Source organism: Lysinibacillus sp. LK3, assembly GCF_001043675.1.
GTDB lineage: Bacteria > Bacillota > Bacilli > Bacillales_A > Planococcaceae > Lysinibacillus > Lysinibacillus capsici.
Window position 1 is genome coordinate 57672 of record NZ_LDUJ01000016.1, and the last position, 56522, is coordinate 114193.

Genomic DNA, 56522 nt, shown 5'->3' on the forward strand with positions numbered 1-56522 from the left:
TGTTTACCTTTATTTTTATTTTTTTCGTCCTTAGTATTACCCCTCAAATTACATTTGAGAATATTCAGCCTCTACTAGAAGCGACCAAAGCATCTATGTTTTATAGTATTGCACGCTTTATGAGTATCTTTTCCTTTCCATTAATTGTATTATTGATGCTCTATCCTACTGGCGTCAATGTACAGCCGTCTGCACAGAAAGGGCTATATATTGGGGCAATTTTTGGCGGAATCGTCTTAGTTACGTTGATTGTCCTATCGATTCTTGTATTAGGTCCTGAAAACACTGCATCAAGGACATTTCCTAGCTATGCCTTAGCACAAAGAATATCTATAGGGAATTTTTTGCAGCGTATAGAAATCATTATGGCATTTATGTGGATTTCGTCTATTTATATTCGTACATTTATGTATTTCTATACGACCGTTGTTGGACTTGCACAAATTTTGAAGATCAAGGATCATCGTCCACTCATTATACCGATGGGGATAATTGTTATTGGACTTTCTCAAATTGTTCATCCAGATATTGTGCATTCTACTAATTATAATAATGAAATTTGGCCAATCTTTTCCTTTATTTTCACCATTTTATTACCCATACTTTTGCTGATTGTGGTAGTTATTCGCAATCGTAAATCCAAGGCTCAAAATAACGAAACACCTCAGCAGGAAACAGAAAATGACAATCAAAAAGTCTAATTTCTTCTAAGCTAGAAAAGAAATTAGACTTTTTATTAATTAAATATGATATTCGATTTCATCTACAAAATCCCATTCATATGGTGTTTCTTGGTAAACATAGTAGTTCAACCAGTTAGAGAATAATAGATGCGTATGGGCACGCCATGTATTCATCGGCACTTGTGTCGGATCGTCATTCGGGAAGTAGTTTACAGGAACGGCGATATCTATGCCCTTCGCCACATCGCGACTGTATTCATCGGCTAGCGTTGTCGCATCATACTCTAGATGCCCCGTAATCATAATATTTTTATTATCTTTTGATTGTACAATAAATACCCCAGCATCCTCTGAATAGGATAATAATCGTAGATCTGGATGATTGCGAACCTCGTCAATCGAAACAGATGTATAGCGTGAATGGGGCGCAGTAAATAAATCACTAAAGCCACGTACCAAATCTACAGTTAAATCTGTAATCACATGGGAATAGACGCCTGAGCATTTAGCAGAAAGCTCAACCTTCCCAATGCCATAATGATGATACAATGCAGCCTGTGCCCCCCAACATATATGTAGCACGGATGTCACATTCTTTTTAGACCAATCCATAATTTCTGAAATTTCCTGCCAATAGTTGACCTCTTCAAAAGCCATTTTTTCTACTGGCGCACCAGTTATAATCATACCATCATAGCGTCGGTGTCGAATCTGATTGAACGTTGTGTAGAAAAGCTGCAAATGGGATTTACTCACATTTTTAGACTCGTGTGTGGCTGTATTCAAAAAGGTAATATTCACTTGTAATGGTGTATTCCCCAATAAACGTAATAATTGGAGCTCTGTTTTTTCTTTTTCAGGCATTAAATTTAATATTAATATATTTAATGGACGGATTTGCTGTGTTTTCGCACGATCTTCTTCCATGACGAAGATTTTTTCCTCACGTAAATGTTCTCCAGCTGGTAAATTTTTCGGAATATTAATTGGCATCTTGCTTTCCCCTCTCTATAATCACTCTCTTTTAGCAAATCTTGCTTGCGTAGGATGCAACGAAATTAAAAAATCCTCCTCATTCCATACGAGATAGAATGAGAAGGATTTTTTTCACGTCCACTCTTATCTCTCAAAGGAAAAAATCCTTTGCTGGAATTAGCACCTTTCTAACAATTGTTAGAGGTTGCTGAAGCGTCATCGGGCCAAATCCCTCAGCTTCTCTTGATAAGATTATTTAATTATCTTGAATTGTAACACGAACTAGTTAGAATATCAATAATTCATAGAATATTTTGTGATTCACGCGCATGTTTCTTGGGGATTTGATGTACACTAAGCTTGCTATCTGTGGGGTTTCTACATTTAAAATTTATGGTAAACATGCCGTAATTATGTTACCATATACTTTTAGTAAGAGAGAGGAACGTGAATAGTTTGATTAAAATTGAATTTCCAAAACCAGATCTAGTAATCCGTCAACGTGAACAAGATTTAAAACCAGGTGATGTGCCAATCACACCTTACTTCGGTTTTATTGACTTCCATAAAATCACACGTGATAAAGGCGGCATTTTCTTATTCTATAATGACAAGAATGAGCTATTGTTTGTTGGGAAAGCACGTAAAATTCGTCAACGTATTAAAAAACATTTCGAGGATAATGTATCTCCGATGAAAAACCATCGTGATGAAGTGTTCAAAATTGAAGTCTATGAAGTAGAAGATCCAATGGAACGTGAAATTTACGAAACATATGCGATTAATACTTTCCGCTCTAAATATAACGTAGACAAAGTCTTTTATTAGACATCACGTAAAGAAACCGAAATCTCATTTCTAAAGGGATTTCGGTTTCTTTTATCACATAATGGTCATACGATCAATTGGCGTACTCTGACCGTTAATTCGCAAATCAATGGTATCCAGCTCAGGATTCTTGACGGTGACTTTAAAAACATAGGGTTGAGCCTCTTTCCTTTGCTCGCTGCCTTCTTCTAACTGGATAATAAGCCTATTTCCCTCAGCTGTAATACTTGCCAATACATTCCCTTTTGAATAATAAACAAGGTAATATGGAGCATCCTTTTCATGCAATAGTTGTATTCTGTCATTAAAAACGATATTTTTCTGGACATTATCTGGGACAACCGTTAGCTCATGAATGGTTGGTGGATCGGTAGGTGGTGTAGCATTACAGGCTCCTAGCATTAGTAGGCTCATTAAACCTAGCAACACGAATTTTTTCAAGTTCCTCCCCTTCCTTATACGACTATTCTAAGAAAAAAGCTTTACGCTCCTTAGCAATCCAGTCTTCTAACTCCTGATCATCACGTTTTACTAACCGATTGATGAGCACATCATGCCATATATAATCCTCTAACAAATAAATATGAACCGGATCATTGGTGATAAAGGCCGTCTCTTGGGTAGATGGAGAATGACCATAAATCATTTCCTGACCATCTATCGATAAGATAAACCAATGCGGTGTAGATGCTTTTTTTGTATAATGTGTGGCTCTATGCTGGTCAATTGAGGCGAGATGCTCTCCTACATACAACGTAATGCCATGAACAGGAACATGCAGCGCCACCTCTTGCAAATCTTCACGTAAGGCATCATACATATCTTCCCACATCGACAGCATCACTTTTTTCTTCGCCTTCTTTAGAAGTGACTGACAATAGTTGATAATGGATTCCTTGCCCTTCAGCATTACCACTTTAGGCTCAGCTTCCTGTACTTTTTCCTCTAATTTCTCTAATTTCCCGCTTATAGACGTAAAATTCGACTCCCAGCGCTGTTGCATTTGCTGTAAGAACACAGACACAGGCATTGCCGAATAGGTCGTTTGTTCTACGGTCTCTTCTTTTAACACGATGCCCTTTTCTACAAGGATATTTAAAATATCATACACTCTTGCACGTGGTATGCCAGAATTTTTACTAACCTGATAGGCACTGACATGACTTTGCTGAACAAGTGCCGTATAGGCCTTTGCTTCATATTCTGTAAAACCCATTTCTTTCAGCTGGGTGATTAATTCCTCCATGTAATCCCTCCATTATCTTTATTATAGGCTACCAATGTGAAGATTTGCCAATGAAAAAATGGGGTTTACAGCGCAAATAAAATTAGTTACTATTTCAGTAGTAACTAATTATAAAGAGGTGTCATATGTTGTTTGAAATCGATGTACATATTCTCATACTATTAATTTCTTTTGGATTTCTGGCGGCTTTTGTTGACTCAGTAGTGGGAGGGGGCGGTTTAATTTCACTACCAGCCTTACTATTTGTTGGGCTCAATCCAGCTGCTGCGGTTGCCACGAACAAACTAGCAGGAGCTATGGGCTCGCTCACTTCCTCTATTTCTTTCTATCGTTCTGGCCAGCTGGACATTCGCTCTGTCCTCAAATATTTTCCACTAGCATTTATCGGATCATTATGTGGTGCTTGGACTGTGCATCTGATTAATCCAGCATTACTAAAGCCATTAATGCTTGTTATGCTGGCGGCTGTTGGGGTATATACGATCTTTAAAAAAGATTGGGGTGCTGTCTCTACCGTAAAAAATCTATCTAAAAAACATTTGTTTTTATTTATGCTGCTATTATTTGCTATTGGTTTTTATGATGGATTTCTTGGTCCTGGCACAGGGTCGTTTTTAATCTTTAGCTTCTTATTGGTAGGCTTCGATTTTTTAAAGGCGGCTGGTAATGCGAAGTTTTTAAATTTGGCGAGTAATGTGGCTGGTGTTTGTATGTTTGCTTACTTAGGTCAAATTCATTATGTTTATGGTCTAGTCATGGGCATTGCGCAAATTGGTGGGGCTATGCTTGGCTCACGGATGGCAATCAAGAAAGGAAGTGGCTTTGTCCGCACGCTATTTATTGTCGTTACAATGACATTACTTGCGAAAAATGCCTATGATTTTATGATGCATTAAAATAAACGCCACAGAATTTGAAATCTGTGGCGTTTTGGCGTTAAATCATAAGCTTTTCGTTTTTAAATTTATGACTAGTGGACAAACTGACAATCACAAAAATAAAGAAGGATGCGACAATTGGTATCGTGACTGTATGCATACCAAAGACAGAAGGATAAAACCGATCAATCATAATATACAACAACATGCCTGAAATCATTGACGCAATCGCTCCGTATTTATTCGCTTTTTTCCAATACAATCCTAAAACGACTGTCCAAATAAAGACAGCCTCTAGTCCACCGAAGGCAAATAAGTTCAACCACACTAATAAATCAGGTGGATTGAGTGCAAAGATGACAACGGCTAGGCCAATGACTGTTGTTACAATAAAGCTTGCACGCTTTATCTCTGCATCACTAGCTTTCGGCTTCATATAATTTAAATAGATGTCTTTGACAACTGTAGAGCTGACAAGCATTAGTAAAGCATTAACCGTAGACATTGTCGCAGCCATTGGTGCAGCTAAAACGATTCCTGCTAAAAATGGCGGTAATACCTTCAATGTCAGGAGCGGCATGACTTTATCACCAATCTCAATGCCCGGTAAGACAGGTCGGGCTAACACCCCAATTAAATGCATGCCAAACATGATTGTCCCTATGGCAATCGTGCCAATAAGAATCGCTTGATGCATACTTTTGGAATCCTTATAGCTCATCGCACGAACCGCAATTTGCGGAAGTCCTACAACCCCTACACCAATGAGAATCCAAAATGTTGAGACATACAGAGGCGTTAAATCTCCTTGTGCGCCAAATGGTGACACAAAGTCAGGATTTTCAGCGACCAGTGAGGCCATTATATTGTCGATGCCTCCACCTGCCACAATGGTGCCGATTAATAAAATAATTGTACCAATCACCATAATTGAACCTTGGACCGTATCTGTAAGTGCAACCGCACGGAAGCCTCCGATAATCACATATACTAACACGGAAATCGCAAAAATAAACAGTGCTGCTGTGTAGCTTAAGCCAGTTAATGACTCAATTAAGCGTGCACCCCCAACCCATTGAGCCATCATAGCCGAAAATAAGAAAACAATGATGCTAATGGCTGATAAAATAACAATGACATGGCTTTTGTAGCGTTCACGTAAAAAGTCGATTAACGTAATGGCCTGGTAACGACGAGCAATAATGGCGAATTTTTTCCCTAAAATCATGAGTACAAAATAACCTGCTGGTAGCTGAGCCATTGCCAGTAATACCCACCCAAGTCCTTTTGTATAGGCTACACCCGGTCCTCCGATAAAACTACTCGCACTGCCATATGTAGCAATCATTGTCATTGCAAGGATAAAACCACCCATTTCACGACCACCTAGGAAATACTCCTGCAGGAATGAATTAGAGGAGCGGACATGCTTATTGGCCCAAATACCGATTCCAAAAATAATAATTAAAAATAATAGCAATGGAAATACAACTTGCCAATGCATTAGCGATCCACCTCCTCATCATCGAATGGTACCTCTTTGAAAAAGAGTTTCATCACAATCCAGATAAGAAGGATCATAAAGCCTGTCCCAGCGATACAGCTATAGAAAAACCAGGCAGGAAAACCAAATACATACGTATAATTTCTTGGATCTCCTGAACCTAATCCATAGGCAAAGCCAAACCAAATCGCAAAGTTGACAAGGACGAGTCCAATTCCGATAAGCGCCTCTCGATGCGCTATTTTAAAGCGTTGATCTTTCACATGTAATCCCCCTAACCTACTCTATTTTACTGATATGTCGGTCTGATGGGAAGAGATGTGAGTAAATAAGGATAAGTTATATGGAAATGATTTTGTTATACTAAGTAAAAGGTAAGAGAAGAAAGTTGCTTGATCCTGACGTTTTTCACACAAACCTAACTATCCCTCACAATTATGTAGACATCTACAACAAACTGATAATGGAGATAAGTAAAAACCTTCGTCCATCTAGTTAGACGAAGGTTAGTTAGTTTATAATGGTCGCTTTTCCCAAGGTTGTAGCGTCCCGACAATATGGATAGGCTGATCCTGTTGAATAGCAGCAACGACACCTTGCGATATTTCCTCATGCGTAAGCCATCTCGCATGACCTTCTTCCATCATAAAACCTAGCTGGATTTGCCTGTATTGCGAACGAGCAGGGAGCTTCAATTTCTCTTGGACTTCACTTAAATTCGCCTTACTCCCCAACACATGAAACAGTTTCCATTCCCCGTTATTCTCTATTGAAATTACATTGGAGATGTTCTCTAATGTAGTGTCCGCATAGGAATGAATCCAAGCAACGACCAATTCAATGGCCCCATTATGCTTAAGCGTTTCTTCTAGCTTCTCTTTTAATAAGGCTATATTACAATAATCAACTAAAATCGGGGTTAGAAGGGCGGGTTTGGTTGTTCTATTTCGCAAATCTTCCATTCGATGGGCACTACGTCCAATTACTGAGACATGGTAGCCATCATTCACTAACCAAAGGGATGTGTCAGCCAACATCCCTGTTCCACCAATAACTAATGCGTGGGCCATTTATGTGTCCCTCTCTTATTTCGGATTTAGAAAGACGAGCGTTTCTTCCTTCTCATCATACTTAACAGATCGATGAGTCGACAAGCCTATACAATGCCTTTTTATCGATTTTACCAACGCTTGTTTTCGGTAGTTCGTCTAAGAAAATCATTTGTTTTGGAATCTTATAACGTCCTAATTGTTGATGACATAGCTCATTAAGATCATCTAATAGAGAGGCTACTTGGTGGGGACAAACAATAAAAGCTGTCACGATCTCACCCCAATAATCATCACCTACACCAATCACGGCCACCTCTCGCACATCTGGATGCCGTAGTAGACATTGTTCTACTTCCTGAGGATAGATATTTTCACCACCTGAAATTATCATTTCTTTTCTACGCCCAACAATATAAAAATCGCCTTCCGCATCCATCATCGCTAAATCCCCTGTTTTCAACCAGCCATCTTGCAGGATATTGGCAGTTTCTTGCTTGTTATTCCAGTAAAAGCGAAACATATGCTTCCCTCTTACCAATAGCTCTCCTACTTCTCCAGGTGCACAGCTTTTTCCTGTATGATTGATGATTTTAGCTTCATTGAATTGCATGCTTTTCCCGACAGCCCCCTTTTTTGCATAGGCACGCTCTCGGTCAATATAAAAATTATTGGGTCCTGCTTCTGTTAAACCATATCCCTCTTTAAAAAATAATCCCTTATTATAAAAAGCATCGTAAATAGGATGAGGGCACGGGGCACCGCCAGATAAAAATACCTTCATGGAAGGAAATTGATTTTCCTGAAAATACTTCGTAGCAATCATTGCTTGATACATAGTTGGCACAAAAAGAGAAATTGTCGTTTGATATTGGTTCGTTGCTTGTAGTGCCTCTTCTGCATCAAATTTATCGCCAATAATGACCGTTCCTCCCGCCATCAGTAAGGGGATGCATAAAGCATTTAAGCCACCAGTATGAAACATCGGCATATAATTTAATGTCCGATCTTGAGCATGTAAACCCCAGCTAATAATAGTATTCATGGCATTCCAATTGACCGACTGAAAGGATAACACTACCCCCTTTGGCTGACCCGTCGTGCCTCCTGTATAAATCATTAACCATGGATCATTCACATCCACGTCTTGCCTACTTGGTTGTATCTCCTTCTCATGCTGGCTAACATAAAGTGAAAACATTTTTTCTAAAACTAAGGGACAATGACTATCCTCTTCGTATAATAGGATAGCAGGAGTCGCATCCTCCAAAATTTGTGTTAGCTCCTCCTTGCTTAAGCGCCAATTTAACGGCACATAAATGAGCCCACGTAGCCCACAGGCAAATAAAACAGCAAACAATTGGATATGATTTTTCGCAAAAACAGCGACTCTACTTCCCTTTTGTAGCTGCTGCCGTTCGAAAAATTGACTCCATTTGCCGATTTCCTCAGATAATTGCTGGTAGGTCCATTGTTCCTTTGATGTTAAATTAATCAAGGCGATGTGGTGAGGTGTTAAAGCTGCACGTTTTAAAATCCATTCTTGCTCAACAAACATCTTGACTACCCCCTATCACATCATAATTGCGCCATCCACATGCAGAGTATGCCCATGAACATAGGAGGCCTCATCAGATGCTAAAAATAAATAGGCATTGGCAATATCACGTGGTGTCCCTAGGCGTTGTAGGGGGACGATTGATCGCATTTGAGCCAAAATATTTTCAGGCATTTTTTTGACCATATCTGTTTCTGTAAAGCCAGGTGCCACTGCATTAACATTAATCCCCTTACGCCCTAATTCCTTCGCCCATGTTTTTGTCATACCTACAATCGCTGCTTTTGTCGCTGCATAATTGGTTTGACCAACATTGCCATATACTCCACTAACTGAGGATGTATTTATAATTTTGCCTCCACCTGCTGCCACCATATAGGGAATGACCTCCTGTGTACAATGGAAGACACCTGTCAAATTAACATCTAGTACCTGCTGAAATTGATCCTCCGTCATTTTTGTCAGCATCGCGTCTCTTGTAATCCCCGCATTATTCACTAAAATATCAATCCGTCCTGCCTGTTCGATCACTGCCGTCACCAGCTGATTAACGCTCTCTCTACTTGCAACATCTACTTGTATAAATACAGCATTTTCGCCTAGTTGTTGTGCTGCTAGAATGCCTGCTTTATCGTCATAATCGGCGATAAACACCCATGCCCCCTCCTCGATAAAACGCTCAGCAGCCGCATAGCCAATACCATTTGCAGCGCCTGTAATGATAGCCACTTTATTGTTCAAACGCATACTGTCTTCCTCCAATTTCTAAAAAGGCTTCAATTTCAGCTGTCAATTGTGCTAAATCGTCGACCAAAGGCGAATGCCCACAATCTTTTAGGCTTACAAACTGTGCTGTTTTGCCTAAATCATGTAATATCTCTGCATTCATTTCCTCCGTAATCACCAAATCACGATTCCCTCGGAGCACTAAAATTGGGATATGAAGCAACATGGCCTCCCGAGAGCCTTTTGCCACCTCATTGTCAACAGCGCTTATATTAAATGTATTGAGTGCATGATATACTTCTGCTAAATTGCGCTGTGTAAGCATATCCTCTACATATTCTTGATATTTTCCCTCGTTTGGTCGATGATGCGTATAAATTAATGCATTCCATATAGACTGTAAGCCCTCGGCATTTTTTTCATCGTAGAAGCCTTGAATAAGCTTTGTTTTGGATGTATCCACCAATACCTCCTCATAATGATAGGCTCGCTTAAAGGAGGCTGGATTGCCTGTTCCTAAATCCGTGTAAAATGGATAACCACGTGTAGAAGCAGACGCAAGTAAAATTAGTCGTTGACAGTGTCCTGGATAATTTGCTGCAAACTGCATACAGACAGCTCCACCTGTTGACCAGCCAATCATATCAAAGCTTTGCAGTTGCAGTGCATCCACAAATAGTTTGACATCATCACTAAAATCTTTAATAGCAGTGATTGGCTTAAGATAGGATGATTCACCAAAACCACGTAAATCTATCGCGTAAATGGTGTATTTCTCGTCTAAAGCATCCATCAGAATATCCCAATGCTTAGAAGATGTCATATTGCCATGTACCAACACTAAAGGATGACCTCCACCTGATCGCTTGCGATAGGCCATTGTTTCTCCATTTGCTAGTTGAATCGTTTTTACCATGCCATTTCCCCCTTATCCCCAACGTATTGTGATAGCTCCCCATACATAGCCAATGCCAGCACTAACAAGCGTCACAATATCGCCTGCTTGAATTTGGTTTTGCTCCTGTGCTAGCTGTAGGGACAATATTTGATCGATCTGACCTATATGTCCATAGTCTTGCAAATAAATAGACTGCTCCTGCTGTAAGCCAAGCTCCGTTAAAATATAATCATGTGCAGATCTTTTCATATGCAACATCGCTAAATAATCTAGCTGATCGTCACTGTATCCACTTTTCGCTAAAGAACTGCGAATGACCTTCAAAAAATTGCTTAAAGATTTTTGTTCTAGCCGCTCCTTCATCCCAATGGGGTCCAAAACGTCAAGCTTATATAAATTTTCGGTTAAATGGGTTGGGGTTAATGGATTTTTCGTTCCCCCGACTGGCACGACTACATCCTCTGAGAAAGAACCATCCGTTATAATATCTGCCTCTAGTAGCAAATTTTTTTCATAGTTTTTTTGTAATAACATGGCCCCTCCACCAGCCGCTAAATTGTACATAAAGCGCGTTCGTGGATTGCTGTAATCGATAAAATCAACATTGCGATAACCACCTGCTAACAGAATGGTTCGTATCGTGTCATCTGAGGCCATTAGGCTTTTCGCCACTTTCAGCGCCATGATTGTAGTGCCGCAGCGTAATTGCACATCAAATGCCCATGCATTCACTGCACCAAGCTCCTCCTGCATTTTAATGGAGGCTGTCCAAAGTGGATATTCCTTATGCTCCTCGCCCATATAGATGACAACATCAATATCCTTAGGGTCTATATTCGCTTTTTGAATCGCCTCCTGTGCTGCCCATATACCCATTTGCACGGTATGATCAGACTTATCAGGAATTGGCTTTTCATGAATGCCCATTTTTTGACGGATAATGGCCTCAGGAATATTGGAAAGAGCCGCAATTTCCTGCGATGCCATCTTCTGTCGAGGTAGATAAATACCTGTACTAACAATACCAACTGTCATTCAAATCGCTCCTTTTCCTGAGGCAAGGGACCTGTCGTTTTTCGTTGCTTTAGCCTTCCTCGCCACTTCCAAAAGAGCAATCTTAATGAGCCAATAATACCTTTTGGGAAGAAGATAACGGCTAAAATATAGAGAATCCCGAAGAAGATAATCCAACGTTCGAAAATAGGATAATCTCGTGCAAGCCCTGACAGTGCATGCTGCGCATATTCAATGACCGCCGAGCCTAATAACGGCCCCACTAAAGTACCAACCCCACCGATAATCGTCATTAACAATGCATCCAGCGTAATATCCATGGCCATCACACTCGTGTTAACGAAGCGCAATGACACTGCATATAAGGAGCCAGCAAAACTTGCTACAATGCCTGCCACAACTGAGGCAATGACTTTATAATGCAACGTATTAAAACCTAATGATTTGGTCCGCTGTTCATTTTCACGAACGGCAATTAAAATACGGCCTGTTGGTGAATTAACAAAGCGGTAGAGCGCCAAAAAGATGACAACCAAGCTTGCTAGCACAAAGAAATAGAAGGTCATTCGATCTCTAAATAGATCAGGTGCTCTGAATGTAAAGCCATCATTGCCATACGTAACAGAGCGCCACTTTTCAGCTAAGACTAAAAATAACCCCGAAAAGGCTAGCGTCAGCATCGCGAAAAAATGACTTTTTAAGCGTAAGGTTAATAAACCTACTAAAAAGCTAATGAAGCCTGCTAGTATCATACCAATCACGATGGACAGTACAAAGATCAAGAGTGTGTGATCCATCTGCTTAAGCATGACTGCTGTTGTGTAGGCACCAATGCCGAAGAACATGGCGTGCCCAAAGGAGACGATGCCTGTATAGCCTAGTAAAATATCATAACTCATTGCCAATATCCCAAAAATAAAGATTTGTGTGAGTAAAATAAGTAGTGTCCTTGAATCATTGACAAAAGGAAGGATAATAAAAATGACAAGTAACAGGAAAAAAGCGAAAGCGCGTAAAGATATTTTGTTGTTCATGATGTCCGCTCCTTTCGCATCGCAAACAGCCCCTGAGGACGGAAAATTAAAACGATGGCCATTAAAATCATATTGACCGCCAGTGACAGCACAGGGACATAATAAGCCATAAAGCTACCTGCTAGCCCAACTAAAATCGCTGCAAGCAGGGAGCCGGAAAAACTACCCATACCGCCAATTACCACAACAATAAAGCCTAAAATGGCATACTCCATGCCCATCTCCGCATAAATCACACCTGAATAGGGAGCCATCAACATTCCACTAAGTGCCGCCAGAGCAGCGCCCACCATAAAGACGTATAAAAATACACGCTTAATATGAATACCGAGAGCCTGCGCCATTTCCTTATCCTGCACCCCAGCCCGAACAATCAAGCCAATCTTCGTGCGCTTCAGCATGTATTGGAAAATACCAAAAATCACAAACCCTATGACAATAATAAATAAACGATATTTAATGATGATCACATCACCAATTTCCCAGCTTCCTGCTAAATAACTTGGTGTTTTTACTGCCACCCCATTTGGTCCAAAGACCACCTTAATAAGCTCCTGCAAAACGAGCATCAGCCCTAAGGTAATTAAAATTTGCTGAATATGATTGCCGTAAACAGGCGTAATAATGAATTTCTCTGTCAGCAGTCCAAGCAACGCTCCAGTCACAATCGCGCCTATAATCCCAACGATAAAACTTTCTGTCAACATATAGGTAAAGATGCCCGCATAGGCCCCCCAAACAAAGAGCCCACCATGCGCAAAATTCAATACATCCATTAAACCGAAAATTAATGTCAAACCAGCTGCTAACAGAAAAATTAACATCCCAGTGGCCAAGCCATTAATGATTAAATTGACCAATAGCTCCAATGATAGTCACCCCCCTCTATCCAATGCCAAGATACTTGCGTTTTAGCTCTTCATCATCAATCAAATCCTGCATATTGCCCGAATTTACTGTTCTACCATCATCGATTAATGTATAGGTATCACCAATTCGACTAGCCATTATAAAGTTTTGCTCCACTAGAACAATGGACGTTTTCTTTTTCATTTCCACAATCGCTTCCATCACTTTTTCCACAACTATCGGAGCAAGTCCCTTGGAAGGCTCATCTATCAATATTAATTGGCTATCATTGATAAAGGCTCTAGCCATGGACAGCATTTGCTTTTGACCACCGGATAAATGCCCACCAGCCTTTTTCCAAAACTTCTTTAAATCAGGAAACAGCTCTAGCACATATTGCTGTCGCTCTAATGTGGCTGTATCCTCCTTGCGCATCGCTACCTTCATGTTTTCCTCTACCGTTAAATCTGCAAAAATCCCTTGATTTTCAGGTACATAGCCGATTCCTAATTTCGCCACCTTATAGGTAGGACCTTTTTTAATCGATTGGGAGCGAAAGGCAATGTCACCCTTTGTTGCAGGCGTTAAACCCATTATTGTTTTCAGGGTGGTCGTTTTCCCTGCGCCATTGCGTCCGAGCAGTACAGTAACCTGCCCCTCCTTCGCTTCAAAATTAACGCCCTGCAAAATATGATATTGACCAATATGCGTGTGAACCTCATTTAATGTCAGTAAGGTGGTCATCGTACAGCCCTCCTAAATATGCATGTTGCACAGTATCATTATTCATAATTTCTTCTGGTGAGCCATCTGCTAATAGCTGACCATTGAACAACACCATAATAGAATCCGATAAATCCAAAATCATATCCATTTTGTGTTCAATGAGCAAAATGGTTTTATCCCCCTGCTGTTTTATGCTTCGAATAATTTCTAAAATCGTAGGTACTTCCTCTAATGACATCCCTGCAGTGGGTTCATCGAGCAGTAGAATTTCTGTATCTAACGCGAGTAGCATGGCAATCTCAAGCTTTCTTTTCTCTCCATGGGATAGCATTGTTGTCAGGGCATCTCGTTTATTGTCGAGTAACACAAGTGCCAATAACTCCTCCGCTTTGTCCGTAATCGCCTGATAGCTTTTGTAATGGCGGAATAGCTGATAACGAATTCTCTCCTTGGATTGGACGGCTAAACGAACATTTTCGAGAACTGTTAAGTTTGGAAAAACATTGGTAATCTGAAAAGATCGTCCCAATCCCATTCGAGTTCTTTCAATGGCCGACTTTTGTGCAAGTGATTGCCCTTTAAAATAAACATCACCCGCAGTTGGCTTTAGCTCACCACTAATCAAATTAAAGAAGGTTGTTTTCCCAGCACCATTCGGCCCAATAATGGACTTTAAATGCTTCTCAGGCATTTGAAAATTAACGCCATCTACAGCCGTATGTCCCCCAAAACGAATTGTTAAATTATCTGTATATAATATAGGCTCCATTCTCTACTCCCTTCCTTCTCACATTTATGTAGAGAGACAGCTATGCTGCCTCTCAATTCTTTAATTCATAACGGGCGGTGCTGTCTCTTCAGGACTAAGCTCCCGAATAAGTACTGGTACTGGATAATCCACACCATCTTGTTGCTCTAAGCGAATCGAATACATGGATTGTAGAGCCTGGTGATCCTCTTCACGGAATGTCATTGTCCCTTTTGGTGTTTCAAAGGACATACCTTCCATAACGTCGATTAACTTGTTGGCGTCTGCATCCCCATCCGATTGTTTCAATGCCTCCACAATAGCAATCGCCGCAGACATGCCGCCAGGAGTAAATAAGTCGGGCACTTCATTGAAACGTTTTTGATGTTCATCTACTAACCATTCATTGACATCATTTTGAGGAAGTGTATGATAATACACCGAGAAGCCCTCCATCCCAACCAATGGGTTCATAAATTGAAGCGCAATAATATCCGGCGCACCCGTCGAAATTTTAATGCCCTTTTCTTGAATTTTAAGATCTGCAATTTGATTCCATGGTGAATTTGCCCCCGCCCAAACCACAAACAAATAGTCTGGCTTCGCATCAATCACTTTTTGCAAATTGGAAGTAAAATCTGTTGCAGCAGGATCTGCATACTCCTCTAGTACAATTTCAGCCCCTAATTTCTCCGCTGCCGTTTTAAAGGCATTCACACCATCCCAGCCAAACGAATAATCTGGCGCAAATGTAGCAATCTTCACACCTTTGCCTGCAATAGCCGCTGCTGCCGCATAGGCATCCTGGGATGAATTACGACCTGTTCGGAAAATATACTCATTGAACTCTGAACCTGTAATACTGTCAGCCACTGCAGGCTCTACCACCATAATTTTTTCATACTCCTCGGCAAGTGGTAGAACAGCGAGCGTATCACCCGAGCTTGAAGAGCCGACTAAAAAATCAACCTGATCATCTTCTAAAAGCTTTGTCGCTTTTTGCACAGCCACCTCTGGCTTTGTTTCGGTATCCTCATATACAATTTCTATTTTCTTACCATTGACCTCCATCGTGCCGCCTGTTGCATACTCAATTCCTAAATCAAATCCTCGCTGCGTCTGCTTCCCATATGACTCAAGCGCCCCAGTTAACGATGCAAGTACACCAATCTTAATTGTGCCGCCTTCCGCAGTAACCGCCTTCGTCTCCCCATCAGAAGAATCTGCTTCCGTTGCGCCGTCTTTCGTATCCCCATTACAAGCCACCAACACCACAGCCAACATCACTAAAAGAAACCAATACCACTGCTTCCTCATCCCATATCCCCCTTCAAAATAAGCTCCCTAGAAAGCGCTTTCTTGCTATGACAACACTATATAAGAGTTCAGTTACAAATTAGTTACAAGCTAAATGGCTAAAATATGAGCCACCTAGCTATGTCCCGAAAATGGAGCGAAGCAGAATGGCAACTAAACAACATTTCTTAAAACAAAAAGCAAGAATGTTTAGAAATCAACATTCTTGCTTTTTAGAGTCCACATCTATTTTTTTCCTATAATTCGTTTCTCTTTCCCTACTGCATTTAATTGCAGTGATACATCGGATTCTTATTGCTCTTTTCCTTCTGCATAGCTTTATACCCCTAAATAAAGATGACTTTTAATCGTACGCTTCATGATAACCATTCCTGTTTCAACATACTATACAATAATGAATCTCGCCAAACGCCGTCTTGCATTAGCATGTTTTCACGTAATATTCCTTCCTTTGACATTCCTATTTTCTCTAACACTTTGGATGATCCAATATTTCGAGGGTCGCAGGTTGCATAAATACGATGGAGCTTTAATGTTTCAAAGCCGAAAGTCATCATCAATTTAGCACTCTGCGTTGCTATTCCCTTACCCCAATAATCAGGGTTCACGATATAGCCAATTTCCCCGACTTCATTTACAAAATCCCTAATCATGATTTCTACCGCACCTATTAATGTTTCTTGATGAATAATAGCAAAAACATATCGTTCCCTTGGTGTTTGTGTTGCTTCATCGAGAGCATCCTGAATGAATTCTTTTGTATCCTCTTCTGAATTCGGTCCCCATGTTTGATACCTACAAACAACCTCCTGAGAGGCATATTTATGCACATCAGCCCAGTCTTGCTGCCTAAATTCTCTTAAAAATAATTTATCATTTGCAAGTATCACTTTAATCCATCGCTCCCTCTATACGATTCAACCATTCACTCATCAGCTCGGTAAACAATTTAGGTTGCTCGATCTGCAAATTGTGGCCTGCTCTATCTAAAATGGCAAAGCTTGCTCTGGGAAACTTCTCTAGAAGTGATAACGCGTCCTTATAGCCAACCACAGAATCTTGTTTACCCAGCAAAAAGAGACTTGGCTTATCAAAGGACTTTTCGTCAACGGCAAAGGAAAATCCGTAGCTTTGCTGAATTTTTTCTAAAAATGCCTGATCTGCTAGATTACACCCTGCCACACCTCTGTTGAATAACGCTCCCAATTATAGGCATCTAAGACAACTTGATTAGCCATAAAGTCATCTTGCTCCTGCTGACTTAATGTTGATAAAAAAGCAGTGTCTGCTTGTACAATACAATGCGGTGGCACCGTACGTTGTTCTTTTTCAGGAATGATGAGAGGGCAAATAAAGGCAGTACCTAAAAGTTGATCCACTGATTTCCTCATAATACCGCGCGCTAAATAGCCACCATAAGATTCACCAACCAACAAGTACGATTCTTGCGGAATGATTGTGTGTATCAATTCGATAATCGCTTCTAGCATTTCATCCGAGTTTTGAATTGATGAATAGTCTGTTGTTTTTCCCATTCCCGGAAGATCCAGATAAATACGTTTCCACCCTTCACGTTTTTTAAAAACAGGCTCCATACAGCCCTTCATCAAACGATGATCAGGAGAAAAACCATGTAGCATGATGATAGGTATCCCTGTTCCAATTATTTCGTAGTAAATATTCGCTTTTTTCGTCTGACAAAATGGCATTGTTGTTCCTCCATATAGGTTACATTTTTATAGTATTGTCTACCCCACTGTTGGAGCGGATTGACATAGTTTATGAGTGAGTTCCTCATAGAATGAGCGCTTTGACTAGGAGGGGGCACCTCCTCTGTTGGAGCGTTTTCACATTACTTAGGAGCGGCTCTACTCTCAGTTGGAGCGGGTTTCCTCATATGAATGAGCATTCCCACAATCAATGGAGCACTTCCCCACACTTGAGCAAGCCCATCCAATACAAAATCCTTCACCTAGCCTTAATAACAACACCAATTACCCCATTATCAAATCATAGACCGTCATGGTGGATTCCATCGGGGTTGTGTTAAGCTCTTGATGTAATTGCTGGACACATTTTTCATACCATTTTAAGGCAAGAGAGCGATTTTGGAGCTGGTAGTGGCTGTACATGAGCAGGCGATACGCTTCCTCCCAGAGTGCATCCTCGCGTAGCATCTTTTCTGCGAAAAAAATGGCTTTTTTATATTGCTGTTGTCTTGTTGCATTTTGTGCTAGTCGTTCCAAGACTTCGATATATAAAGATTGTAGCTTTTCACGGTCCTGTGTTAGCCAGTCGATTTGCTTTTTTTCCGCATAGAGCGCATCCGTATAGCTCGCTTCCGCTAATAAGAGCCACTCATTTGACAGCTGAGGATCAAATTCGTCGATTCCTAAGCTGTAATAATAGTGAAAACGTTCAACATCAATTTGGAGAAAAGCAATATTTTGTAGCTGATACATATTATTTTTCCGCTGAATGAAAAAGCTCTCTTGTCTTGCATGTCGTTGCGGCTCCAACACTTTAAGTAACGTATTTAACACCACCTTAAAATCACGATCCAAGGACTCGACACTACGATCTGGCCATAATGCCTGTGCTATTTCTTCCTTTGGTGTAAAGCGATGGCGATGGCAGTAGAGATATACGAATAATTCCTTTGATTTATCACGTTGCCATTCTTTGTCTTCCAGCTTTCGTTGTGTACGAATTAAATTTAAACTCCCGAAAAGATTTATCTGTATTTCATCATGCGGATAACTAATACTATCCTCGACCTGAAAATGATTTTGCAAAGCTAATATAGCTGGATGCTCCATCTGGCATTTTTGACTATATTGCAATAGCTCGTAAAAAACCATTCGATTGCTCGGACCAAGTATCGTTGGCCTTTGTAAGAAGTATTCATAGCCATTTGAGACACATAGTTGTGCAAACTGTTGAAAATACTGTTGAAACGGCTTCTTATTACACTCTTTCAGGGCAATCATTGATTGATAAAATAAGACATGCATCAAGCCATTGCGATCACCGCACTCCTGAAATAGTTGCTGTGTCTTCTTTAATAATTGCTTCGCTCTCCCTATTTCTTGCTCAGAAAGTATTATTTTTACTTCTGCTAAAAGAATAAGCGCTGTCATCCAAGCATCTTGAACTTGCTCCGTTTCCTGTAAGCCCAGTGCTAAGTATTTCTTAGCCGCTACCATATCTCCTAACAAATGTTTGACAATGGCTAACCCCATATATGGCTCCGCCTTCACACGAGAAATATTAATGGCATTCATGAGGGTCAACGCTTTTTCATAGGCTTGACATGCCCCATAATGATCTGGGAAATCCATTAACAGCAGGGCATGAGCCTTTCTGATATAGCCAACCGCCTCTATGAAAATAGACTTCTCTTTTATTCCTCTTCGAATGCCATGCTGGGCAGCATACCAGGCTTCTTTGCCTTGACCTAACAGTGCATAAACGAAAGCTGCTAGCAGTTCACTTTCTCGATGGGTTGAAACAAGCTGAGGCGGTAATTCAAGTCGCTGCGCTAATAACTCCTTGGCCTCCCGTAGTTGTCCTGTTCGTAGTAAAACACGTACATCAACATTTGCTCGCTGTATGACATCCTCTGGCAATGCGACGTCCTCCATAAAGAGCTGTGCACCCTTGGCCTTCCCTAGATTCACTAAATTTTCAGCGTATTGCCGTTGAAGTTCTAGTAATTCCTCTTTGCGCAATGGTGTATGTTTCGCTAGCTCTAATGCTTTCTCGAGATATGGCTCTGCTAAAGCAGGTTGAATGGTGTCTAAGTAAATATGGGCTATCCCAGCTTGTGACTTTGTCATAAATAGGTGATCCCGCTGCTGCTGTGCTAGGATTGCACATTTTTCATAGGATTGTTTCGCTTTTTCATAATAAGCTCGGTAGCGATGGCATTCACCCTCAAAATAATTTAATTTATAAAATTTATCTTTTTCCTGTGCACTAAATCGATTGATTTTTTCGAGCAACCATTCAAATTGACCAGCCCGTACGATTGATTCTGCATGAAGCTGTAGGAGCTCTCCGCAAAAATGATGATCATTCGTTTTAAAGGCATGATACAGGACAGCTTGAATATTTTGATGTTCTACATAATACAATGCTGCTTGTTTATGAAGGTCCGCATGTTGTGTTGGATACTGTCGCCATTTCATTTCTAAAAATCGACTAAACAATGCATGAAAACGATAGAAGCCATCTGTTGTCACAGGTTGGATAAATAAATGACGCTGAGTTAATACATTCAGCATTTGCGCAATCTCAGCGCCATAAAACGCTTTCAATAGCTCCGCAGAAAAGGTAGGAAAAATCGCTAATTTTAAGATCGTCTCCTGCTCAGTAGCAGTCATCCTACTATAAACTTCCTCTGATAAATATGTGAATAGCTCATTTGTGGGAATCGTCAGCCAATGATCTAGCGAAGCATGATGCCATTGCTCTGCCAATAAGGAAATGCTAATGGCCCAGCCTTCAGTGATATCTAATACTTTTTTCATTTCAGCCTCGGATAAATGTACATCTACATATTCTTCAAAAAACACTGCAATCTCCTCAGTTGAAAATGCCAGTTCGTCCTCTTTTATAACGAGCCATCTTTTTTGTAGCTTTAATTTCCTCATAATATCCCAATTGGGTAGTGTTCTGGAAGCCAACATAAAATGAATGATGGGTGGAGCAAATTCAATGATTTTTTCCATGAAATAATTAATAGGAAAAACATGATCTACTAGGTGAAAATCGTCAATCACGATGAGAAGAGGCTCGTCTATATCGCAGAGGCAATTGACAAAAAGCTTATACCATCGATTGAGCTCATCCATTTTTGGAAAGCGCGATAATTGGTTCCACCCATCAAATGTATGACCAAAATTCGGTACGACGCGCTGTATACTAAAAAAGAGGTGCCTCAAAAAGGGTAATAAATTATCATCTTCATCAGAAATACTATACCAAGAAAACGTACTTGATTCGGTTGCAAGAAATTGAGTTAGAATGGTTGTTTTACCGTACCCTGCACCACTATGCAAGAAAGTACAAGTATGATGATGACTTTTCTTTAGCGTTCGCATTAGTGTTGCTCTATTAATACAATGCGTGGATGGATTGGGGGCCATACATTTTGATTGAATAATAATATCTGCTGTCATATAAACATAACCTCCATATTTTGTAAGGTTACAAAAATTTCTACAAAAATTCAGATTATTAAATTATTGACAGTTTACCATATTTTTTATGTATTTTTATAGATTTTATCCCCATTTTTTGTTTGAGGGATGGAAGTAGAATTTAGTTGGTATTTTCTTCCCAATTTTAGTATCCTGTTATATTACTAAAATTTAGAAGGAAAGTGGCTAAATGAACCGCCTTTAAATATAGAGATTATACGAGTTCCGATTATAATGGAACTGCTTTACCGAGCGAAGGAATTTGAGTGAAGTATGGATATGTGGTTATTGCTATTCCAAAAGACTTAGTACCATTTATGAAAGAAAATTTAACAGTGGCAACTAGCAAGGCTATTCTTGCTATAAAGGAAGCATTACTTTTAGCAAAAAATTAGGCTTAAAAAAATTCCCGATTATCAACTCAATGATAATCGGGATCATTAGCTACGTTTATAGTAATTCTTTACGTAATTCAGCAGCTGATTTTGGCGAAAGTAGGCTGAATGGGATATCAAATACTGTTTTCGCACCTTTATCACCCGCTTGACTTAAACGGTGTGCTGCACGTGCATAAGCCACTAATACGCTAGATGTAAAGTTTGGATTACTGTCCAGTTTTAATGAGAATTCGAGAATTTGTTTATCGTTTGCACCACTGTCACCACTGCGAATGACAAAACCACCATGTGGCATACCAGTATGATTTGCTTTAAATTCATCTTCAGAAATGAAGTTCACTGTTGTGTCATATTCATCGAAATAGTTAGGCATTGTGACAATTTCTTGTTCAACCTTTGTTGCATCTGCACCTTCTTCTAATACAACCCAACATTCACGTGCATGTTTTTCACGTGTTGTTAGTTCAGGGTTTTCACCGTTACGAACTCGTTCTACCGCTTCTTTAATCGGTAATGTGTATTGAACAGCATTTTTTACGCCTTCAATACGACGAACAGCATCTGAATGTCCTTGACTTAGGCCATCGCCCCAGAATGTATATGTTGTACCAACTGGTAATACTGATTCTCCAAGTAGACGATTTAAAGAGAATAGACCTGGATCCCAACCAACTGAGATAACAGATACTTTACCAGATTTTTGTGCCGCTGCATCTACAGCATCGAAAAATTCAGGAATTTTCGCATGTGTATCGAAGCTATCAATTGTATTAAACCATTGTGCAAAATGTGGACCTTGCTCTGGTAAATCTGTTGCAGAACCACCACATAAAATCATAACATCAATGTCGTTTTGGAATTTTTCAGCGTCATCTACTAAATATACGCTTGCATTGCTTGCTACGTTTACTGTTGAAGGATCACGTCGTGTGAACACTGCTACTAATTCTATATCTGGATTTTGTGAAATGGCATACTCCACACCACGTCCTAAATTTCCATATCCTACAATACCTACTCGAATTGCACTCATTAAAAATTCCTCCTAACGATTTCGCGACTTTGTGAAAACTTTCACGTTAAATCTAATTACAATAATACTTCGTGTTAGAAAAATTCACAATAGTTTGAGTATGAGTTTTTTAAAAAGAATTTATATCAGTTTTCTATGGTTTTTATCCCATAATGGTATGAATACGGTTACAAATCACTAAATTTTCCATGAACCTTAAAGTTATTGTAAAAGCCTTGTAAATAACGGCTATTTTCCCACTTAGTCTTGTACAATAACTGTAACGACAAAAGGGGGCATGTTGAATGAAAAGTACTGGTTACTCATCAAGCACAGCATTGGCACAAGGAGAACTACTTGCATTCCATATGACACAAAACTCAATGAACAAGCATAGTGAATCGATACAAAGTGGCAGTAAGCAACAAGGAGATTTTCCAACAAATAATCATTTATGTATCGGTGTTTTACCTTTTGACGTTTTAGAAAACATCCCTGACCTCTCCATCCAAAAAAACAAGGTAAATGAAGTGGACTTTTACCATAGTGGTAAGGATATCGCTCGCTGGTTAATTAAAAAAAGTGAATACAACAAAAATGGATTTGACTTCATTTAAAGAAGTCAAATCCTTTTTAATTTATAACTTATAAAATTGAATTAATTCCCTCAGCTGATCTGCACTAATAGGCAACCTTTATGGAATGGTTGTTTTCATAGTATTTCCTGTGCAAGCTGTGCGAGAAGGTTTTTATCAATAATTTGGTAGCCTGTCTTATGCTTTTCCAATATCCTCTCTTCACAAAACTGTGCCAAGACATATAGTAAATGGCGATAAGAGACCCCTAAATATTCGCAGATTTCCGTATGTTTTTCCTTGTAGACACCTTGGTCGGCTGATAATTGGATAAAGGCTGCTAAGCGATTTTCCAGCGGATAGGCCTGATTTTGTGTATATTTAGATGTCATTTTTGTCGCTTTTTCCCCTAAAAATACACAAAGTCTACGTAAAAACAAAGCATCCGCAAGTAACTTCTCCTTACATGACTGTGTAATCGAATAGCAAATTGTTTTGGTGACGGTTTGTATCCCCTTTGTATACCTAGCCTCATTTAACAATTCAATTTCCCCCATAAAAAGAGGAGCCTCTAGGTATTCAATAAGTGAAACCTTCCCATTTTTATGTGTCATATAGAGCTTCGCCTTTCCTTCTATCATGTAATACACGGTGTCTGGAAAGGAGCCTTCCTGGAAGATCCACTCCCCCTTGTCAAACTGGCGGACTTCTAAATAGGGATTGATATCAAATGAGAAAAAATCATCAATCGGATATTTTTCAAGATAATGGGTACGGGCTTCAGCTGTTAAAATATGCATTTTTTACTCTCTCCTATAAAAAATATGAGATATCTCACATTATTGTAGCGATGAACATGCTATTATTCAACATAGTTAATGGAGGTACGGAAATTATATGAACAATCAACGATGGCTTTCTCAGAATTTCTTTACATTTTTTATCACTTGGGGCATTTTCTTACCCTACTGGACAGGTTGGCTGGTGGATGCGAAACATCTAACCGTCTCGCAGGCAAGTGTAGTGATGGGCTGTGGGCTCCTAGCTCGTGCCACATCCAATCTCTTCTTCTTCCCAACACTTGCAAAATACGTACACAATAAACGACTCATTACAATTTTAGCAATAGGCTCGTTGCTAACTGCCTTGCTCTATATTCCAAGCACAGGCTTTACAGCATTATTAATCGTGACCATTTTATTTAGTGTTTTTTACCCAGCGCTATTACCTGCTGTGGAAAGCAGTGCCGCTACGCTTGTGCAGTATGGCAATATTCATTATGGTAAAAGCCGTTCCTATGGTTCATTTGGCTTTGTCATCGCTGTTTTAATTATTAGTATGCTGACCGGCGTTTTTGGAAAGAACATCATCTTCTGGAGCATGATTATAGGGTTGGTGGGCATGTTACTTATGCAACAATTAGCAACACCAAAGGAATTACTCGTAGTACCAACAAAAGAACAGCGTGCAAAATCATTGTCGATGAAAACACTATGGACTATCAAAGGCTTCCCAATTGTTTTATTCATCGTGATCTTGCTACAGGGTGCACATGCCTCCTATTATAGCTACGGTTATATTTATTTAGAAGATTTACAGGTTGATCCATTCTATATGGGTATGATTATTAATATCGCTGTTATTTGCGAAATTCTTTACTTTATGAAGGCTGATACGTTATTGACGAAATGGCGCTCATCATCCTTATTACTCTTAGCAGCGAGCGGCTCTTCCCTACGTTGGTTACTTATCTTTTTGTTCCCAAATGTCTGGGTATTTATCGCTTCTCAAACCTTGCACGCATTATCCTTTGCATTAGCCCATTTTGCCTTTATTCGCTACTTAACAAAAGCGCTACCAAAGGAACAAATCCCCAATGCACAAGGTTTATACTCTGCATTAGCTATGGGCTTAAGTACCGCCATCCTTACATTTTTAGGTGGCTATTTATACGAAATATCACCAGGTCTGTCCTTCGCAGCCATGCTCATTTGTACAATACCAGCCATCGCTATTTTGCTAATGACACGCAAAAAATATCAATATTAAACTAAAAGCAGGTGAGAACTTCCTCACCTGCTTTCTTTATTTCGGATAATAGGAAAAACCAGGATATTTTACAACCGGCCATTTTTCTTTTCTGAGAGCCTCAAGCAGCTCAGGACCGACCTGTAAATTACTTTGCACCAATTCTGTCGGCGTTAACGCCATCCATTGATTTAAGGACACATCCTGGAATCGATCACTTTTAAACATTTCTAAAAACCATAATGGCTCTGTTCCAGTATTTTCAATATAATGCCCCGTCGCAAATGGAACATAGCCAACATCTCCCGCCCGATAATCAAATGTTCGAGCCGTTCCATTTCCTGTGAAAACTGTCATACGGCCTTTTCCTTGCAGATAATATTGCCATTCATCGTTGTTAGGATGCCAATGCAACTCCCGCATCGCCCCTGGCTCAATTTCCACCAGTGCAGCCGCGATATTTTTAGAAATTGGGAAATTAGTCGAATCGACAATGCGCACACTGCCTCCAGGTGTTTTTAATGGAGGCTGTGCCAACAGACGATGTTTAAAGGTTTGCGGAACCTCACCATATGGAGATTGCACTTTCTGAGAATCAATTGGCCCCGGAACCCGATCCTGATAAATATATAGCTGTTCACTCGGGATGTGATCGAAAGCATGAATAGGAACCCCAAAATTCGCTGATAACACTTCTTTTGGCGTATGAGCAAACCAATCTGAAATTGACAGTGTGTTCAGATCGGAGAAATGCCCATCATCAAATACTAATAAGAATTCACAGCCATCCTCAAGTCCTTGAATGGAATGAGGAATGCCAGGTGGAAAATACCATAAATCACCGGGTCCCACATCCGCTATAAAGTTACAACCATTCTGATCGACAGCTGTAATGCGAGCATGGCCAAGCAGCATATAAGACCACTCTGCCTGTTGATGCCAGTGCAGCTCACGTACGCCTCCTGGTGTCAAACTCATGTTCACACCCGCCAAAGTCGTAGCAATCGGTAATTCACGAACCGTAATTTCCCGTGACCACCCACCTTGATTTAAGGTCATATGCGTGTCTGAAAACGAGAATCGTAAATTAGGAATCAAACCCGCATCAGTCGTTGGTGGCACTAGCATATCAGGATTTTCTAAATCCCTCATAATATCCCGTGGTCCCTTATCCACCCCTCCAGCCCCATCACCTCGAATAGGCTGAGGCACCTGAAAATAACCCGGTGGCAAATTTTCCAATCGTTCACCTCTTTATGTTTGTAATCAAAATAAAATACTTCTATTCTTCTAAAATGTATGGATACACAGCTTGGATTATTCTCTTTCTTTTCTGGCAGTGGGTTGGCTACTAAGCATAGATACTTTATTGAGAGAGGAGCTTGCTACATTGATCACTTTTCCCTAATTTTGGAGCGGGTTCTTCAGTTGTTTGATCACTTCTCATCTACTTTGGAGAGGGTTCCTTACTTGTTTGATCGTTTCTCAACCACTTTAGAGCGGGTTTCTCACTTCTTTGATCACTTTTAGAGCAACCTTCTCTCGTTTCCCTAACTTCAGGACAAGCCCTTATTTACTCTTTCGTCCAATAGCCTCCACCGCACATTCATGTAGGATTTGTAAGCCTTCCTGTAATTCTTCATAGGTTGCATAGGCGTAGGATAGACGAATATGATGATGATCTTGTGGATCATAGATATAGCCGGGATTGATTAATACTTGCCGCTGCAACAGCTTCATAAAGAAGTCTTTATCTACAAGCGGCTCATGAAACTTGAGCCAAATATAAAAGCCTCCCCTTGGTTTGCTCCAATTCGCCACATCTGTAAACTTCTCCTTTAAAAGCTGTTCCGTAAAATCGGCTCGCTCCTGTAATTGTTGACGTAATCCTGCGAGATGCTTTTCATATTTTCCTGATTGCAGCCAATGTAGGACAATTTCCTGAGAAATGGCACTTGAGCCATAGTCTGTTTGCATTTTTATATCGGCTAATCGCTCAATCACAGTGGTTGGACCGATGAGCCAGCCAATGCGTAGCCCTGGGCTTAAGGTTTTAGAGACGCTGCCAATATAAAGAACTTGTCCGCTATTATCCATGGCCTTAAGCGGCGGTGATGCCTCTTCAAAAAGCAATTCATGATAAACATCATCTTCTACAATTGGAATCCGTGATGCCTGACAAGCTTCATATAGCTGTTCTTTTTCTCTTGTTGTCCATACATGACCTGTTGGATTATGTAAAGTAGGAATGGCATAAAACACGGCTTGTTTCTTTCGTTTCCTTTGCGCTAATGTTTGAGCAAGCTGTACATCACGTTCAATGCTAATCATTTGCATGCCAACTGACTGAAAAGGGTGAACAGAATTTAAATAGGAGGTTGGCTCCTGAAACACAATAGACCCTTGCTCTAATAAGCCAACAGCAATTAATTGTAGTGCCTGAAGAGCACCTGAAACAATACAGACGTTTTGAGGTTCAGCGGGAATGCCTCTTTTTTGAACATATTTACAAATAGCTTTACGAAGCTGATCATTACCTTGTGGCGAAGAGTAGCCTAATGCTTTGGGTTGGAAGGATAGCTCTCGCAGTGAAGCTTCTATTTCCTCGGTAGGCAACAAACTGGGTGCTAGCTCTCCCGTTCCTAAACGAATTACATCCTCGCGCTGTTCGTATTCGTTAATTAATTGGATGGTGTGGTAGTTTGGCTTGTGGATGCTTGTTTCGATATAAGTTTGCCAATTCGGCTGTGTTTGTTGGATTAATGCATGCCAGGAATTGTGCGTAACATAAACACCAGAGCCTACCTTTGCTTCAAGAATGCCCATTGCTTTTAATTCCTCCAAAGCCTGCTGAACTGTGCTACGATTCACATCGAACTGCATGGCTAGCTGTCTTTGGGTAGGTAGTTTTGTCCCTGCTGCCCAGTCTCCTCGCTCCACATTGGCTGTTATCCACTGTACAATCTGCTGCTGTAATGTATTATCACTTCTTCTATTCGGCTGCCAGCTCATGTTCCTTCTCCTTCCATGCAATGAAATTGGGTGGATAAAAAACCATCCAATTGGTCGTTTTCTTTTAGTTATACCATATCTAAAATAAGTAAAGAAAGGAGGAATGGTCATTGGAAGCTTTTCTTCATGGGATTATTTTAGCATTTGGACTCATTTTGCCATTAGGCGTACAAAATGTTTTTGTTTTTTCACAAGGTGCTACACAACCAAGTTTATTACGTGCTTTGCCAGCAGCTGTGACAGCTGCGATCTGTGATACACTGCTTATTCTACTTGCGGTATTCGGTCTGTCATTAATAGTTCTACAGTTTGAGTGGTTGCGTATCACTTTAATGACTATTGGTATCATTTTTTTACTTTACATGGGCTATAGCATTTGGCGTTCAAATCCAGCAAACACTGAAAATAGCGAAGCATTGCCTATAAAAAAACAAATTCTCTTCGCACTCTCTGTATCACTTCTAAATCCACATGCTATTTTAGATACAATCGGTGTTATTGGTACAAGCGCATTAAAATATAGTGGAACCGAGCAAATAATGTTCACTGTTGCTTGTGTGTTCATTTCCTGGCTATGGTTTTTCGGTCTCACATTGACTGGCGCCTCGTTCAAAAAACTAGACGGCTCTGGAAAATTGATGCGACTATTTAATAAATGCTCCGCCGTCTTTATTTGGGCAACAGCATGTTATCTCGCAAGTGGCTTATTATAACGTACATAGAAAAAGCTCAGGAGGTAACCCTGAGCTTTTCTTTTATAGAGAAACAAATAAAGTGAGCTTTTCATTAAACAATGCCGTCTCAATGGATTTTGCATGAGGCCATTGCTCACCATAATGAATAGCTTTGACTAATACATTTTCTTGTAATAAAGCTTCGTGCTGCTGAATCATGAAAAGTACCCCTGCACTACCATTAAAGGCAATCGATACATATTGCGCCACTGGTAGCTGCCATTTTTTTCGTGCATCTTGTATAGTACGAATCAATTCTCGTATTTGCCCTTCTTGTAGTAAGCTCTCTGTAAGTTGAACATTCATCAAGACACGGCAAGTGCTATCCTCCGCTAAAATATAATGGTCCTTGACGATTGATTCAGCTATTACATGTTCTCTTAATAATGTTAGCTGTTGACCGTCCATCATGAGATCCACAGTTTCATGATGTTGTAGCCTTTGTTTCTCTTCCTCTGTTAATGCCAACACATACTCTTTTACTTGATGAACCTTTGGACCAAATGCCGCTCCCGCTGTTTTAAAATTCAATTTATAATGCACGCTTTCATAGGCTGAAAAATCATGTGTCCATCTACAAGCTTTGATGTTTAACTCATCCTGAATGAGTTCGCTATAGGCTTGGTAATCCGACAGTTCACCTTTTAGGGCAACAATGAGTTCACTTAAAGGCTGCTTGACCTTTATTCCCTGACTATTGCGAATGCTACGTCCAAGTTCCACAACTGTTAAGACCGTTGCCATTTCTTGTTCAAGCTTCACATCCACTAGTTGATCGTCGAATAGTGGATATTCCTCAAGATGAACACTTTTTCCACATAGTTGACGGTAGATATCCTCTGCTATAAATGGTGTAAACGGTGCTATTAATTGACAAATGGATGTCAGTGCCTCGTAAAGTGTGCTAAATGCACCTCGTTTATCTGCTGTCATTCCATTTGCCCAAAATCTAGCACGTGAACGACGTATATACCAATTGCTTAACTCTTCCACCAATTGACCAATTTCCCTTGTAGCCTGTGTAAATTGATAATCATCCATAGAGGTTGTGACAAGCTGGATAGTGTGATGTAAGCGGGACAATATCCAATGATCTAGCTGTGAACGTGTACCTGTATTTGTAGCATCATACGTAAAGTTATCGATTTGGGCATACATGTCATAAAATTTAAACGTATTGTCGAGTGTATCCACCAGCTTAGATTTCGCATCTAAGACAATTTTCTTCGAAAAACGCTTTGGATTCCATGGTGAGCTATCAACTAAAAATGCCCAACGTAGAGCATCTGCTCCATACTCCTGGATTAACTCAACAGGCTCTAATGCATTGCCTTTACTTTTGGACATCTTCTGTCCATGCTCATCGAGTACATGCCCTAACGATAGCACATTTTTATAAGGTGGTTTTCCTGTAAACAAGGTCGATACTGCTAATAAGCTATAGAAAAATCCTCGCGTTTGGTCGATGCCCTCAATGACCACATCTGCTGGAAACTGATGATGAAAGTTCGCTTTGTCTTCAAAAGGATAATGCTGTTGGGCAAATGGCATCGAGCCACTGTCAAACCAAACATCGATAACTTCAGGCGTACGTTTCATGTCGCCCTGGCAGACAGGACAGGTACAGACAATGTCATCTATAAATGGCTTATGGAGCTCTAATTGTTCTTTGACAGCTCCTTTGGCTAATTGTTGTAGCGCTGCAACACTGTTAGGTGCCTCCTCATGATTGCAATCCTGACAAATCCACACATTGAGTGGTGTTCCCCAATAACGATTACGACTAATATTCCAATCCACTAAGTTTTCTAGGAAGTTGCCAAATCGTCCATCCTTAATATGGGTAGGGTGCCATGTCACCTGCTGATTATTTTGTAAAAGCTGCTCTTTTAATGCCGACATTTTGATAAACCAGCTATCTGTTGCATAGTACAATAATGGTGAATCACAGCGCCAGCAATGCGGATAGCTATGCTCATATTTTTCTTTAGTAAATAAAAGCTCTTTTGCTGCAAGCATTTTAATGATATCGACATCACAATCTTTCACAAATCGTCCAACAAGCTCAGGTACCGCTTCTGTATAACAGCCTTTAAGATCAACTACATTGACAAAGGACAAGCCATGTTGCTGCACCGTTTTATAATCGTCCTCTCCATAAGCAGGTGCTATGTGTACAATTCCTGTTCCACTATGCTCTGTCACATAATCTGCCATGACAATGATATGCCCTTTATCGACGGTTACATAGGAAAATGGTGATAGATAGGAAACACCTGCAAACTCCTGTCCGTCATGCTCACTTAATATTTCTACAGGCTCTGAAAAAACCTTTGATACCAACGATTTGGCTAGTATATAGATGCTGTTTGCATGCCTTACACGGACATATCGAAGAGCAGGATTCATAGCCAAGGCTACATTGGCTGGTAATGTCCAAGGCGTCGTTGTCCAGCCTAAGATATATTCGTCTCGATCCTCTAGCTTAAACATTGCAGTAACGGATAAATCCTTAACATCCTTATAGCCCTGTGCCACCTCATGAGAGCTTAAGGAAGTTTGACAGCTAGGGCAATAAGGTGAAACGCGATGTCCTTTGTATAACAGTTTTTCCTTGTGAACATGGCTTAAAATATGCCACACAGATTCAATATAGTCATTACTTAATGTTAGGTAAGGATCATCCATGTCAAGCCAGTAGCCAAGCTGCTCTGTAAAAGTACGCCATTTTTGCTCATAGGTAAAAACGCTCTTCTTACATGCTTGAATAAATTGCTCCACCCCATAGTTCTCAATCTCCTGCTTTCCTGAGATTCCTAATGCCTTTTCTACCCCTAATTCCACAGGCAACCCATGTGTATCCCAACCTGCTTTGCGTTCAACTAAATAGCCTTGCATTGTTTTATAACGTGCCACCACATCTTTTATGGTTCTACCAAATGCATGGCCAACATGTGGTAAACCATTCGCTGTTGGGGGTCCCTCATAAAATACAAAGGGCTGCTGTTCAGCACGATTACTTACGGATTTTGCAAAGGTCCCTTCTTGCGCCCATAATGTACGAATCCTTGTTTCTCGTTCAACCGTTGTTTCTTTCTTTTGTTCTTTCTGCATATTAGTTCCTCCTATACAAGCAAATTTGTATAAAAGGCATACAAAAAACCCCGTCCCAAGGAAAAGGGACGGGGTTAACCGCGAATACCACCCTAATTCTATTGACACGATAGCCAATAGCACTCAGCAACGTACAATCATACGTGTTCTTTTTAACGGTAGACACCCGGATTAGCTTACTCCATTCAGCTAATCTTCTCAGAGAGGATTTTCATGTAACACCTGCACACCGACTTCCACCAAATGTCGGCTCTCTGTAGAACAAAGTAAAACACTACTCTTTCTCATCAACGAATTTGTATGCTTTTATTGTCCTTCATCTTAGCAAATTACCAATTGTCTGTCAACGGTGGACAATCTTAAAAAATTTCGTTGAGACAAGTGGCAATACTTTGATGGAGATCAGCATATTGTGGCTGTTGAATGGTTTGAATCAAAAAGCTCTTCAGCAATGTTTTACTATTGAATAGCACAAGAATGTCTAGCTTCTTGTTAGTGAGATTCCTTTACTATTTTCATTTCTACGATATCCTTATAATCAATGAATGGCTGAGCGTCATCGTTCCCAATCGACTGTCTATACTGTACTTCTACTCGATCACCAACTGATAGTGTTTGCGGGACATCCACTAGAGGAAACCATGTACCATTACTATGTTTTTGCACTAATTCATCGACAGATTTTTGCCCAACCTCGCTAGCCAAGACGCCTGAGACAACTAAAAATTCATGTTCCTTGATCGCTAAGACCGTTCCACTTCTGATGAGCTTCATTTGGCTGTCCTTTTCTGGGATTTTATATTTTTCTCGTAAGGCGGCAATGTCTTTATGATAATGTTGTTCTAAATAATTCATGGCTTCTTGCTCGACAAGCCATGTACGAATGGGATTACTTACATCCTTATAATCGGCTTGGCTTGCCTCCCATAATAAGTCAAATGTAGCCATTTTATAGGCAATTGGCTTGCCATAGTTCTCTATAAACCCTTCGTTTGTGACTTGCAACATTTGCAGAAGCTTATCATAAGTTGGCCGAGTATCATCCTCATAGCTCCACTCTTCCATGAACTGTTCGAGTGCCTTATCTACTTGCTCTTGTGTAGGTACTAGTTTTTTCGATTGCGCATAAGCAAAGGTCGATTCAAAATATAAAAAGTTATCAAAGCTTGCCTTATATAAACGATTCTTTCCGTTCATAAAAGAATCAAGTTGTAAATATAGCTCTAAAATCCGCTCATCTAATACGGGTGGAATAGTAGAAGCTTGCTGTTGTTGTTCATTATATTGCTGATATATAAACAGCCCTATGCAGACACTTAAAATCATAGCCAAAACACCATATGGCCAGCGTTTTGCAGATTTTTTTTCTTGGCGTTGCTGTAAATGCTGAACCACATTTGTCATCACACGCTTTTTACTTTCTGATAAATCTCTTACTACGCGTGCATCCATTTTACTCATGCAGGAGCACCTCCCATTCAACATGCTGTAATTGTAGCTTCAATAACTCTCGCCCACGACGTAGCCTTGTTTTGACGGTGCTTTCAGGAATCGTTAACAGCTCTGCAATGTCTACCACAGGCATTTCTTCAAAATAAAAATGTATAATGACCTCTCGCTGTTTGAAAGGGAGAGCTAGAATCGCATTTTCAATCAAAGTACGTTCATCTTGCTGTACAAGCATATCTCTTCTCATAACGGTTTGCTGCGGAAAAATCTTCTGTTGCACTTGAATTTTCCGATAGGTCCAGCTACGTAAATAATCTTTACTTCGATTACTAACTAATTTTGATAAATACGCCTTTAGCTCCCCACGTTCCTCATAGTTTTGCTGATTATCATAGAACTTAATAAAGACATCCTGTACGATATCTTCAGCACTTTGTAAATCTCTAACATAGTAAAAGGCAAGACGAATAAGCCTCTCTGTATGCTGTTCCATTATTCTTTCCAGTTCATGAATTAGCAACATTCTTCCTCCTCTCTACCCTATAAACGGTGCTCACGGCTTCGAGGTTTGCCTTTTTTGTCATTTACTCCAAATCATTGTCAGCAAATGGTGTAATCACTTGTTTTTCCGTTGAAGATAACACGATATTAGTAGAAGGTGTGCCATAGGGCATAGCCGCATCAATAAATTGTTCTAATGTTTCTACTGAATAGGTCGCTAATTTAACAATATAGCTAATTTCCCCAGCCACTCGATAACATGCCAAAACATCAGGATGAGCATTACAAAATGAAGAAAGACTTTTACAATCAATGGACTTAAATAAAATAATGGCTTCAATCGTACGCTCCATCTTTTTCAGATTTACCTTTGCATGATAGCCCTCAATCACACCCTGCTCCTCTAGCTTTCTGATTCTTTCAATAACGGCAGGAGAGGATAAATGAACGGTAGTGGCTAATTCCTTCATAGAGATTTTGGCATTTTGCTGTAACTGCTGTAATATTTGTGTATCAATATGATCCATGGTCCTTCACCTTTCTAAATAAATTATTTATGACATAATACCTTTTCAAATAAAGTTTTTTACCTAAAATCCATTATACAACGTATGTAATCTTTTCTCCCTTTTGTTTACAATAATATCAATAAAGGAGGCAAATCAAACATGAAAAAAATATTGTTACTATTAGCAAATGGCTTTGAAGCGGTAGAGGCAAGCGTCTTTACTGATGTGCTCGGCTGGAATAAGTGGGAAGGTGATGGTATAACAGATGTGGTTACGGTCGGCCTGCATGAACAGCTGCAATGCACCTGGAATTTTAAAGTCACTCCTGAAAAATTGCTCCATGAAATTGTATTAGAGGATTTTGATGCATTAGCGATTCCTGGAGGCTTTGAGGAAGCCGGTTTTTATGAGGATGCGTTTAGCGAGGAATTTCAGGCAGTCGTTCGTCACTTTGATGAACAGAAAAAACCGATTGCAACAATCTGTGTAGCTTCTCTTATTTTAGGCCACAGTGGAATTCTTCAGCATCGTCAAGCAACAACCTATAATCATCCAACAAGTAAACATTTAGCACAGCTAAAGGGCTATGGCGCAGCAATTGTCAACGAGCGCATTGTACAAACTGATCATATCATCACCTCCTCCAATCCAGGAACAGCCTTTGATGTTGCCTTTCGCTTACTAGAAACTCTAACATCTGCTCCAAACACAGCGAAAGTAAAAGAATTAATGGGCTTCCACTAAAGCATAAAAAAAGTAGGCTTACACCAATATACTTGGCATAAACCTACTTTTTGTATTATTTACTTACTGGTGCTGTTTCTGATGCACTCAAATCCATTTCCTTTGCATTGTCTAGCACATCTTTTGGAATCGTAATTGTCGTTACCGCATTGAAATCATGATATTTGATCGTTGTTTGCTGTCTTGTTTTGATCGAATTGCCTTCTACTTGCATCTTTAATGTCATGTCCATAGCAATTTCTTCTACATCGAATGTTTCTTTATTAATCAATAATTTATATGTGAGACCATCAAAGGAAATATTGCCTAATTGTGCCTCTAGATCCGCTTCCATTCCTAAATCCATTGCGCCAAGCTGCTGCTTCACTAGCTCTGTGAATTTATCGCCAGAGCCTTTTAATGTTAATTCATAACGGTTTGCTGATTCTACTAATGTAAAATCTTCGGCAAATGCTTGTAGCATCTCCAATTGTTCAGTTGCATCTGGCTGCATCCCTGTTTGGCTCAGTACATCTTCAAATAATTGTTTCGGGAACTTTACCCAGGCCTTTTGTTCTGCCTCATACATATACATACCATCTTTAGCCGTCATATACATTTTAATTGGCAAATTAATCGCTTCACCACTTGTTGGATCTGTTAAAGCCATTGAACCATCAGCAAAGAATTGCATTGGCTCTGTAACAATTTCCATCTTCATGTTGCCTTTAGAATCCATTTTCATGGTTTCCTTACCATCGTTTGCCTCTACTGTCTGAGAGATCGTCATGGTAGCCTTCATGCTTTTTAGCTCTTTTTGCTTGGCTAATGTTTTCGTAAATACTTCCTCTAACAAAGCACTATCCTTTGTTGTAGTAGGTTGTTCTTCTGTTACTTGCTCCTCTTTAGGCTCTTCCTCTTTTACTTCTGTTGTAGGCTGTGTATCCTCAGCTAAGCCTAATGCGTTCACAATAAATGTTGCTAACTGACCACGAGTAACATTTTTATCTACACCAAATTCTGTGGCAGTAACACCCTTCGCAATGCCTGCCTCATACAAAGCTGTTACTGCATCTGCAAATGGACTATCTTGCTGTACATCTGTGAATGGACTTTTACCTTCTGCTGTTAAACCTGCAGCCTCTGCTACCATTACTGCCATTTGACCACGAGTAATTGTGTCATCTGGACGGAATGTATCATCCTCATAGCCTTGTACAACGCCAAGATTAACTAATGTAACAATCGCTTTATAGTATGGGCTAGATGAGTCAACATCCTTGAAATTCGGATTCTCGACAGCCGTATCCGTTGTAGTTAGATGAAAAGCACTTGCTATCATCTTTGCTGCCTGTCCACGTGTCACATCCTTTGAAGGCTTAAATGTACCATCTGGAAAACCATTAATGATGTCTGCTGCATGCAATGTAGAAATACTATTAAAATGCGCATAATCCTCACTCACATCTGAAAATGGACTAGCCGCCGATACAGGTACTACCGCAACAGCAGTAACCGCCATTGCCGCTGTTGCCGCTGTATAAAACTTATGTTTTTTCTTTGTCATAATCAATCGTCCCCCGTTTATGTAAATTTAATGCTTACCTATTAATTTTAGCGAAAGAATTGGAAAAATGCTAGGTTCATTGGAAATTAAATTATAATTATCCATTAAATCCGTCATTTGGTGCTATTTATACATATTTTGGTCACTTCTATCCAACACTCTCTTAATAAATAAAAAAACCGACCTCCTAAGAGATCGGTTTTTATGGTGATGATTACTCAGCAGCTTTTGCGCGTAGAACCATTTGTAGGATACCACCATGGCGGTAGTAGTCTACCTCTACTTCTGAGTCGAAACGAGCTAAAGCTTGGAAAGTTTTAACTGTGCCGTCTTCAGATTTAGCAGTTACTGTTAAGATTTCACGTGGTTTTACGTTGTCAGTAATGTTAACAGAGATTTCTTCTTTACCAGTTAAGCCTAATGTATCAGCAGATTCACCTGGCATAAATTGAAGTGGAAGAACACCCATCATTACTAGGTTAGAACGGTGGATACGCTCGTAAGATTGTGCGATAACAGTTTTCACGCCAAGTAGGAATGTACCTTTCGCAGCCCAGTCACGAGAAGAACCCATACCGTAGTCGTTACCAGCAAGTACGACTAAGCCAGTACCTTGCTCTTGGTATTTCATACATGCGTCATAGATGTACTCTACTTCGCCTGTTGGCCAGTAAGTAGTGAATCCACCCTCTGTACCAGGAGCAACTTGGTTACGGATACGGATGTTTGCAAATGTACCACGCATCATTACTTCGTGGTTACCACGACGAGAACCGTAAGAGTTGAAGTCACGGATTGCAACACCGTTTTCAATTAAATATTTACCTGCAGGTGTATCTTTACCGATTGCACCAGCTGGAGAAATATGGTCAGTTGTGATTGAGTCACCGAACTTCGCCATAATGCGTAAGCCGTCTAAGCCTTTAATAGCTTCTGGCTCTTTTGCAAGACCTTGGAAGAATGGTGGGTTTTGGATGTAAGTTGATTTGTCATCAAATGTGTATAGAGACTCAGTTGATGTTTCAATTGCATTCCATTTTTCGTTCGCTGTGAATACAGTTTCGTATTCTTTTTGGAATAACTCACGGTTAACAACAGTACCTAATACTGCATTAACTTCTTCAGTTGAAGGCCAGATATCAGCGAAGAATACTTCGTTACCATCTTTGTCTTTACCGAATGAATCTTTTTGTAGATCGATATCCACTGTACCAGCAAGTGCATAAGCAACAACAAGTGGTGGAGAAGCTAAGTAGTTAGCTTTTACAAGTGGGTGTACACGACCTTCAAAGTTACGGTTACCAGAAAGAACTGAAGTTACGAATAAGTCATTTGCTTTAATTGCTTCTTCGATTTCAGGTAATAATGGACCTGAATTACCGATACATGTTGTACAACCGTAACCTACAGTGTTGAAACCGATTTGGTCAAGGTATGTTTGTAAACCTGAATCTTCAAGGTAACCAGTAACAACTTTAGAACCTGGTGCTAAAGAAGTTTTTACCCATTTCGGCACTGTCAGACCTTTTTCTACAGCTTTTTTCGCCACTAAGCCCGCAGCAATTAATACGTATGGGTTAGAAGTATTTGTACAAGAAGTGATCGCAGCAATCGCAACAGCACCTGTTGGAATTTCTACATCGCCTTCAGCGAATTTCGCTACAGAAGTTTTTTCGAATTCATCTTCTGTTAAACCGAAACCTTGTGTACCTTGTGGTGCCACTACTGCTTCTTTGTAACGAGAACGCATTTGAGATAGTGGAATTAAGTCTTGTGGACGTTTAGGACCAGAAAGGTTTGGTTCGATTTCAGCTAAGTTTACTTCTAAAACGTCTGTGTAAACTGGCTCTAATGTTGGATCGAAGAACATGTGGTTCGCTTTTAAGTAAGCTTCTACAACCGCAATGTGCTCTTCGTCACGACCAGTTAAACGCATGTAGTTTAATGATTCTTCGTCGATTGCGAAGTAACCACATGTAGCACCATATTCAGGAGCCATGTTAGAGATTGTCGCACGGTCAGCTAGTGGTAATTTAGATACGCCAGGTCCGAAGAACTCAACGAATTTACCAACTACGCCACGTTGACGTAATACTTGTGTTACTTTTAATGCTAAGTCAGTAGCAGTTGTTCCGTTTGGAAGATCGCCAACTAATTTAACACCGATAACTTCTGGAATTGGGAAGTATGAAGGCTGACCAAGCATACCTGCTTCAGCTTCGATACCACCTACGCCCCATCCAAGAACGCCGATACCGTTGATCATTGTTGTATGAGAGTCAGTACCTACTACTGAATCTGGGAATGTTTCGAATGTGCCGTCAGCATTTTCGTTTACGTGTACAACTGGAGCTAAGTACTCTAAGTTTACTTGGTGAACGATACCTGTTGCTGGTGGTACAGCACGGAAGTTATTGTAAGCAGTTTGAGCCCATTTTAAGAAGTTATAACGCTCAGCGTTACGTTCAAATTCTAGGTCCATGTTTGCTTGTAATGCAGATGCATTACCATATTTGTCAACTTGTACTGAGTGGTCAATTACAAGGTCAACTGGAATAGCAGGGTTGATTTTGCTTGGGTCGCCGCCCATTTCTTTCATTGCAGAACGAAGAGATGCAAGGTCAACAACTACTGGTACACCAGTAAAGTCTTGTAATACAACACGAGAAGGTTTGAATGGTACTTCTGCCTCTGGGTCAGCACCGTTACCCCATTTTGCTAATTCGTTTACGTGTTCTTCTTTAATTACATACGCATCATATTGACGTAAAACAGATTCTAATAATACTTTAATTGAGTAAGGAAGGTTTGAAACTTTTGCAACGCCAGCTTTTTCAATCGCAGCTAAGTCATAGTAATTGTAAGTTTTACCATTCACTTCGAATGATGCACGGCTGTTGTGTAAATTACCTTGTGCCATTTGCGGATCCCCCTAATATATCTTTTTGAAAAGGCTTTAAAAATGTGTAGCATCTTTTCTCCAATACCCATGATAGCGCATTTATATTCATAAGTAAATTACATTAATATTATCTTTTTTGATAAGCATAACTTATGACCTTCGTTTCTATCCTGATGTTTTTAATTTTTTGATGTGCATAATATCAAGGTTTTGTATTAATGAGGGTTTCTATACCTGTCTAATGAAGCCTATCTAAGTGTATTTAACTGGGGCACTTTTTGGGGCACTTGCTGGGGCACCTGTAACTTTTTTTAAAATGGTGCCCCAGTTCGTAAAAATGTAGATAAAGAAGGTTTGGACAGGTACTATTTTATAAGGAAAGAACGATATAAATTCCCTTAAAGTTAATATTATTTCTTTGCCACAGTCTGTGTCATTTTTTTGATTAAACAAATTTCTACTATATAAATACATTTTTATTATGGTACCTTCTAGTGGTTCATCTCATTTGTAGATGCTAAAGAATTTTGTTTGCTTTCTCTCACTGCTTCAGTTATGATTTTGAAATTTCTTCTAAATCAAATTCATCACGATCCATGTGTCTGGGCTCTTTCTTTGTTGGTGTTTTTATTATAGGCTATCATATTTGACAGCCTTTAAAACCTTTAATTTTCATCTCTTTAGATCATTCTGATTACGTTGTAACCCTGTGCTCTTAAAAGGTTTAGAGCAACATCGTCTGTTAGTGCTTCATGTTCACCGTGTGTTAAATGTAAGCTTGATAAACCTATAATTGGTACATTGTCAGGCTTGCGTTTGAATAAAAATTTTACTGGTACTATTACTTCATAGCTCATAATCTCCACCTCTTTTTATAGATATTTCTACATTTTAGGTTAATTCCCTTCCATAAAATCGATGACATACTTTTATTTCTATGTACAAAACATATCTAATTACCTAAAATGGTAAATAGTAGTTAGATATATTGAGGTGAATATAAATGAATAATTGCCCTAATTGTTTAGCCAGTAATCCTTTTAAGAAAGTATATAGAGATGGTTTAGTATTTGTGAAATGTGTATATTGTAATACGATTTTTGAAGATATTACAAAGAGAAAAACGAGAGAAGTGTCGGAGAGAGTACGAAACGAAGTCCAAAATGATGTGCAAAAAGAAAAATCTTCAGGTAAGGCTCTAGCAATTGTGATAGGACTTATGATCCTTTATTTTATTATTGATACTATATCTAAACTTTATTAAATTATAAAATAAAAGTTTGTTATATGAACAAGGGTATTTATGCTATCTCAGTCTTTCTGTTAAAAGAATGAAAAAAGCCCAGGCACAAATACTAAGTACCTGTGCTTTTTTGATATGTACAAACATAATAAATTTTCCTAAAATGGTAAATAGTCCATTAAAAGTGAAGGAGGGGTATTTATGAAAAATTGCCCTAACTGTTTAGCTACAAACTCATATAAAAAATTTCACAAAGAAAACACTGAAATATACGTGTGTGAATATTGTGGTGCAGTATCAGAAGATTATACAATAGAAACTCATATAGAATTTAATCATTCGGAAACAGTAAGAGAGTCAGAAAGTAGAACCTACTATTATAGAGAAGTGACTCCATCAAAATGGCCGAAAAAAATCGCACTAATTTTGATTAGTATAATAGGATTATTGGTAATTGGACAATCCATAGAATTGTTTTTTTCAGATGAAGAAAAGCCAATAAAACAAATCTCAACCATTACGCCCGAAAAGTTTCGAAAGCTCAAAGTAGGTATGAGTGAAGAAACCGTAAAAGAAATCGTAGGATACGGTGCCTTACACAAAGATGGAGATAAACTTAATTATAAGGGAGAAAACGGTGTAGAAGAAAATTCTAGGGTAAGTTTAGAATTTTATAATGGTAAGTTAGAAGCTATATATGAATTCGGATTAATTACAAAAAGGAAATATTAATATGGTAATCATAAATCATTTCTTATCCTACTACTCTAGAAAAATTATTTAGACCAAGACGGCATGTTGAACTGCCACCGTCAAGTAGACAGTGGAAATAATAAAAATGTATTAAGCGGCTTGAGTCCTGAATTCTAACGGACTCAAGCCGCTTAATCGTTTCTGATAACGATAGTAATTATAAAAATGAATATAATCATCAATCGCTAGTTTTAACTCTTCATATGAATTGTACTTATGTAAATAATACTTCTCACACTTCAATGTGCCCCAAAATGATTCAATTGGTCCGTTATCAATACATCGACCAATACGGGACATACTCTGTGTCATATTGGCAGTTTCCACTATTCGCCTAAATTCCTTCGATGTATATTGAAAACCTCGATCACTATGTATTAATGACTGTTCGCCTGATTGTAATGATTGAATAGCTGATTTTATTGTTTTGAAAACAAGGGAATTATTATTCGAATGACCGAACACATAGCTCACAATTGAACCATCATATAAATCGATAATTGCACTTAAATAGGTTTTTTCCCATTTCCATACTTAAACTCTGTGACATCTGTACACCATTTTTCATTTGGCTTTTTCGATGTAAATGCTCGATTTAATACGTTCTCCGCCACATGATGTGCTGGGGATTTACGATAAGGCTTGCGCTTTCTACGAATAACAGACTTCAATCCACTAATCTGCATTAAACGATAAATACGCTTTTCGCTAACCATCTTTTGATTATTTTCTTTTCGCTGACGATTGATGGTCAACGTTGTACGACGATAGCCGTAAATACCATCTACTTGTTGGTAAAGGAGATGAATGTCCTTTAAAATTGCTTCATTTTCAACTTCTCTGTTAGAAGGCTTGCGACTTAGCCACTTATAGTAAGCTGCACGCGAAACATCAGCTATTTCACATAGTAAAAGAATCGAAAGTTCTTCCTCTCGATGTAATTCTTGAATCGCTAAATAGCGTTGCTGTAGACGTATTTGGCTTAACGACGCCTCCTTTCGATTTCCTCTAACTTTTTTAAAAATAAATTTTCTGCACGTAAACGTTCATTTTCACGTTCAATACGTTGAATCTCTAATTTCAATTTCTACTCAACGGTTAATTCGACTTCATCTTTTGTGCGACCACGACGATCACGTAATCCCTCTTCACCGTTTGTTTCAAATTTCTTCGTCCATTGATATACCTGTTGATACGAAACACCATAGGTGTGCGCTGCCAACTGATAATTTTTCTGGTGCTTCAAACAGTACTCGACAATCTCAATACGTTCTTCAAAAGTTGTCTTTCTTCCTTCTGTCATAGCTTGACTCATTCCTTTACCTGAATCTTTTATTTCACTATGACTAGTATACTTTTTTACCCAGCTTTTTAAAACGGAGGTACTGCTAATCTCGTATTTCGCCAACACCTCCATCTGTGAATAACTTTGTTGAATGTAGTCCTCCACTGCCGCTAATTTTAACTCTTTTGAATAGAACTTACATGAAGTAGCTTCTTGTAATCCTTCACGTCCACTTGCCTCAAATCTTATTTTCCATCTATGAAAAGTTTGATGATCTATTGAAAACCTTTCACACAATTCATTGATAGAATAGTGACCTTCTTCGAACAATTGTAGGATATGTAGTTTCAACTCGAGTGGATGTTTGCTTCGCCCCATAAAAAATACTCCCCTTAGATAAACAGATTTTATTTTTTCATCTGTCTACCTAATAGGGAGCATATCAAATTGAGTACCTGGTCTATTTCATTAGATAAATTTCAATTTGTTTTAATTAATAACTAAAGCTAGCACCATAACTTCTAACATCAACATTTGATTGATTCGGTGTAATACTTACTCCGACAGGAAGTATTGAGATACCTACTGTACCTGATAATTTCTTATGACCATATTCGAACTTAATTGTTGCTTTACCTGAAGATGAAGACTTAATATAGAAAGTTTGAGCAATCGTGCCTTCATGGGTTTGGAATTTATTTAAAGATCCATTAAGATCAAACGAACCTGCTACTCCTAAAGATGGATCCCACGTTGACGGTGTAGAACTACTTGACATTAACGTAGTTCCTCCTGTTGAAGTATTGTATAAAGAATATGTTGAGTTAAAACCTTGAAGTTTTCCAGATTGAGCTGGCATGTAAACACCAAGACTTGATGGGAAACCAATAGCTATTTTATCTGTCAAAGCCCAAATTGGTTTATTTAACCATCTAAAGTTTGCGTGTGCATAAAATGCATTGTAACCAGAAACAGTACTATTATTCAGCTTTAACACATTACCTTTAAAACTCATATCTGCACTCGGGATATCACCAAAAGTTGTAATTTCTGATGGATCGTTTGTTACTTCATCAAAACTATAAATCTCTTCGAAACTTGTTAAAATTTCAGCCTCACTATCAACTAAGAACTTTAGTTCTTCATACGGCATATTCTCAACTTCTGTCTCACTAAAATTCAATCCATATAAATAATTCTTTTCAGCATCGGTTAAAGATGGTTCACCTTCTGCGGCTTCAACTTGATGATTGAATCCCAAAGTTAGTGCAAAAATGACACCTAAAAACATTAAAATACTATTTTTCTTCATTTCCCTACCTCCCAATTTTTTTACAATTTTTATTATATACATATTTTATCATTTTTGGATAAATAATTTAAATTTGAATAAAAAGTACTAGTTTTTTCAGAAGTATATTAGTTTATTATAATAATACATAGATAGGGAGGTTTAGATAATGGAGGCATTTTTTTCTTTCAGTTGCTTTTTTCTTATGCCAGTATATGGGTTTTTATTTTGTTTCTATTTTATTAAATTAATAAAGAAATTAATAAAGGGACAGAATGATACAAATGTCGAAGCAACTGTTATGACAATTACGTTTATTTTAATTATATGGAGTATCAGTTATACCGTAGCAATAGGAAATTAATTAATAGTTTTTATGAGGGCACTTGATGTAGATTTTATTTTTCAGTGCCCCTCTTTTCTCTTAATTACTATTCCGCTGTGCAATGATAATTTTTAATCCTTCAAAATCACCACTTGTTATAGCGCCATTATCAAATTTCCCCAACCAAGATTTATCAATTAATTTTTTATTGACTGCGTGTTGAATATAATCTCGAACTGCAGCTTTTGCGGTTGTGCTAGTGAATTTCATAATATAATCATCCTTTTCAGATTGTTGTGGTTTAGCAAAGCCGTTCAAAATATCTTTTTTGAATTGTTCTTCTGTAATCCCCATGCTCGCTAAATATGAATACGGATCTCTGTGTGTTGTACCTTTTAAATTATCCGTAATCCAACGGTGTGACTTAATACCGTTACCTGCCCCATCAAGAATAATAGGTATTCCAGCCTCTTTAGCAAGTTCACGTAATAACCAAATATAAGCAGCATAATCTTTTTTAAATTGTTCTTTATCAGTAGTTCGTGCCAATTCCACTTGCGCAGAACTCAACGGATTACCTTTTGGGCCACAACCATACTGTACACGATTAACTGGCGCAATTTGTACGATACGGCCACCGCCTCCTACCCAGTGGGAAGTGTATGCATTCGCTTTATTACGATTCATATAAGCAATTTCATTTTCTAATGCGTTCGGTCCACAATTATTTGGATTGCCAGATTCATGAGCAATTACATATTTAACACTATCTAAACGTTCATTTGGCAATCCTGACATTAAGCGTTTTTCAATTGTGTAATTCATTTATCATCATCCTTTGGTGTTTCGTATTTTAAAGCTTGTACACTATCACTAAACTCACTAGTTGTCGGATCTATTACAATACCTAACAAAATCAAAATGCTTAGAATAGTATTAAAAATAGCAGTGGCTTGTTCGCCAACTGCTTCAGGTAAACTGTATCCAAATGCTGCTGTTACTTGTTGAATAAGTAATAAAAAAAATGCAAAAAGTGATACTAAAAATGGTTTGTGTTTTAAACGTACTATCCAATTGATTTTCATTAAATTATCCTCCAAAAATAGAATTTTGTAATGCTATAAATAAAACTCCAACGACACACTAATTGCAGCAGCTAAAAAATAACCTTTGATTTTATCACTGTTCTGTTCCATTTTTTCAACAGATTTTTCAATTTGTTTAACACTCGAAGCTGTGTTGTACACGATTGGCTTAATTGTTGATACGTCTTTTTCTAGTTCCTGTAACCGTCTTTCATGATCAGCCACAGTAACTGCTTGTTGAAAGGTTGTTTCTTGACTCATGCCCTATTCCCTCTCCTTCGCCCCTTAAAATAAAAAGCTATGAGAAGCATCGAGATTCAGTAACTTGTACCGTTTGCCCATCTCGATTTTCTCTCATAGCTCATAATAAAAGCCCTCCACTGATTGATAGTAGAAGGCGCATTACTGTTGTTGAAACATTCATCAATTATCTAAAGACTCTTGTTTTGAATACTCAACCAACCATTTGAATGCCAGTTCGTAATTATCGAAAAATTCAACAGACTTTTTTGTGTTGGATTGCTTTAAATGGTTCATTATCTCTCCCTCTTCAAGGAGAAACGCAATTGCTTTGCTGTGTTTTAGCATTGTTTTATTAAAGAACTTATCTTTCCATTCTTTTTGAACAGAAAAATGATCTGGGGTGTATCCTTTCCTATCTACCAACAATTTGTACTCTCTACCTTCAGAAATAAACTGCTGACACACCTTTTCAAAATCATCAAACCAATCATTAACGTCTTGAATTTTTATTTGACCTATCAGATGGGTAACTATTATATCTCCTGAAACTTCGGTGTTGACATTTTTCACTATCAACTTAGAATCATCTCCCTCAGTTTCTATTGTGCATTAAAACCATATAAATTCAACGCTTACCTTATACCGCCTGCCGTTTACTTGCACTCCATAAAACCATATTCTATGTTTGATTCAGACAATAAAAATAACGCTAAGTTTCTGCCTGCGTCTCGAATTCTGTTTTATTATAGCTTTGTATTGTTCAGGTGAAATCTCACCAAACGGATTGGTCTCCGTTTTTACAGCAATTCTTAATTACCCACTTGAACATAAAAGCGATTTGCCAAAACTCCATCATTCGCCACCACCCTTCATTGTAATTACATCTAATTTTAGTTGGGTTAACTGTGAACCTAAGTTATTAATCAAGAGATCTTTTTGGATATTCTTCATTTTCACTTGTGCTAGTTGTTCACCTAATGACATGACTTGTTCTTCGGTAGTTGGTATTGAACCTACTTATTCAAGTGGACCCCATGAGCCATCAAGTAACCTTCTACGTCTTTGCATTATTCAACCACCCCTATGATTAAATAGATTTTATTGTCTATTTTTATGTTTGGACTAGTTGTAGTTAATTTAAATAAATACATAAAGGAGGGCTCTAATGTTTCATGAACGGTTAAAAAAGCTGAGAGAACAAGAAAATATTAGTCGAGAACATTTAGCTAATTCATTAGGCATTACATATTCTGTGAAACAGGGAAAAGAGAGCCTGATTTTAAATTACTACAAAAAATAGCGAGCTATTTCAATGTAACAACTGATTATTTACTTGGTAATACAGATAAATCTGAACAACTTTCTCAACAAGAAAAAGACGAAGCAGAGTTTCAGGCTTTCGCGAACAACCCTACCCTACAAAAATGGTACAAGGAATTGCCAAATTCTAAGGAAGAGGATTTGGAGAAGCTGCGTAAGATGTGGGAGATTTTGAAGGATAATGGGGAATTGTAATCGTTAGTTGGAGAGAGCCAAAGCGACGATTTTTAATTAAAACTAAAAGTAACATAATGATATCTTAAAAAAGGACATGCATAAACATGTCTTTTTTTAATACCATTATTGGAAATATTATTTATTTATGATATATTTTCAGTAGTGATTATAGGTATATTTACGCAAGAACTATTAACCACTAAACTGGAATTAATTTATTTTTCGCTTTAACTTAGTCTAGTTTTTCATTATTTAATATATTAATAGGAGGTTTTATTAATGGGTTTATTTGATATTTTCAAGGGAGATAAAACTGGAACTGAGCAAGGGATGCATCCACATTTTGCATTTGTCACATCTCTACTTTACATGATGGGTGCTGATGGAGAATACGACCATGAAGAAATTGGCCAGCTGTTATCTGTTATCGGCGGACAGAAAAAAGGTAATAAAATCTATGTTGGTGGGAACAATGATGATCTAATGTCAAAAGCAATAAAATATGTTAACAAGAACTCGGTAGATCAATTCTTACATGAAGCTGCGCCTGTCCTTACTGATGCTCAAAAAATGTGTATTTTAATTAATTTAATTGACTCCTCTCTTTCAGACGGTGAAGCCGAAATCGAAGAACAACAATTATTTAAAAAGTTTTTAAATGCTTTTGGTATTTCTGAAGAACGCTTTAAGCCATTTTTTGAAGTTATCGTATTAAAAAATGATCGTTCTGTATTTTTAGACACGAACCATCAAAAAAATAAAAATGGCTATAAAGTAGAGCTTTCCAAATATTAAACTTTAGCCTCTTTATAGAGGCTATTTTATATACTTTAGTGCATAGAAATATTTAACAATGAAATAATTTTCAATGTAAACTATAACATGGACTTTCTTGTAGATATAATTTATAAGAAATAAAGGAGGAATAAGCAAAGTGTCAAATACTATTAATCAAGTACATATAAATAAATTTCGTAAACTAAATGATATAACCATTGACATTGCAAAACGAATCACAATAATAGCTGGTCATAATGGCGTAGGAAAATCAACAATTTTAGGATTAATAGCAAACGGAAGTGAATTACGCGGACATAAAAGTTACTTTGATAAAATATTTCAGTCAAAATTTAATGAAATTTTCAGATTGGATAAAGACAAGGACTTTTATAAAGAGTCTGATAAAAAGTACTCTGTAATATTAGAATAATATGTCCATTTTAAATTGAATATCATAGTTTGTATAGTTTAGAATCAATCCTTGTACACCATTTTCTTTGTATAGAGCTATCCAATTTAATAAAGGTGTTTTGCTTATATTGAAACGCTTAGCAACTGCTCGCATTGATTCTTTACCGTCTAAATAGGCAAGTACTGCCTGTAATTTTAATTCGTAAGAATATTTAGCCATAGAAAAACTGCACCTCCAATTGTTGTATGTGTCTAACAATTGGGGTGCAGTTCAATCACGGAGTGGTCTTAATTGTTTTTTCTTTATGCTTTTTTCACTTGTTTTCTTAGTTAAAATTGTAAACTCTAAGTATTTGAATACACTTTTATTTTATAATTTCATAATAGTAGCGAATTCCATCATCTGTACGTCCTGATATTGGATCGTTAGTTGTTTCACTTTCAATTTGTTCCGCCCAATAGCGGACAGTTTTACCTTTTGTGAAGAAATCGTTTGTTATTTTTTTGAATACTCCCTTTTCCACTTCCTCATAGTACCATCCGTCTGTTGTTCGAGGTGATGTGATACCAAATTGTTCTACTTTTACTTTATTAACAACTTGAGAACTTACTTGTCCCATTACAGAGCCATTATACATGCTAGATAAAGTGGTATTTTGACTTGGTGTTGTTGTGTATTCGGAATAAACATGATATAAATTTCTATTTAATATATTAAATGAGTTCGGGTTTTGATCTGTATAAAAAAACATATCCTTGTAGATACCTTTTGCTTGTGAACCTCTTGTGTCCACGAAAATGACACGTTCTATAGTATTAACAGCACGTTTGTTGTTCAACGTATACGGTTTCCCTAGTACATCCTCGAAACCACCTACTGCTTCTCCCTCAACTGGTAGCTTAAATGCCTCTCCATAGACCATATTTATATATTCTTCTACACTCATATTTAACTTTTTCGCAGATTTTTCTGTACTTCTGTACCAAGAAGCAGTATCGCTATACCTCCTTTTTTCAAAATTTGTGAGTGTCAATATATTCGTCCCTGTATTAGCAACCTCACGAAGTTCCTGTAAACCTATGAAATCAGATGGCACTTTCTTCAATGTATCCATGTAACGAATAAGGATTGTTGCTACCTCGGCACGAGTTGTATTACCATTCGGCTTAAAGGTAAAGTCCTCATAGCCTGAAAGCAATCCCGTACCTAGTGCTACACCAATATAAGGTAAGTCTTTTTTGTCTACTCCACCCTTATAAAATTCGGGAATCGGTATTAAGGTAAGGTTTGAATTCGCCATTTCCTCGATTGCTTTGCCATAATCAGCATTAGCATGTGCTAAACCATTCGCTAACCAACGGGACATTTCCCCACGAGTCATTGGTTTATTTGGTTCAAATTTATTTTTAGAGAAATCCTCTGCTTTGATAAACCCTAAAGCTAATCCCTCTTGGATTGCTTCATGAGCCCAATGTGTATTCGAAACATCATTAAAACTTACAGTTGCTCGCTCGTTACGATTAAATACTCTAGCTAAAAACGTTGCAAACTCAGCGCGAGTAACTTGAGCAGATGGTTTATATGTACCATCTTCATATCCGGTTACTAATCCTTTTTCAGCAACCTGTTTAATTGACTCATATGCCCAATGGGATTTAGGTACATCTTTAAACGTTGTGTTGGTAACTGGAGCTGCTTGAGCATTATCAGTAGCAACTGGAATAACCATAGCAGCTGTCATAACACTCGCTGCTAGTGCTTTAATCATTAAATTATTTTTCGTTGATTTCCTATGTAACATTTCATACTCTCCTTTTTATAAAAAAATCTATATACATACCAAAGTTACCATATTAAACCTGAACAAGGAATATATTATAACTAAAAAAATCACAGCCTATTTAATCCTAATTACTCATTTAACTACGGTTTTTATGCAAAAAAATAGCCCTCTATAGTTAGAAGGCTTTAATACTGCTTAAAATCAACACCTATTACATTTTCACCCTCACGGATCAACCTGATTACATTGTGGCCTTGATCTCGTAAAAGTTTTAAGACCATTTCATCTGTTAGAGCTTCGTATTCCTCTCGAGTCAAAAACAAATTTGATACACCTACAATCTCTACATCATATGGCCTGCGCTTGAATAAAAACCGTACTGGCACTATTGTTTTGTAATTCATGATCTTCACAGCCTTTTACAAATATTTCTACATAAGATGTTGATTAACCTTCTTACTGCCGTTTTAAGATGAAGCAGATAACTAAAAATGTTGTCTGTTTTTTGTTATATACAAATTACGTCGAATTACCTAAAATGGTAATGAAAGGGTGTGAGTAAAATAAAAAAAATAGTGGCAGTAATCGCAATTGTATTAGTAGCGCTTGTAGGAATATCTTACTTTTTGCTAGATTCAAGGTATGAAGAAGGAGTCATAGTAAACGGGTTTCCAATACCTAAAAATGCTGAAGTAATTGGGGAAGATGAAATGATAGATATTGAATCAAATATATCTAACTCTCTATATTTGGATTGGCCAAAAGTGACGGATGGGCTTCCGTTTGACTATAAGCTCTTAATTATGTTTAAAGGCTGGAAAGAGGTCGACAGTGAAAAATTTGAAGATGGGGATACATTAAGGGTTTATACAAAAGATGATGCTGAAATTAAGCTTACAACTACGGAAAGTTCTATAGGTATACTGTTATCTATGCCTAATAAAAAATAATTAATATATAAGTTAAACCAAAAAAGCCCAGGTACTCACTTTTGAATGAGCGCCTGGTTTTTTTCATTATTCTACTTCTCTAACATCTCCTAGGACTTCGATATCTCCTTTACGATAAACCACAAGATCATAATAAAGAGTTTGCGAATTTGGTGTATACCAGAAATGAGATGATCTAGATGGTAAACTTCCATCTGTTCTTCCTTCGATATAACCTTTTGCTTCAAATAGTACGGTTTTTGTTCCACTCTTATAGACGCGAATCATGTATTCTCCGCCCTTATTATAAGTGTAATTCTCGGCACTCACATACCATTTCTTAGATGGATTATATGCAAACAATGCATCTATACGGAAGTATTCTTCATACCCATCTACAATAGTACTTGCACTTTCAAGCACACTTTCCTTTGCACTGGCGCTATCACTAAAAGTAATTAAACCTAATGCAAATACAAATGCCGTTATCAAACTTAAAATTTTCTTCTTCATTTTACTTATTCTCCTTTATTTATAGTTTGCAGCTAAAATTTCGTTATAATTATTATTACTTTTTGAAGATTACGTTAACTGCTATAGCATAATAAGACCTCGAGTTACCATTATCCTATCATTACCAAAAGTGGTAATTCAAATGAATATTCACGCCAATTTCTGGCGTACACACCGACAATTTTTGACGGTGTTCAATTAAATTCTTTAAAAATACGCCAAATCACGCCAATTATACCGCCGTTTTTTGGCGTTCGATTGTTATTTTATATAACTTAAGCAATATTTTTAGTTGAAATCACACTAAAACACTTGATATTTTCATTTAGTTTCATTCTTATATTCAAATAATATTTTTCACTGAATTGTCACTTGATATTAAGTATTAAAACCAGTTCATCTAAAATAGCTTTGCTGGCTTTTAGCGATTTTACTGAAACTAACATTATTTACTACGTTGTGCAATGATAATTTCTAATCCTTTAAAATCACCGTCAGTCAATGTACCAGCGTCAAATTTTTCTAGGTGTAATTTATCAATAAGCTTTTTATCTACAGCTTGCTTTAGGTAGTCTCGTACTGCTGCTTTAAGTGTTTCGTTAGTAAATTTCATAACGTCATCCATTTTTAAAAAACTGCTCCATGGAATAGGTGCACTTGTGGAACGCATCTTACTAGGGCAATTTTTTCCACTGTAAAAGTTGTGCTGTACTACATCATTGACTGTTAGGTTCTCGTCTTTAAGAATTTTTGCAACTAGTGATGCTGTATTTTGAACAGTCTTGACATAATCACCGTCACTATTTACGCACATTTCAATTTGTATTGCTTCGTTATTCCCCTTAGTACTGCCTGCTGCCCAACATTGATAATCATGTGTAAATGATTGCACAGCTTCTTTGTCATCCACAGACCAATGCCAACTTGCTTGTCGACTGTTACCATTAGCTTGCAGTCGAGCGTGATTGTCAGCCTCACTTCCCTTGTTGGTATTGTCTGTCTCATGGATACATATTTTTTTCACGAGTGTTTTTTCGTCCTCCTGTTACTTTAATAGCAACGGCTGTTGACACTATATGTTGTCTGATTAGCACCATTATTTATCACCCTTTGTTTTTCTTATTTTAATGCTTGTACACTATCACTGACATCACTTGTTGTAGGATCAATGACAATTCCTAACAAAATCAAAATACTTAAAATGGTATTAAAAATAGCAGTGGCTTGCGCCAACTGCTGCAGGTAAACTGTATCCAAATGCTGCTGACACTTGTTGTACCAACAATAACAAAAATGCGAATAATGAAACTAAAAATGGTTAGTGTTTTAAACGTACTTTCCAGTTGATTTTCATTTAATTATCCTCTAAAAAGTGAATTTTGTAATGCTATAAATAAAACTCCTACCACAGCTCTAATTACAGCAGCTAAAAAATAACCTGTGATTTTATCACTGTTCTGTTCCATTTTTTCAACAGATTTTTCGATTTGTTTAACACTTGAAACTGTGTTGTACACGATAGGTTTAATTGTTGATACGTCTTTTTCTAGTTCCTGTAGCCGTTTTTCATGGTCAGCTACAGTAACAGCTTGTTGAAAGGTTGATTCTTGACTCATGCCCTATACCCTCTCCTTTGTCCCGTAAAATAAAAAACTATGAGGAACATCGAGATTCAGTAACATTTACCATTGCCCATCTCGATTGCTCTCACAGCATAATAAAAAAGCCCCCCGATCGAGAGTGCTTTGGAACTTAATTAAAATTCATGCTTAAAAGTATAAGTATTTTGGGTATCTTCATAAACCAACCTATTAGCGGTTTCATTATCAATACCTAGTAATATTAATACCTTCAATAAACCACTTGGTCCTTCACCAATATAACTAGACCCTAAACCGCCTTCTATTACTAAATCGCTCATATCACCCACGATAGTAGTTCTATACTCGATTTTATTACTATTTCAATCTGAAGATGATGAGTGTTAGGGACGGATCATAAGTGATAACTACCAAGAGAGTAAATTCATTATAAAGATATTCTTTTTTTATTCGACACTTTTAAAATTAGGAATAGTATACTTTTTCTACTTTATATAATGTCCGCTCGATAGTGGAGCAGAGAACGGCATCCACTTTGTAAAATTTAACTCGAAAGTATAAACTTTTCAAAAAGTTCTTTATATTATTTTTTTGCTTAAAGGCAGGAAGAAATTCTGAATTTTTCTCCACATCACCAAAACTTTGAATCCACTGCTCTACACAAGTCTGACTAAGTATTTTTCTATTTAAAACACTAATTATGGATTTGACCATTCTCTCATCTTCCCCATCGGAGTAAATTCGCTCTGTTATAGTCATCTTTTCGTAAACCAAATCGAGGATAGTTAAGAGGTCGCTTTTATCCAGTTCGGAACATTGAGCCAAATCATCTAAAGCATCTGCTGCATGGGCTATGGCATGAGCCCAGCCTTTTTCTTCATCATACCCACGGTAATCTCGCTCTTCTTGTACATTGTAAAATACTTTCTCTTTTATGTGATGAATTTGCTCTCTTGAGAGAAATGGTGATTCTCTATGCCTCGTTAAGAGGAGCGGTATGACTAGCATGGAGAAAGACCGAGTGAAGACAGAGTCTGTATTTGTTTCACCAAGCTTAAAAAGCAAATGGTTTTTATCCAAAACAACCGGTAAAAGTTGTTCTAGTTCGTTTGCGGTGAGAGATTTATCAGGAATCCAGTGTGATAAGGTTGTATAAATTAGCTCATCACGTAGTTGGGCATCCAAAGAGCCAATGTTATTTATCATTTCTAGTATCAACTGAAATCTATCGGGAGGTGCTTGGTACCCATTTTCTTTTATTAATATCAACTTTTCTTTTAAATTCATTTTACACGCTCCTATTAGAAAAATTTGTTTGAAATCAACCCTTTATTGATTAGTAAAGTATTCAACTCACGCCTTTTCTTAATTCGCTCAGTTTTTCTACAATAAAATCATTCAAATCTTTTAGTAATTTATTTGAATCATTTATGTAATACTTATTATGCCATCGGAACGTTTCTTCTAGTTCATTTAAATTACCTATCGAATCTAAACTATTAATTATTATTTCGACATTCCGATTAACTGTATGTTCGTAACCATTAATTTGGTCTGATAAAATTCCGATGTAAATATTTTTTATAATTAAAGTATTTAAACAAATTGTTAATTCATTTCGCAGTTTTTCGAGTTTCAGATTGTTTTCGACCAAATCCCTTTTAGCCATATCATAAATTCCGTCATCTTTACGTTTTAAAGAAAATCTATCCTCATATGTGTTAATTAAGATTTGGTGTGTTTTAGTAATTCTGAAATTATCCATTATTTTTTTGTAGATTTGAGTAGATTTTATAATTTCATGGTTCAACTCCTCTGCTTTGGTAAGGATTAATGCAATGTAATCTCTATCCCTTGCCTGCTTATCTTGTTTTTTTAACGAATCCTCCACTGATTTTTTGTTTGCTTCGATAATGAAATAAGTAGTTACAATTACTCCTACCATTCCTATTATCCCACCCACTATACTACCTATAAGTCCATTATCAACATTTAATCCATCGATCATTATTGTATCAATTACGAATGATGTCCCTAAAATTAGGACAACAAAAAATATGATTCCAATAAAAATGTTTTAAATTTTATCTGACATTATTTAACCTCCCACTAAATCATAATCTGAGAGATAATAAATTGGAACAATTTTCTACAAATTCCACTTTCAAAACATCACCAAACCCTGCCATCTCAACTCATACCGTTTTGGCTGTTTGATGCTGTTTTCAAAGCAAAAGAAAAAGTCACACCTGTTTTAAAGTGTACCCTTTGTAAAGGGTACACTTTAATTTTAGACGTGACCTTTAATATTGTTTTACATTAGATTTGTTTTATGGAATTTTCTTCTAATTACTTTTTCAATGGATTCATATTTGGTAATTCCATTTTCTATTAGTGTTAATTTCGGAAGTGTAAAGTAAATTATTATTGCAGAAGTAATTCCAAAAAGAGCACCTACCATTACATCTAATGGATAATGAACTCCTACCCAAATACGTGAAATTCCGACTAATATAGCAAGCAAAATCCATAGACTCCATTTTCCTTTTTTAAATAACCAAAAGGACATACAGAATGAAAAAAATAATATGGTATGATCGCTTGGAAATGAATTATTTATTGCTTTTTCTATCAACTGATTTGTATTCGAAAGGACAGCAAATGGTTGGTGATTAAAATGTAATAACCCTGCAAATTTCCCTATAATTTCAGCCAAAACGAAAGCAATACTTGCGCACATAAGCATTATTTTATTTTCTCTATCTTTGGTAAACCAGAACAGAATAACAAAAATAGCTAAGAAAATAACTGTGTATTCAGCAATAATAATCATTGGTAAATTGAAGAATTGAAATTCTTTTCCTAAACTATTAAGCATTCTAAATAAATCATTATTTATTTCTAATATATTCAAGACATTCTCTCCTTTATAGCTTATAAAGCTATGTTAAGAAAAAATGTATCTTTAAACCATCGTAAAATGTGACAATTAATTGCTTAAGCTAACATTATTGTCACTTT

General features: G+C 37.9%; 59 protein-coding genes, 2 pseudogenes, 1 riboswitch and 1 other annotated feature (1 of these 63 only partly in view). Of the genes and pseudogenes, 15 read left to right on the plus strand and 46 right to left on the minus strand.

Annotated elements, in window-relative coordinates:
* Nucleotides 1–701 carry the 3' portion of an endospore germination permease gene (locus tag VK91_RS12220; RefSeq protein WP_048393075.1) on the plus strand. It extends 448 nt beyond the left edge of the window, so the window shows 701 of its 1149 coding nt (coding positions 449–1149); the start codon falls outside the window, past its left edge; the stop codon is at nt 699–701.
* Nucleotides 702–740: 39 nt separating this feature from the next.
* Here the strand turns inward: VK91_RS12220 and metA are convergent, their stop codons facing one another.
* The gene (gene metA / locus VK91_RS12225; protein WP_004227915.1) at nt 741–1676 is read right to left on the minus strand and encodes a homoserine O-succinyltransferase; all 936 of its coding nucleotides are present in this window, start codon (nt 1674–1676) and stop codon (nt 741–743) included.
* 123 nt (nt 1677–1799) lie between these two features.
* Nucleotides 1800–1911, minus strand: a riboswitch (SAM riboswitch).
* Between the two features lie 203 nt (nt 1912–2114).
* Here metA and VK91_RS12230 point away from each other — a divergent pair.
* On the plus strand, nt 2115–2486 hold the full coding sequence (locus tag VK91_RS12230) for a nucleotide excision repair endonuclease (RefSeq protein ID WP_004227912.1): 372 nt from the start codon (nt 2115–2117) through the stop codon (nt 2484–2486).
* Between the two features lie 54 nt (nt 2487–2540).
* Here the strand turns inward: VK91_RS12230 and VK91_RS12235 are convergent, their stop codons facing one another.
* Both VK91_RS12235 and VK91_RS12240 read right to left on the minus strand, forming a co-directional pair.
* Nucleotides 2541–2927: a hypothetical protein gene (locus VK91_RS12235; protein WP_048393076.1), complete on the minus strand. Its 387-nt coding sequence runs from the start codon at nt 2925–2927 to the stop codon at nt 2541–2543.
* Between the two features lie 22 nt (nt 2928–2949).
* Entirely contained in the window at nt 2950–3732 is a 783-nt protein-coding gene (locus VK91_RS12240) for a TrmB family transcriptional regulator (RefSeq protein WP_048393077.1), read from the minus strand.
* A gap of 125 nt (nt 3733–3857) precedes the next feature.
* Between VK91_RS12240 and VK91_RS12245 the strand changes: the two genes are divergently transcribed.
* The gene (locus VK91_RS12245; RefSeq protein ID WP_048393079.1) at nt 3858–4628 is read left to right on the plus strand and encodes a TSUP family transporter; all 771 of its coding nucleotides are present in this window, start codon (nt 3858–3860) and stop codon (nt 4626–4628) included.
* Between the two features lie 40 nt (nt 4629–4668).
* Here the strand turns inward: VK91_RS12245 and panF are convergent, their stop codons facing one another.
* The 15 genes and pseudogenes from panF to VK91_RS12320 all read right to left on the minus strand — a co-directional run bounded on the left by panF (nt 4669) and on the right by VK91_RS12320 (nt 21216).
* On the minus strand, nt 4669–6114 hold the full coding sequence (gene panF, locus VK91_RS12250) for a sodium/pantothenate symporter (RefSeq protein WP_048393080.1): 1446 nt from the start codon (nt 6112–6114) through the stop codon (nt 4669–4671).
* Complete coding sequence (locus VK91_RS12255) at nt 6114–6377, minus strand: YhdT family protein (protein ID WP_004227902.1); 264 nt, start codon at nt 6375–6377, stop codon at nt 6114–6116. The genes panF and VK91_RS12255 overlap by 1 nt, the downstream gene beginning before the upstream one ends.
* A gap of 252 nt (nt 6378–6629) precedes the next feature.
* Complete coding sequence (locus VK91_RS12260) at nt 6630–7184, minus strand: short-chain dehydrogenase (protein ID WP_048393082.1); 555 nt, start codon at nt 7182–7184, stop codon at nt 6630–6632.
* 61 nt (nt 7185–7245) lie between these two features.
* Nucleotides 7246–8721, minus strand: coding sequence for a class I adenylate-forming enzyme family protein (locus VK91_RS12265; protein WP_048393083.1), 1476 nt, complete (start codon nt 8719–8721; stop codon nt 7246–7248).
* Between the two features lie 15 nt (nt 8722–8736).
* Nucleotides 8737–9468, minus strand: coding sequence for a 3-oxoacyl-ACP reductase FabG (fabG, locus tag VK91_RS12270; RefSeq protein ID WP_048393085.1), 732 nt, complete (start codon nt 9466–9468; stop codon nt 8737–8739).
* Nucleotides 9452–10363 (minus strand): alpha/beta fold hydrolase, encoded by a 912-nt coding sequence (locus tag VK91_RS12275; protein WP_048393086.1) that lies wholly within the window; start codon nt 10361–10363, stop codon nt 9452–9454. Before VK91_RS12275 ends, fabG begins: the two co-directional genes overlap by 17 nt.
* Nucleotides 10364–10375: 12 nt before the next feature.
* Nucleotides 10376–11380 (minus strand): 3-oxoacyl-ACP synthase, encoded by a 1005-nt coding sequence (locus tag VK91_RS12280; protein ID WP_048393088.1) that lies wholly within the window; start codon nt 11378–11380, stop codon nt 10376–10378.
* Nucleotides 11377–12393, minus strand: coding sequence for a branched-chain amino acid ABC transporter permease (locus VK91_RS12285; RefSeq protein WP_048393091.1), 1017 nt, complete (start codon nt 12391–12393; stop codon nt 11377–11379). The genes VK91_RS12280 and VK91_RS12285 overlap by 4 nt, the downstream gene beginning before the upstream one ends.
* Nucleotides 12390–13262: a branched-chain amino acid ABC transporter permease gene (locus tag VK91_RS12290; RefSeq protein WP_004227888.1), complete on the minus strand. Its 873-nt coding sequence runs from the start codon at nt 13260–13262 to the stop codon at nt 12390–12392. Before VK91_RS12290 ends, VK91_RS12285 begins: the two co-directional genes overlap by 4 nt.
* 16 nt (nt 13263–13278) lie before the next feature.
* Nucleotides 13279–13986, minus strand: coding sequence for an ABC transporter ATP-binding protein (locus VK91_RS12295; protein ID WP_048393093.1), 708 nt, complete (start codon nt 13984–13986; stop codon nt 13279–13281).
* Entirely contained in the window at nt 13961–14737 is a 777-nt protein-coding gene (locus tag VK91_RS12300; RefSeq protein WP_004227883.1) for an ABC transporter ATP-binding protein, read from the minus strand. The genes VK91_RS12295 and VK91_RS12300 overlap by 26 nt, the downstream gene beginning before the upstream one ends.
* A 60-nt stretch (nt 14738–14797) precedes the next feature.
* Nucleotides 14798–16033: a substrate-binding domain-containing protein gene (locus tag VK91_RS12305; RefSeq protein WP_048393095.1), complete on the minus strand. Its 1236-nt coding sequence runs from the start codon at nt 16031–16033 to the stop codon at nt 14798–14800.
* Nucleotides 16034–16389: 356 nt separating this feature from the next.
* Nucleotides 16390–16923, minus strand: coding sequence for a GNAT family N-acetyltransferase (locus tag VK91_RS12310; RefSeq protein ID WP_048393097.1), 534 nt, complete (start codon nt 16921–16923; stop codon nt 16390–16392).
* 1 nt (nt 16924) lies between these two features.
* A pseudogene (locus VK91_RS12315) lies at nt 16925–17742 on the minus strand (alpha/beta fold hydrolase).
* Nucleotides 17743–18027: 285 nt separating this feature from the next.
* Nucleotides 18028–21216: a BTAD domain-containing putative transcriptional regulator gene (locus VK91_RS12320; protein ID WP_048393098.1), complete on the minus strand. Its 3189-nt coding sequence runs from the start codon at nt 21214–21216 to the stop codon at nt 18028–18030.
* Nucleotides 21217–21503: 287 nt separating this feature from the next.
* Between VK91_RS12320 and VK91_RS23220 the strand changes: the two genes are divergently transcribed.
* Nucleotides 21504–21632 carry a hypothetical protein gene (locus VK91_RS23220; RefSeq protein ID WP_255349863.1) on the plus strand — a complete coding sequence of 43 codons (129 nt, stop codon included), beginning with the start codon at nt 21504–21506 and terminating at the stop codon, nt 21630–21632.
* Nucleotides 21633–21687: 55 nt separating this feature from the next.
* On the opposite strand, the gene VK91_RS12325 is transcribed toward VK91_RS23220, so the two are convergent.
* Nucleotides 21688–22668 carry a diaminopimelate dehydrogenase gene (locus tag VK91_RS12325; RefSeq protein ID WP_048393100.1) on the minus strand — a complete coding sequence of 327 codons (981 nt, stop codon included), beginning with the start codon at nt 22666–22668 and terminating at the stop codon, nt 21688–21690.
* Between the two features lie 284 nt (nt 22669–22952).
* On the opposite strand from VK91_RS12325, the gene VK91_RS12330 reads away from it, so the two are divergent.
* On the plus strand, nt 22953–23264 hold the full coding sequence (locus VK91_RS12330) for a hypothetical protein (RefSeq protein ID WP_048393103.1): 312 nt from the start codon (nt 22953–22955) through the stop codon (nt 23262–23264).
* A 95-nt stretch (nt 23265–23359) separates the two neighbouring features.
* Here VK91_RS12330 and yeiL read toward each other — a convergent pair whose 3' ends face one another.
* Nucleotides 23360–24022 (minus strand): transcriptional regulator YeiL, encoded by a 663-nt coding sequence (yeiL, locus tag VK91_RS12335; protein ID WP_048393105.1) that lies wholly within the window; start codon nt 24020–24022, stop codon nt 23360–23362.
* 97 nt (nt 24023–24119) lie between these two features.
* Here yeiL and VK91_RS12340 point away from each other — a divergent pair, with 97 nt between their 5' ends.
* Nucleotides 24120–25271 (plus strand): MFS transporter, encoded by a 1152-nt coding sequence (locus VK91_RS12340; protein ID WP_048393107.1) that lies wholly within the window; start codon nt 24120–24122, stop codon nt 25269–25271.
* A 36-nt stretch (nt 25272–25307) separates the two neighbouring features.
* On the opposite strand, the gene VK91_RS12345 is transcribed toward VK91_RS12340, so the two are convergent.
* Together VK91_RS12345 and VK91_RS12350 are read right to left on the minus strand one after the other, a co-directional pair.
* The gene (locus VK91_RS12345) at nt 25308–26492 is read right to left on the minus strand and encodes an oxalate decarboxylase family bicupin (RefSeq protein ID WP_048393109.1); all 1185 of its coding nucleotides are present in this window, start codon (nt 26490–26492) and stop codon (nt 25308–25310) included.
* 327 nt (nt 26493–26819) lie between these two features.
* A complete protein-coding gene (locus VK91_RS12350) occupies nt 26820–28262 on the minus strand; it encodes a PLP-dependent aminotransferase family protein (protein ID WP_048393111.1) in 1443 nt (480 codons plus the stop codon).
* A gap of 110 nt (nt 28263–28372) precedes the next feature.
* Between VK91_RS12350 and VK91_RS12355 the strand changes: the two genes are divergently transcribed.
* Entirely contained in the window at nt 28373–28975 is a 603-nt protein-coding gene (locus VK91_RS12355) for a LysE/ArgO family amino acid transporter (protein WP_048393112.1), read from the plus strand.
* Nucleotides 28976–29017: 42 nt separating this feature from the next.
* On the opposite strand, the gene ileS is transcribed toward VK91_RS12355, so the two are convergent.
* From ileS to VK91_RS12375, 4 genes are all read right to left on the minus strand, one after another.
* Nucleotides 29018–32110, minus strand: a complete 3093-nt coding sequence (gene ileS, locus VK91_RS12360) for an isoleucine--tRNA ligase (protein ID WP_048393114.1) — start codon at nt 32108–32110, stop codon at nt 29018–29020.
* Between the two features lie 61 nt (nt 32111–32171).
* Nucleotides 32172–32410: a binding site (T-box leader), on the minus strand.
* A gap of 192 nt (nt 32411–32602) precedes the next feature.
* Nucleotides 32603–33571 (minus strand): DUF3221 domain-containing protein, encoded by a 969-nt coding sequence (locus VK91_RS12365; protein ID WP_048393116.1) that lies wholly within the window; start codon nt 33569–33571, stop codon nt 32603–32605.
* Nucleotides 33564–34079 (minus strand): sigma-70 family RNA polymerase sigma factor, encoded by a 516-nt coding sequence (locus tag VK91_RS12370; protein ID WP_081011042.1) that lies wholly within the window; start codon nt 34077–34079, stop codon nt 33564–33566. The genes VK91_RS12365 and VK91_RS12370 overlap by 8 nt, the downstream gene beginning before the upstream one ends.
* A 64-nt stretch (nt 34080–34143) precedes the next feature.
* Nucleotides 34144–34587, minus strand: a complete 444-nt coding sequence (locus tag VK91_RS12375) for an Lrp/AsnC family transcriptional regulator (RefSeq protein WP_048393120.1) — start codon at nt 34585–34587, stop codon at nt 34144–34146.
* A 141-nt stretch (nt 34588–34728) separates the two neighbouring features.
* Between VK91_RS12375 and VK91_RS12380 the strand changes: the two genes are divergently transcribed.
* Nucleotides 34729–35313, plus strand: coding sequence for a DJ-1/PfpI family protein (locus VK91_RS12380; protein ID WP_048393123.1), 585 nt, complete (start codon nt 34729–34731; stop codon nt 35311–35313).
* A 55-nt stretch (nt 35314–35368) separates the two neighbouring features.
* Here VK91_RS12380 and VK91_RS12385 read toward each other — a convergent pair whose 3' ends face one another.
* The 3 genes from VK91_RS12385 to VK91_RS22905 all read right to left on the minus strand — a co-directional run bounded on the left by VK91_RS12385 (nt 35369) and on the right by VK91_RS22905 (nt 40618).
* A complete protein-coding gene (locus VK91_RS12385) occupies nt 35369–36859 on the minus strand; it encodes an S-layer homology domain-containing protein (protein ID WP_048393125.1) in 1491 nt (496 codons plus the stop codon).
* 214 nt (nt 36860–37073) lie between these two features.
* A complete protein-coding gene (gene acnA, locus VK91_RS12390; RefSeq protein WP_048393126.1) occupies nt 37074–39779 on the minus strand; it encodes an aconitate hydratase AcnA in 2706 nt (901 codons plus the stop codon).
* 662 nt (nt 39780–40441) lie between these two features.
* Nucleotides 40442–40618 (minus strand): hypothetical protein, encoded by a 177-nt coding sequence (locus VK91_RS22905; protein WP_197078725.1) that lies wholly within the window; start codon nt 40616–40618, stop codon nt 40442–40444.
* A gap of 146 nt (nt 40619–40764) precedes the next feature.
* Here VK91_RS22905 and VK91_RS12400 point away from each other — a divergent pair, with 146 nt between their 5' ends.
* Together VK91_RS12400 and VK91_RS12405 are read left to right on the plus strand one after the other, a co-directional pair.
* Nucleotides 40765–41025 (plus strand): hypothetical protein, encoded by a 261-nt coding sequence (locus VK91_RS12400; protein ID WP_048393130.1) that lies wholly within the window; start codon nt 40765–40767, stop codon nt 41023–41025.
* A gap of 180 nt (nt 41026–41205) precedes the next feature.
* Nucleotides 41206–41736, plus strand: coding sequence for a hypothetical protein (locus VK91_RS12405; RefSeq protein WP_048393132.1), 531 nt, complete (start codon nt 41206–41208; stop codon nt 41734–41736).
* Nucleotides 41737–41847: 111 nt separating this feature from the next.
* Here the strand turns inward: VK91_RS12405 and VK91_RS22490 are convergent.
* The 7 genes and pseudogenes from VK91_RS22490 to VK91_RS23225 all read right to left on the minus strand — a co-directional run bounded on the left by VK91_RS22490 (nt 41848) and on the right by VK91_RS23225 (nt 46970).
* Nucleotides 41848–43420: pseudogene (locus VK91_RS22490) on the minus strand (IS3 family transposase).
* Between the two features lie 115 nt (nt 43421–43535).
* Complete coding sequence (locus VK91_RS12420; protein ID WP_053075708.1) at nt 43536–44354, minus strand: hypothetical protein; 819 nt, start codon at nt 44352–44354, stop codon at nt 43536–43538.
* A 403-nt stretch (nt 44355–44757) separates the two neighbouring features.
* Complete coding sequence (locus VK91_RS12430; RefSeq protein ID WP_048393136.1) at nt 44758–45483, minus strand: peptidoglycan recognition family protein; 726 nt, start codon at nt 45481–45483, stop codon at nt 44758–44760.
* Nucleotides 45480–45743 carry a phage holin gene (locus VK91_RS12435; protein WP_048393137.1) on the minus strand — a complete coding sequence of 88 codons (264 nt, stop codon included), beginning with the start codon at nt 45741–45743 and terminating at the stop codon, nt 45480–45482. Before VK91_RS12435 ends, VK91_RS12430 begins: the two co-directional genes overlap by 4 nt.
* 33 nt (nt 45744–45776) lie before the next feature.
* Nucleotides 45777–46004, minus strand: coding sequence for a 3-carboxy-cis,cis-muconate cycloisomerase (locus tag VK91_RS12440; protein ID WP_048393138.1), 228 nt, complete (start codon nt 46002–46004; stop codon nt 45777–45779).
* Nucleotides 46005–46166: 162 nt separating this feature from the next.
* Complete coding sequence (locus tag VK91_RS12445) at nt 46167–46589, minus strand: STAS/SEC14 domain-containing protein (protein ID WP_197078726.1); 423 nt, start codon at nt 46587–46589, stop codon at nt 46167–46169.
* A gap of 249 nt (nt 46590–46838) precedes the next feature.
* The gene (locus VK91_RS23225; RefSeq protein ID WP_255349864.1) at nt 46839–46970 is read right to left on the minus strand and encodes a hypothetical protein; all 132 of its coding nucleotides are present in this window, start codon (nt 46968–46970) and stop codon (nt 46839–46841) included.
* A 181-nt stretch (nt 46971–47151) separates the two neighbouring features.
* Here VK91_RS23225 and VK91_RS23230 point away from each other — a divergent pair, with 181 nt between their 5' ends.
* The 4 genes from VK91_RS23230 to VK91_RS12455 all read left to right on the plus strand — a co-directional run bounded on the left by VK91_RS23230 (nt 47152) and on the right by VK91_RS12455 (nt 48693).
* Nucleotides 47152–47286, plus strand: a complete 135-nt coding sequence (locus tag VK91_RS23230; RefSeq protein ID WP_255349865.1) for a hypothetical protein — start codon at nt 47152–47154, stop codon at nt 47284–47286.
* On the plus strand, nt 47232–47501 hold the full coding sequence (locus tag VK91_RS23335; protein ID WP_369700624.1) for a helix-turn-helix domain-containing protein: 270 nt from the start codon (nt 47232–47234) through the stop codon (nt 47499–47501). Before VK91_RS23230 ends, VK91_RS23335 begins: the two co-directional genes overlap by 55 nt.
* A gap of 261 nt (nt 47502–47762) precedes the next feature.
* Entirely contained in the window at nt 47763–48278 is a 516-nt protein-coding gene (locus tag VK91_RS12450; RefSeq protein ID WP_048393141.1) for a TerB family tellurite resistance protein, read from the plus strand.
* Between the two features lie 139 nt (nt 48279–48417).
* Nucleotides 48418–48693 (plus strand): AAA family ATPase, encoded by a 276-nt coding sequence (locus tag VK91_RS12455; RefSeq protein WP_048393143.1) that lies wholly within the window; start codon nt 48418–48420, stop codon nt 48691–48693.
* Here VK91_RS12455 and VK91_RS12460 read toward each other — a convergent pair.
* Both VK91_RS12460 and VK91_RS23070 read right to left on the minus strand, forming a co-directional pair.
* Complete coding sequence (locus tag VK91_RS12460) at nt 48685–48894, minus strand: helix-turn-helix domain-containing protein (RefSeq protein ID WP_082148149.1); 210 nt, start codon at nt 48892–48894, stop codon at nt 48685–48687. The two genes, VK91_RS12455 and VK91_RS12460, sit on opposite strands and share 9 nt — an antisense overlap.
* 145 nt (nt 48895–49039) lie before the next feature.
* Entirely contained in the window at nt 49040–50476 is a 1437-nt protein-coding gene (locus VK91_RS23070; protein WP_053075709.1) for an S-layer homology domain-containing protein, read from the minus strand.
* 536 nt (nt 50477–51012) lie between these two features.
* Here VK91_RS23070 and VK91_RS12475 point away from each other — a divergent pair.
* Nucleotides 51013–51408, plus strand: a complete 396-nt coding sequence (locus VK91_RS12475; RefSeq protein WP_053075710.1) for a hypothetical protein — start codon at nt 51013–51015, stop codon at nt 51406–51408.
* A gap of 66 nt (nt 51409–51474) precedes the next feature.
* On the opposite strand, the gene VK91_RS12480 is transcribed toward VK91_RS12475, so the two are convergent.
* The 8 genes from VK91_RS12480 to VK91_RS12510 form a co-directional block, all read right to left on the minus strand.
* Nucleotides 51475–51900, minus strand: coding sequence for a hypothetical protein (locus VK91_RS12480; RefSeq protein WP_048393147.1), 426 nt, complete (start codon nt 51898–51900; stop codon nt 51475–51477).
* Between the two features lie 445 nt (nt 51901–52345).
* Nucleotides 52346–52924, minus strand: coding sequence for an N-acetylmuramoyl-L-alanine amidase family protein (locus VK91_RS12485; protein ID WP_053075711.1), 579 nt, complete (start codon nt 52922–52924; stop codon nt 52346–52348).
* 95 nt (nt 52925–53019) lie between these two features.
* The gene (locus VK91_RS23075; RefSeq protein ID WP_231595647.1) at nt 53020–53157 is read right to left on the minus strand and encodes a phage holin; all 138 of its coding nucleotides are present in this window, start codon (nt 53155–53157) and stop codon (nt 53020–53022) included.
* 101 nt (nt 53158–53258) lie between these two features.
* Nucleotides 53259–53516 carry a hypothetical protein gene (locus VK91_RS12495; RefSeq protein ID WP_048393149.1) on the minus strand — a complete coding sequence of 86 codons (258 nt, stop codon included), beginning with the start codon at nt 53514–53516 and terminating at the stop codon, nt 53259–53261.
* A 140-nt stretch (nt 53517–53656) separates the two neighbouring features.
* The gene (locus VK91_RS22715; protein ID WP_156181899.1) at nt 53657–53821 is read right to left on the minus strand and encodes a hypothetical protein; all 165 of its coding nucleotides are present in this window, start codon (nt 53819–53821) and stop codon (nt 53657–53659) included.
* 145 nt (nt 53822–53966) lie between these two features.
* Nucleotides 53967–54788: a DUF2785 domain-containing protein gene (locus VK91_RS12500; protein ID WP_048393151.1), complete on the minus strand. Its 822-nt coding sequence runs from the start codon at nt 54786–54788 to the stop codon at nt 53967–53969.
* A 61-nt stretch (nt 54789–54849) separates the two neighbouring features.
* Nucleotides 54850–55509, minus strand: coding sequence for a hypothetical protein (locus VK91_RS12505; protein ID WP_156181900.1), 660 nt, complete (start codon nt 55507–55509; stop codon nt 54850–54852).
* Between the two features lie 306 nt (nt 55510–55815).
* Complete coding sequence (locus VK91_RS12510; protein WP_048393155.1) at nt 55816–56415, minus strand: undecaprenyl-diphosphatase; 600 nt, start codon at nt 56413–56415, stop codon at nt 55816–55818.
* Nucleotides 56416–56522: the final 107 nt, after the last annotated feature.

Coding starts and splice junctions, on each gene's coding strand:
- VK91_RS12300 (WP_004227883.1), bottom strand. CDS start 14,737: ATGGAGCCTATATTATATACAGATAATTTAACAATTCGTTTTGGGGGA.
- VK91_RS12350 (WP_048393111.1), bottom strand. CDS start 28,262: ATGAGCTGGCAGCCGAATAGAAGAAGTGATAATACATTACAGCAGCAG.
- VK91_RS12275 (WP_048393086.1), bottom strand. CDS start 10,363: ATGGTAAAAACGATTCAACTAGCAAATGGAGAAACAATGGCCTATCGC.
- VK91_RS12260 (WP_048393082.1), bottom strand. CDS start 7,184: ATGGCCCACGCATTAGTTATTGGTGGAACAGGGATGTTGGCTGACACA.
- VK91_RS12365 (WP_048393116.1), bottom strand. CDS start 33,571: ATGAGTAAAATGGATGCACGCGTAGTAAGAGATTTATCAGAAAGTAAA.
- VK91_RS12375 (WP_048393120.1), bottom strand. CDS start 34,587: ATGGATCATATTGATACACAAATATTACAGCAGTTACAGCAAAATGCC.
- VK91_RS12440 (WP_048393138.1), bottom strand. CDS start 46,004: ATGAGTCAAGAAACAACCTTTCAACAAGCAGTTACTGTGGCTGATCAT.
- VK91_RS23070 (WP_053075709.1), bottom strand. CDS start 50,476: ATGTTACATAGGAAATCAACGAAAAATAATTTAATGATTAAAGCACTA.
- VK91_RS12385 (WP_048393125.1), bottom strand. CDS start 36,859: ATGACAAAGAAAAAACATAAGTTTTATACAGCGGCAACAGCGGCAATG.
- metA (WP_004227915.1), bottom strand. CDS start 1,676: ATGCCAATTAATATTCCGAAAAATTTACCAGCTGGAGAACATTTACGT.
- VK91_RS12295 (WP_048393093.1), bottom strand. CDS start 13,986: ATGACCACCTTACTGACATTAAATGAGGTTCACACGCATATTGGTCAA.
- VK91_RS12405 (WP_048393132.1), top strand. CDS start 41,206: ATGAAAAATTGCCCTAACTGTTTAGCTACAAACTCATATAAAAAATTT.
- VK91_RS12325 (WP_048393100.1), bottom strand. CDS start 22,668: ATGAGTGCAATTCGAGTAGGTATTGTAGGATATGGAAATTTAGGACGT.
- VK91_RS12450 (WP_048393141.1), top strand. CDS start 47,763: ATGGGTTTATTTGATATTTTCAAGGGAGATAAAACTGGAACTGAGCAA.
- VK91_RS12280 (WP_048393088.1), bottom strand. CDS start 11,380: ATGACAGTTGGTATTGTTAGTACAGGTATTTATCTACCTCGACAGAAG.
- VK91_RS12330 (WP_048393103.1), top strand. CDS start 22,953: ATGAAAAGTACTGGTTACTCATCAAGCACAGCATTGGCACAAGGAGAA.
- VK91_RS12245 (WP_048393079.1), top strand. CDS start 3,858: ATGTTGTTTGAAATCGATGTACATATTCTCATACTATTAATTTCTTTT.
- VK91_RS12500 (WP_048393151.1), bottom strand. CDS start 54,788: ATGAATTTAAAAGAAAAGTTGATATTAATAAAAGAAAATGGGTACCAA.
- VK91_RS12285 (WP_048393091.1), bottom strand. CDS start 12,393: ATGAACAACAAAATATCTTTACGCGCTTTCGCTTTTTTCCTGTTACTT.
- VK91_RS22715 (WP_156181899.1), bottom strand. CDS start 53,821: ATGAGCGATTTAGTAATAGAAGGCGGTTTAGGGTCTAGTTATATTGGT.
- yeiL (WP_048393105.1), bottom strand. CDS start 24,022: ATGCATATTTTAACAGCTGAAGCCCGTACCCATTATCTTGAAAAATAT.
- fabG (WP_048393085.1), bottom strand. CDS start 9,468: ATGCGTTTGAACAATAAAGTGGCTATCATTACAGGCGCTGCAAATGGT.
- VK91_RS22905 (WP_197078725.1), bottom strand. CDS start 40,618: ATGAGCTATGAAGTAATAGTACCAGTAAAATTTTTATTCAAACGCAAG.
- VK91_RS12435 (WP_048393137.1), bottom strand. CDS start 45,743: ATGAAAATCAATTGGATAGTACGTTTAAAACACAAACCATTTTTAGTA.
- VK91_RS12495 (WP_048393149.1), bottom strand. CDS start 53,516: ATGAGTCAAGAATCAACCTTTCAACAAGCTGTTACTGTAGCTGACCAT.
- panF (WP_048393080.1), bottom strand. CDS start 6,114: ATGCATTGGCAAGTTGTATTTCCATTGCTATTATTTTTAATTATTATT.
- acnA (WP_048393126.1), bottom strand. CDS start 39,779: ATGGCACAAGGTAATTTACACAACAGCCGTGCATCATTCGAAGTGAAT.
- VK91_RS12320 (WP_048393098.1), bottom strand. CDS start 21,216: ATGACAGCAGATATTATTATTCAATCAAAATGTATGGCCCCCAATCCA.
- VK91_RS12505 (WP_156181900.1), bottom strand. CDS start 55,509: ATGATCGATGGATTAAATGTTGATAATGGACTTATAGGTAGTATAGTG.
- VK91_RS23230 (WP_255349865.1), top strand. CDS start 47,152: ATGTTTCATGAACGGTTAAAAAAGCTGAGAGAACAAGAAAATATTAGT.
- VK91_RS12420 (WP_053075708.1), bottom strand. CDS start 44,354: ATGAAGAAAAATAGTATTTTAATGTTTTTAGGTGTCATTTTTGCACTA.
- VK91_RS12265 (WP_048393083.1), bottom strand. CDS start 8,721: ATGTTTGTTGAGCAAGAATGGATTTTAAAACGTGCAGCTTTAACACCT.
- VK91_RS12480 (WP_048393147.1), bottom strand. CDS start 51,900: ATGAAGAAGAAAATTTTAAGTTTGATAACGGCATTTGTATTTGCATTA.
- VK91_RS12400 (WP_048393130.1), top strand. CDS start 40,765: ATGAATAATTGCCCTAATTGTTTAGCCAGTAATCCTTTTAAGAAAGTA.
- VK91_RS23225 (WP_255349864.1), bottom strand. CDS start 46,970: ATGTCATTAGGTGAACAACTAGCACAAGTGAAAATGAAGAATATCCAA.
- VK91_RS12305 (WP_048393095.1), bottom strand. CDS start 16,033: ATGAGGAAGCAGTGGTATTGGTTTCTTTTAGTGATGTTGGCTGTGGTG.
- VK91_RS12460 (WP_082148149.1), bottom strand. CDS start 48,894: ATGGCTAAATATTCTTACGAATTAAAATTACAGGCAGTACTTGCCTAT.
- VK91_RS12240 (WP_048393077.1), bottom strand. CDS start 3,732: ATGGAGGAATTAATCACCCAGCTGAAAGAAATGGGTTTTACAGAATAT.
- VK91_RS12430 (WP_048393136.1), bottom strand. CDS start 45,483: ATGAATTACACAATTGAAAAACGCTTAATGTCAGGATTGCCAAATGAA.
- ileS (WP_048393114.1), bottom strand. CDS start 32,110: ATGCAGAAAGAACAAAAGAAAGAAACAACGGTTGAACGAGAAACAAGG.
- VK91_RS12340 (WP_048393107.1), top strand. CDS start 24,120: ATGAACAATCAACGATGGCTTTCTCAGAATTTCTTTACATTTTTTATC.
- VK91_RS12380 (WP_048393123.1), top strand. CDS start 34,729: ATGAAAAAAATATTGTTACTATTAGCAAATGGCTTTGAAGCGGTAGAG.